The organism is Plantibacter sp. ME-Dv--P-095 (assembly GCF_030209365.1).
In the GTDB taxonomy this organism is placed as follows: Bacteria; Actinomycetota; Actinomycetes; order Actinomycetales; family Microbacteriaceae; genus Plantibacter.
The window spans coordinates 340,809-396,173 of the sequence record NZ_JARVSB010000007.1 but is presented as its reverse complement, the minus strand read 5'-3'; the positions used below and the strand labels follow the sequence as shown (position 1 = coordinate 396,173).

Annotated in this window: 59 protein-coding genes and 2 tRNA genes (2 of these 61 running past the window's edge); 30 read left to right on the top strand and 31 right to left on the bottom strand. The window is 68.4% G+C overall.

Annotation, left to right across the window (positions count from 1 at the left end; translation table 11 throughout):
- On the bottom strand, positions 1 to 130 hold the start of the coding sequence (locus QRN26_RS11855; RefSeq protein ID WP_285036975.1) for a CHAP domain-containing protein. It extends 1,034 nt beyond the left edge of the window; only the first 130 of its 1,164 coding nucleotides appear in the window; the start codon lies at positions 128 to 130; its stop codon lies off the left edge, out of view.
- A 250-nt stretch (positions 131 to 380) separates the two neighbouring features.
- Positions 381 to 1,082, bottom strand: coding sequence for an iron-dependent transcriptional repressor DtxR (locus tag QRN26_RS11850; protein WP_056007700.1), 702 nt, complete (start codon positions 1,080 to 1,082; stop codon positions 381 to 383).
- 144 nt (positions 1,083 to 1,226) lie between these two features.
- Here QRN26_RS11850 and serC point away from each other — a divergent pair, with 144 nt between their 5' ends.
- Entirely contained in the window at positions 1,227 to 2,339 is a 1,113-nt protein-coding gene (gene serC / locus QRN26_RS11845; protein WP_285036969.1) for a phosphoserine transaminase, read from the top strand.
- Positions 2,340 to 2,420: 81 nt separating this feature from the next.
- On the opposite strand, the gene QRN26_RS11840 is transcribed toward serC, so the two are convergent.
- Entirely contained in the window at positions 2,421 to 3,137 is a 717-nt protein-coding gene (locus QRN26_RS11840) for a DUF3027 domain-containing protein (RefSeq protein WP_285036966.1), read from the bottom strand.
- Complete coding sequence (locus QRN26_RS11835) at positions 3,130 to 3,513, bottom strand: cold-shock protein (RefSeq protein WP_056007705.1); 384 nt, start codon at positions 3,511 to 3,513, stop codon at positions 3,130 to 3,132. Before QRN26_RS11835 ends, QRN26_RS11840 begins: the two co-directional genes overlap by 8 nt.
- Before the next feature lie 135 nt (positions 3,514 to 3,648).
- On the opposite strand from QRN26_RS11835, the gene QRN26_RS11830 reads away from it, so the two are divergent.
- The 6 genes from QRN26_RS11830 (at position 3,649) to QRN26_RS11805 (ending at position 10,308) form a co-directional block, all read left to right on the top strand.
- Complete coding sequence (locus QRN26_RS11830; RefSeq protein WP_056007708.1) at positions 3,649 to 3,924, top strand: hypothetical protein; 276 nt, start codon at positions 3,649 to 3,651, stop codon at positions 3,922 to 3,924.
- Positions 3,925 to 3,929: 5 nt separating this feature from the next.
- Positions 3,930 to 5,765, top strand: coding sequence for a helicase-associated domain-containing protein (locus QRN26_RS11825; RefSeq protein WP_285036964.1), 1,836 nt, complete (start codon positions 3,930 to 3,932; stop codon positions 5,763 to 5,765).
- Positions 5,766 to 5,815: 50 nt separating this feature from the next.
- On the top strand, positions 5,816 to 7,459 hold the full coding sequence (locus QRN26_RS11820; RefSeq protein WP_285036961.1) for a DNA repair helicase XPB: 1,644 nt from the start codon (positions 5,816 to 5,818) through the stop codon (positions 7,457 to 7,459).
- Positions 7,460 to 7,505: 46 nt separating this feature from the next.
- Complete coding sequence (locus tag QRN26_RS11815; protein WP_056007716.1) at positions 7,506 to 8,195, top strand: response regulator transcription factor; 690 nt, start codon at positions 7,506 to 7,508, stop codon at positions 8,193 to 8,195.
- A gap of 10 nt (positions 8,196 to 8,205) precedes the next feature.
- Positions 8,206 to 9,867 (top strand): sensor histidine kinase, encoded by a 1,662-nt coding sequence (locus tag QRN26_RS11810; protein WP_285036958.1) that lies wholly within the window; start codon positions 8,206 to 8,208, stop codon positions 9,865 to 9,867.
- Between the two features lie 150 nt (positions 9,868 to 10,017).
- The gene (locus tag QRN26_RS11805) at positions 10,018 to 10,308 is read left to right on the top strand and encodes a WXG100 family type VII secretion target (RefSeq protein ID WP_056007722.1); all 291 of its coding nucleotides are present in this window, start codon (positions 10,018 to 10,020) and stop codon (positions 10,306 to 10,308) included.
- Positions 10,309 to 10,420: 112 nt separating this feature from the next.
- Here the strand turns inward: QRN26_RS11805 and groL are convergent, their stop codons facing one another.
- From groL to QRN26_RS11785, 4 genes are all read right to left on the bottom strand, one after another.
- The gene (gene groL / locus QRN26_RS11800) at positions 10,421 to 12,040 is read right to left on the bottom strand and encodes a chaperonin GroEL (RefSeq protein WP_056007724.1); all 1,620 of its coding nucleotides are present in this window, start codon (positions 12,038 to 12,040) and stop codon (positions 10,421 to 10,423) included.
- A 204-nt stretch (positions 12,041 to 12,244) separates the two neighbouring features.
- On the bottom strand, positions 12,245 to 12,448 hold the full coding sequence (locus QRN26_RS11795) for a cold-shock protein (RefSeq protein WP_056007727.1): 204 nt from the start codon (positions 12,446 to 12,448) through the stop codon (positions 12,245 to 12,247).
- A gap of 287 nt (positions 12,449 to 12,735) precedes the next feature.
- Entirely contained in the window at positions 12,736 to 13,308 is a 573-nt protein-coding gene (locus QRN26_RS11790; RefSeq protein WP_056778562.1) for a LytR C-terminal domain-containing protein, read from the bottom strand.
- A 21-nt stretch (positions 13,309 to 13,329) separates the two neighbouring features.
- Positions 13,330 to 13,632, bottom strand: coding sequence for a DUF3263 domain-containing protein (locus tag QRN26_RS11785; protein WP_056007733.1), 303 nt, complete (start codon positions 13,630 to 13,632; stop codon positions 13,330 to 13,332).
- A 222-nt stretch (positions 13,633 to 13,854) separates the two neighbouring features.
- Between QRN26_RS11785 and msrB the strand changes: the two genes are divergently transcribed.
- Together msrB and QRN26_RS11775 are read left to right on the top strand one after the other, a co-directional pair.
- Complete coding sequence (msrB, locus tag QRN26_RS11780) at positions 13,855 to 14,274, top strand: peptide-methionine (R)-S-oxide reductase MsrB (RefSeq protein ID WP_285036951.1); 420 nt, start codon at positions 13,855 to 13,857, stop codon at positions 14,272 to 14,274.
- Positions 14,271 to 14,819, top strand: coding sequence for a nitroreductase family protein (locus QRN26_RS11775; protein WP_285036948.1), 549 nt, complete (start codon positions 14,271 to 14,273; stop codon positions 14,817 to 14,819). The genes msrB and QRN26_RS11775 overlap by 4 nt, the downstream gene beginning before the upstream one ends.
- 10 nt (positions 14,820 to 14,829) lie before the next feature.
- On the opposite strand, the gene QRN26_RS11770 is transcribed toward QRN26_RS11775, so the two are convergent.
- The 3 genes from QRN26_RS11770 to QRN26_RS11760 all read right to left on the bottom strand — a co-directional run bounded on the left by QRN26_RS11770 (position 14,830) and on the right by QRN26_RS11760 (position 16,922).
- Entirely contained in the window at positions 14,830 to 15,783 is a 954-nt protein-coding gene (locus QRN26_RS11770) for a DMT family transporter (protein WP_285036946.1), read from the bottom strand.
- Between the two features lie 57 nt (positions 15,784 to 15,840).
- Positions 15,841 to 15,916, bottom strand: a tRNA-Thr gene (locus QRN26_RS11765).
- Between the two features lie 46 nt (positions 15,917 to 15,962).
- Positions 15,963 to 16,922: a thioredoxin domain-containing protein gene (locus QRN26_RS11760; RefSeq protein WP_056778565.1), complete on the bottom strand. Its 960-nt coding sequence runs from the start codon at positions 16,920 to 16,922 to the stop codon at positions 15,963 to 15,965.
- Between the two features lie 256 nt (positions 16,923 to 17,178).
- On the opposite strand from QRN26_RS11760, the gene QRN26_RS11755 reads away from it, so the two are divergent.
- Both QRN26_RS11755 and QRN26_RS11750 read left to right on the top strand, forming a co-directional pair.
- Positions 17,179 to 18,288 carry an ABC transporter ATP-binding protein gene (locus QRN26_RS11755; RefSeq protein WP_056007742.1) on the top strand — a complete coding sequence of 370 codons (1,110 nt, stop codon included), beginning with the start codon at positions 17,179 to 17,181 and terminating at the stop codon, positions 18,286 to 18,288.
- A 105-nt stretch (positions 18,289 to 18,393) separates the two neighbouring features.
- Positions 18,394 to 19,674: a DUF4032 domain-containing protein gene (locus tag QRN26_RS11750; protein ID WP_056007745.1), complete on the top strand. Its 1,281-nt coding sequence runs from the start codon at positions 18,394 to 18,396 to the stop codon at positions 19,672 to 19,674.
- A 91-nt stretch (positions 19,675 to 19,765) separates the two neighbouring features.
- On the opposite strand, the gene rlmB is transcribed toward QRN26_RS11750, so the two are convergent.
- Both rlmB and cysS read right to left on the bottom strand, forming a co-directional pair.
- Positions 19,766 to 20,776, bottom strand: a complete 1,011-nt coding sequence (rlmB, locus tag QRN26_RS11745) for a 23S rRNA (guanosine(2251)-2'-O)-methyltransferase RlmB (RefSeq protein WP_056007749.1) — start codon at positions 20,774 to 20,776, stop codon at positions 19,766 to 19,768.
- Positions 20,766 to 22,220, bottom strand: coding sequence for a cysteine--tRNA ligase (gene cysS, locus QRN26_RS11740; RefSeq protein ID WP_285036940.1), 1,455 nt, complete (start codon positions 22,218 to 22,220; stop codon positions 20,766 to 20,768). Before cysS ends, rlmB begins: the two co-directional genes overlap by 11 nt.
- A 40-nt stretch (positions 22,221 to 22,260) precedes the next feature.
- Here cysS and QRN26_RS11735 point away from each other — a divergent pair, with 40 nt between their 5' ends.
- On the top strand, positions 22,261 to 23,373 hold the full coding sequence (locus QRN26_RS11735; protein ID WP_285036938.1) for a winged helix DNA-binding domain-containing protein: 1,113 nt from the start codon (positions 22,261 to 22,263) through the stop codon (positions 23,371 to 23,373).
- 28 nt (positions 23,374 to 23,401) lie between these two features.
- On the opposite strand, the gene ispD is transcribed toward QRN26_RS11735, so the two are convergent.
- Positions 23,402 to 24,682 carry a 2-C-methyl-D-erythritol 4-phosphate cytidylyltransferase gene (gene ispD, locus QRN26_RS11730; protein ID WP_285036935.1) on the bottom strand — a complete coding sequence of 427 codons (1,281 nt, stop codon included), beginning with the start codon at positions 24,680 to 24,682 and terminating at the stop codon, positions 23,402 to 23,404.
- A gap of 46 nt (positions 24,683 to 24,728) precedes the next feature.
- Positions 24,729 to 25,211: a CarD family transcriptional regulator gene (locus QRN26_RS11725; RefSeq protein WP_056007762.1), complete on the bottom strand. Its 483-nt coding sequence runs from the start codon at positions 25,209 to 25,211 to the stop codon at positions 24,729 to 24,731.
- A 209-nt stretch (positions 25,212 to 25,420) separates the two neighbouring features.
- On the opposite strand from QRN26_RS11725, the gene QRN26_RS11720 reads away from it, so the two are divergent.
- The gene (locus QRN26_RS11720) at positions 25,421 to 25,966 is read left to right on the top strand and encodes a hypothetical protein (protein ID WP_056007765.1); all 546 of its coding nucleotides are present in this window, start codon (positions 25,421 to 25,423) and stop codon (positions 25,964 to 25,966) included.
- Positions 25,967 to 26,050: 84 nt separating this feature from the next.
- Here the strand turns inward: QRN26_RS11720 and QRN26_RS11715 are convergent, their stop codons facing one another.
- Together QRN26_RS11715 and QRN26_RS11710 are read right to left on the bottom strand one after the other, a co-directional pair.
- A complete protein-coding gene (locus tag QRN26_RS11715; protein WP_056007768.1) occupies positions 26,051 to 26,734 on the bottom strand; it encodes a response regulator in 684 nt (227 codons plus the stop codon).
- A complete protein-coding gene (locus tag QRN26_RS11710) occupies positions 26,731 to 27,897 on the bottom strand; it encodes a sensor histidine kinase (protein WP_056007771.1) in 1,167 nt (388 codons plus the stop codon). The genes QRN26_RS11715 and QRN26_RS11710 overlap by 4 nt, the downstream gene beginning before the upstream one ends.
- Positions 27,898 to 28,063: 166 nt before the next feature.
- On the opposite strand from QRN26_RS11710, the gene phoU reads away from it, so the two are divergent.
- Positions 28,064 to 28,732, top strand: a complete 669-nt coding sequence (gene phoU, locus QRN26_RS11705; protein ID WP_056007773.1) for a phosphate signaling complex protein PhoU — start codon at positions 28,064 to 28,066, stop codon at positions 28,730 to 28,732.
- A 76-nt stretch (positions 28,733 to 28,808) separates the two neighbouring features.
- Here the strand turns inward: phoU and QRN26_RS11700 are convergent, their stop codons facing one another.
- The 3 genes from QRN26_RS11700 to QRN26_RS11690 all read right to left on the bottom strand — a co-directional run bounded on the left by QRN26_RS11700 (position 28,809) and on the right by QRN26_RS11690 (position 32,134).
- Positions 28,809 to 30,233, bottom strand: a complete 1,425-nt coding sequence (locus tag QRN26_RS11700) for a chaplin family protein (protein WP_285036918.1) — start codon at positions 30,231 to 30,233, stop codon at positions 28,809 to 28,811.
- A 110-nt stretch (positions 30,234 to 30,343) separates the two neighbouring features.
- Positions 30,344 to 31,222 (bottom strand): hypothetical protein, encoded by an 879-nt coding sequence (locus QRN26_RS11695; RefSeq protein WP_285036915.1) that lies wholly within the window; start codon positions 31,220 to 31,222, stop codon positions 30,344 to 30,346.
- A 162-nt stretch (positions 31,223 to 31,384) separates the two neighbouring features.
- Positions 31,385 to 32,134, bottom strand: a complete 750-nt coding sequence (locus QRN26_RS11690) for a phosphoglyceromutase (protein ID WP_056007781.1) — start codon at positions 32,132 to 32,134, stop codon at positions 31,385 to 31,387.
- A 72-nt stretch (positions 32,135 to 32,206) separates the two neighbouring features.
- Between QRN26_RS11690 and QRN26_RS11685 the strand changes: the two genes are divergently transcribed.
- Positions 32,207 to 33,031, top strand: a complete 825-nt coding sequence (locus QRN26_RS11685; protein ID WP_056007784.1) for a class I SAM-dependent methyltransferase — start codon at positions 32,207 to 32,209, stop codon at positions 33,029 to 33,031.
- A 20-nt stretch (positions 33,032 to 33,051) separates the two neighbouring features.
- On the opposite strand, the gene QRN26_RS11680 is transcribed toward QRN26_RS11685, so the two are convergent.
- From QRN26_RS11680 to QRN26_RS11665, 4 genes are all read right to left on the bottom strand, one after another.
- Entirely contained in the window at positions 33,052 to 34,173 is a 1,122-nt protein-coding gene (locus QRN26_RS11680) for an FUSC family protein (RefSeq protein WP_285036912.1), read from the bottom strand.
- Between the two features lie 8 nt (positions 34,174 to 34,181).
- Complete coding sequence (gene ygfZ, locus QRN26_RS11675; RefSeq protein ID WP_285036910.1) at positions 34,182 to 35,348, bottom strand: CAF17-like 4Fe-4S cluster assembly/insertion protein YgfZ; 1,167 nt, start codon at positions 35,346 to 35,348, stop codon at positions 34,182 to 34,184.
- Position 35,349: 1 nt separating this feature from the next.
- Complete coding sequence (locus tag QRN26_RS11670; protein ID WP_285036907.1) at positions 35,350 to 36,051, bottom strand: heme-binding beta-barrel domain-containing protein; 702 nt, start codon at positions 36,049 to 36,051, stop codon at positions 35,350 to 35,352.
- Positions 36,052 to 36,183: 132 nt separating this feature from the next.
- Positions 36,184 to 36,474, bottom strand: a complete 291-nt coding sequence (locus tag QRN26_RS11665; RefSeq protein WP_157579818.1) for a hypothetical protein — start codon at positions 36,472 to 36,474, stop codon at positions 36,184 to 36,186.
- A 109-nt stretch (positions 36,475 to 36,583) separates the two neighbouring features.
- On the opposite strand from QRN26_RS11665, the gene QRN26_RS11660 reads away from it, so the two are divergent.
- The 8 genes from QRN26_RS11660 (at position 36,584) to pstB (ending at position 45,693) form a co-directional block, all read left to right on the top strand.
- Entirely contained in the window at positions 36,584 to 37,273 is a 690-nt protein-coding gene (locus tag QRN26_RS11660) for a response regulator transcription factor (RefSeq protein WP_194669391.1), read from the top strand.
- The gene (gene mshD, locus QRN26_RS11655) at positions 37,245 to 38,150 is read left to right on the top strand and encodes a mycothiol synthase (protein WP_056778591.1); all 906 of its coding nucleotides are present in this window, start codon (positions 37,245 to 37,247) and stop codon (positions 38,148 to 38,150) included. The genes QRN26_RS11660 and mshD overlap by 29 nt, the downstream gene beginning before the upstream one ends.
- 91 nt (positions 38,151 to 38,241) lie before the next feature.
- Positions 38,242 to 40,437 (top strand): RNA degradosome polyphosphate kinase, encoded by a 2,196-nt coding sequence (locus QRN26_RS11650; RefSeq protein WP_056007803.1) that lies wholly within the window; start codon positions 38,242 to 38,244, stop codon positions 40,435 to 40,437.
- 52 nt (positions 40,438 to 40,489) lie between these two features.
- A complete protein-coding gene (locus QRN26_RS11645) occupies positions 40,490 to 41,428 on the top strand; it encodes an NUDIX hydrolase (RefSeq protein ID WP_056778595.1) in 939 nt (312 codons plus the stop codon).
- A 199-nt stretch (positions 41,429 to 41,627) separates the two neighbouring features.
- Complete coding sequence (gene pstS, locus QRN26_RS11640; protein ID WP_082456058.1) at positions 41,628 to 42,719, top strand: phosphate ABC transporter substrate-binding protein PstS; 1,092 nt, start codon at positions 41,628 to 41,630, stop codon at positions 42,717 to 42,719.
- A gap of 129 nt (positions 42,720 to 42,848) precedes the next feature.
- Entirely contained in the window at positions 42,849 to 43,793 is a 945-nt protein-coding gene (pstC, locus tag QRN26_RS11635; protein WP_056007810.1) for a phosphate ABC transporter permease subunit PstC, read from the top strand.
- On the top strand, positions 43,793 to 44,893 hold the full coding sequence (gene pstA, locus QRN26_RS11630; protein ID WP_056007812.1) for a phosphate ABC transporter permease PstA: 1,101 nt from the start codon (positions 43,793 to 43,795) through the stop codon (positions 44,891 to 44,893). The genes pstC and pstA overlap by 1 nt, the downstream gene beginning before the upstream one ends.
- 20 nt (positions 44,894 to 44,913) lie before the next feature.
- Positions 44,914 to 45,693, top strand: a complete 780-nt coding sequence (gene pstB / locus QRN26_RS11625) for a phosphate ABC transporter ATP-binding protein PstB (protein ID WP_056007815.1) — start codon at positions 44,914 to 44,916, stop codon at positions 45,691 to 45,693.
- Positions 45,694 to 45,794: 101 nt separating this feature from the next.
- On the opposite strand, the gene QRN26_RS11620 is transcribed toward pstB, so the two are convergent.
- From QRN26_RS11620 to QRN26_RS11610, 3 genes are all read right to left on the bottom strand, one after another.
- Positions 45,795 to 46,649, bottom strand: coding sequence for an anti-sigma factor (locus QRN26_RS11620; RefSeq protein ID WP_285036899.1), 855 nt, complete (start codon positions 46,647 to 46,649; stop codon positions 45,795 to 45,797).
- A complete protein-coding gene (gene sigK / locus QRN26_RS11615) occupies positions 46,646 to 47,317 on the bottom strand; it encodes an ECF RNA polymerase sigma factor SigK (RefSeq protein WP_082455889.1) in 672 nt (223 codons plus the stop codon). Before sigK ends, QRN26_RS11620 begins: the two co-directional genes overlap by 4 nt.
- Before the next feature lie 263 nt (positions 47,318 to 47,580).
- Positions 47,581 to 48,210: a DNA-directed RNA polymerase subunit beta gene (locus QRN26_RS11610; RefSeq protein ID WP_285036896.1), complete on the bottom strand. Its 630-nt coding sequence runs from the start codon at positions 48,208 to 48,210 to the stop codon at positions 47,581 to 47,583.
- A 131-nt stretch (positions 48,211 to 48,341) separates the two neighbouring features.
- Here QRN26_RS11610 and QRN26_RS11605 point away from each other — a divergent pair.
- The 3 genes from QRN26_RS11605 (at position 48,342) to QRN26_RS11595 (ending at position 49,550) form a co-directional block, all read left to right on the top strand.
- Positions 48,342 to 48,417, top strand: a tRNA-Lys gene (locus QRN26_RS11605).
- 229 nt (positions 48,418 to 48,646) lie between these two features.
- Positions 48,647 to 49,174, top strand: coding sequence for a hypothetical protein (locus QRN26_RS11600; RefSeq protein WP_285036894.1), 528 nt, complete (start codon positions 48,647 to 48,649; stop codon positions 49,172 to 49,174).
- Positions 49,161 to 49,550: a DEAD/DEAH box helicase family protein gene (locus QRN26_RS11595; RefSeq protein ID WP_285036893.1), complete on the top strand. Its 390-nt coding sequence runs from the start codon at positions 49,161 to 49,163 to the stop codon at positions 49,548 to 49,550. Before QRN26_RS11600 ends, QRN26_RS11595 begins: the two co-directional genes overlap by 14 nt.
- Here QRN26_RS11595 and QRN26_RS11590 read toward each other — a convergent pair.
- Positions 49,547 to 49,897, bottom strand: coding sequence for a tyrosine-type recombinase/integrase (locus tag QRN26_RS11590; RefSeq protein WP_285037044.1), 351 nt, complete (start codon positions 49,895 to 49,897; stop codon positions 49,547 to 49,549). The genes QRN26_RS11595 and QRN26_RS11590 overlap by 4 nt on opposite strands.
- Positions 49,898 to 50,112: 215 nt before the next feature.
- Between QRN26_RS11590 and QRN26_RS11585 the strand changes: the two genes are divergently transcribed.
- Positions 50,113 to 50,352, top strand: coding sequence for a hypothetical protein (locus QRN26_RS11585; RefSeq protein WP_285036891.1), 240 nt, complete (start codon positions 50,113 to 50,115; stop codon positions 50,350 to 50,352).
- A 195-nt stretch (positions 50,353 to 50,547) separates the two neighbouring features.
- The gene (locus tag QRN26_RS11580) at positions 50,548 to 50,832 is read left to right on the top strand and encodes a DUF3892 domain-containing protein (RefSeq protein ID WP_285036889.1); all 285 of its coding nucleotides are present in this window, start codon (positions 50,548 to 50,550) and stop codon (positions 50,830 to 50,832) included.
- A 348-nt stretch (positions 50,833 to 51,180) separates the two neighbouring features.
- Here the strand turns inward: QRN26_RS11580 and QRN26_RS11575 are convergent, their stop codons facing one another.
- Entirely contained in the window at positions 51,181 to 51,450 is a 270-nt protein-coding gene (locus QRN26_RS11575) for a hypothetical protein (protein ID WP_285036887.1), read from the bottom strand.
- Positions 51,451 to 51,688: 238 nt separating this feature from the next.
- On the opposite strand from QRN26_RS11575, the gene QRN26_RS11570 reads away from it, so the two are divergent.
- Positions 51,689 to 52,240, top strand: a complete 552-nt coding sequence (locus tag QRN26_RS11570) for a hypothetical protein (RefSeq protein ID WP_285036885.1) — start codon at positions 51,689 to 51,691, stop codon at positions 52,238 to 52,240.
- A gap of 323 nt (positions 52,241 to 52,563) precedes the next feature.
- Here the strand turns inward: QRN26_RS11570 and QRN26_RS11565 are convergent, their stop codons facing one another.
- A complete protein-coding gene (locus QRN26_RS11565; RefSeq protein ID WP_285036883.1) occupies positions 52,564 to 53,367 on the bottom strand; it encodes a ParB N-terminal domain-containing protein in 804 nt (267 codons plus the stop codon).
- Between the two features lie 4 nt (positions 53,368 to 53,371).
- Positions 53,372 to 53,983 carry a TetR/AcrR family transcriptional regulator gene (locus QRN26_RS11560; RefSeq protein ID WP_056007864.1) on the bottom strand — a complete coding sequence of 204 codons (612 nt, stop codon included), beginning with the start codon at positions 53,981 to 53,983 and terminating at the stop codon, positions 53,372 to 53,374.
- A gap of 106 nt (positions 53,984 to 54,089) precedes the next feature.
- Between QRN26_RS11560 and QRN26_RS11555 the strand changes: the two genes are divergently transcribed.
- Positions 54,090 to 55,365 carry the 5' portion of an MFS transporter gene (locus tag QRN26_RS11555; RefSeq protein WP_285036879.1) on the top strand. The gene runs 221 nt beyond the window's last position, so only the first 1,276 of its 1,497 coding nucleotides appear in the window; its start codon is at positions 54,090 to 54,092; its stop codon lies beyond the right edge, outside the window.

Here is a 55,365-nt window from a genome sequence, read left to right as displayed (position 1 = left end):
GCTCGGACGAGGCGGAGGACGCCTCCGCCTGCTTCGCGGCCTGCTCCTGGAGTCGGAGTTGCTTCCGGGTGAGGGGGACGTCCGGGGTCGTCTCGGCCTGTTCGGGGCCGCTCGCACCAGCTGCTGTCACGTGGATTCCTCCGGCACCCCGCATGAGCGACACGGATCACCGCAAGGCGATCGGCATGGCGCAGCCCCATCCGACGATTGATGTCGGTTCGTGTGGCCGAGGGACGGGCTAGGGGGTGCCTCGGTCGTCTTCCTCCGGCCAGATCATGGCCTGCAGGACGAGTGACAGCCTACGGGTTACCCCTCGGAAAGTCACGTTTCCATCACGGGAAACACGGCACATGAAGGGAATCCTCATGCACGTCTCATGCTCACGCCGCGGGGGTCTCCACGAAGATGTGGGTGGCGAGTTCGTTCGGCAGTTCGAGGCCGCCGTCGACACCGTCGATGGTGACGAGCACGTAGCCCCCGGCAGCGGCGAAGGTGCCGGTGCGCCCCGGCATGACGCCGGCCTGCTTCAGCTGGAGCAGGAGTTCGGGGTCCACCTGCGCGGGTTCGCCCAATCGGCGCACGGTCGCCGTGACCGGCTCCGAGCGTCCGTCGACGAGACCGACGATGTTGATGACACCCTGCGAGAACGCGACCGCAGGGCTGTCTCCGAACTCGTCCAGGCCGGGGATCGGCGTGCCGTACGGGGACTCCGTCGGGTGGTTCAGCATGTCGAGGAGCTTGCGCTCGACCTGCTCGCTCATGACGTGCTCCCAGCGGCAGGCCTCTTCGTGGACGAACTCCCACTCGAGGCCGATGACGTCGCTCAACAGTCGCTCCGCCAGGCGGTGCTTGCGCATCACGTGCACGGCCTTGCGCCGCCCGGGCTCGGTGAGCTCGAGGTGGCGATCGCCTGAGACGACGACGAGTCCGTCGCGCTCCATCCGACCGACAGTCTGGGACACCGTCGGCCCGGAATGCCCGAGGCGCTCGGAGATCCGCGCACGAAGCGGGATGATGTTCTCCTCCTCGAGCTCCAGGATGGTGCGGAGATACATCTCTGTGGTGTCAATCAAATCGGTCATCGACGCCCTCCCTGCCCGATTGCACGTTCCCGGTAAGCCTAGTGCGCGGTGACGCCGTTCCAGCGCCAAGCCACTCCGCCCCGTGTGGACGTCTCCGCGCGGGGTCGCACGACGCCGCACGGCCTCCGCCTCTAGAATCGGCCTATGCCGGAGATCACGATTCCCACGTCCCTGCTGCCCGCCGACGGTCGATTCGGGTGCGGCCCGTCGAAGATCCGCCCTGAGCAGATCGCGGCGCTGGCCGATGCGGGCCGGTCCCTCCTCGGGACCTCTCACCGCCAGGCTCCCGTCAAGCAGCTCGTCGGCCGCGTCCGCGCCGGCCTGTCCGAACTGTTCCGCGCGCCGGACGGCTACGAGATCATCGTCGGCAACGGCGGCTCGACCGCGTTCTGGGACGCGGCCGCCTTCGGGTTGATCGAGCAGCGCAGCCAGAACCTCGTCTTCGGCGAGTTCGGCGGCAAGTTCGCCAAGTCGGCTGCGGCACCGTGGCTCACCGCGCCGGACGTCCGCGAGGTCGCCGGCGGCTCCCGCGTCGACCCCGAGGCCGTCGAGGGCGTCGACGTCTACGCCTGGCCGCACAACGAGACATCCACCGGTGTGATGGCGCCGGTCCGCCGCGTCACCGGCGATGCGGGCGCACTCACCGTGATCGACGCGACGAGCGCCGCCGGCGGCGTCGACTTCGACGCCGCTCAGGCGGACGTCTACTACTTCGCGCCGCAGAAGAACTTCGCCTCGGACGGTGGACTCTGGTTCGCCCTCTGCTCCCCCGCAGCGATCGAACGCATCGAGCGCATCGCGGCCAGCGGACGGTACATCCCCGAGTTCCTGAGCCTCAAGAACGCGGTCGACAACTCCCGACTCGAGCAGACGCTGAACACCCCGGCGCTGTCGACGCTCGTCCTCCTCGACGAGCAGATCTCCTGGATCAACGGGAACGGCGGACTCGCCTGGGCGTCGGCGCGCACGGCGGAGTCCTCCGGTGCGCTCTACGACTGGGCGGAGCGGACCTCGTACACCACCCCGTTCGTCACCGACCCCTCGCACCGTTCGCAGGTCGTCGTCACCATCGACTTCGACGAGGCCATCGACGCTGCACTCGTCGCGAAGACCCTCCGGGCGAACGGCATCGTCGACACCGAGCCCTACCGGAAGCTCGGTCGGAACCAGCTGCGCGTCGCGACGTTCACGGCCATCGACCCGGCGGACGTACGGCAGCTCATCGCCAGCATCGAACACGTCGTCGGCGCGCTCTGAGCCGTCCAGCCTGAACGCCGAACGGGCGGTCGCCCCCACTGGGGTCGACCGCCCGTTCGTCTGTCGGGATGTGGGTGTGGACTACTCGTCCTCGAAGCGATCGTCGTCGTCGTCGGAATCGACGTCGTCGTCGTCATCATCGTCGGAGTCGTCGTCCGACTCGTCCTCGTCGGACTCGTCGTCCTCGTCCGCGTCGTCCGACTCGTCCGACTCGTCGTCGTACTCGAGTTCGATGCCGTCACGATCCCGATCGCGCGGATCTCCGGACAGGGCGACGTCGTCCTCGTCGTCGAACTCGTCCGCCTCATCGCCGTCGTCGAGCGCCTCATCGGCAGCCGCCGCGGCCGCCGCCTCCTGAGCCGCCCGGTAGTCCGCGAGTCGCTCCGACCACGGGACCCACTGCGGCGCGAGCAACGCGCCGTCGCCAGGCATGAGCTCCGTCTCGAGGACGTTCGGCTCGGCGTCGTCGGACGTCCGCGACAGGGTGACCGTCCAGAACCAACCGGGGTACCCGGGCATCGTGTTCGCGAACAGCAGCGAGACCACGTGGTCGTCGACCACGACATGGCCGGCGGGTTCGCCGACCGTGCTCGCCGGCGTGATCGACTGCAGCGCCTCGCGAGCCAACGCGACGGCCGCGATCAGCGTCTCGTCGGGCACCGGCGGCGGCGCCGTTCCGTCGTCCTCGGACGCCGTCGGCCCATCCTCCACGGATGCCACGGTGCGCTCGGACTCCCCGATCGTCTCGTCGGGGACCGTCACCTCGTCGCCTGAGACGTGGTCCTCCGCGTCACGCATCCAGTTCGTCCGCGACCTTGCGCAGGACGGCAGCGATCTTCTTGCTGTGTCCGCTGTTCGGGTACTTGCCGCGTCGCAGGTCGCCGCCGATGCCGTCGAGGAGCTTCACGAGGTCCTCGACGATGATCGCCATGTCGTCGGCCGGCTTGCGCTTCAGCTTGACGAGGCTGGGCGGTGCCTCGAGGACGCGGACGGAGAGCGCCTGGGCGCCACGCTTCCCGTCGGCGATGCCGAACTCGAGCCGCGTCCCCGGCTTCACGCCGGCCGTGCCCGCGGGCAGTGCGGAAGCGTGCAGGAAGACCTCCTGGCCGTCATCGGAGCTGATGAAGCCGAAGCCCTTCTCCTCGTCGTAGAACTTGACCTTGCCGGTGGGCATGGGAACCTCGCTGTGTGTCGTGCGCAGAAATGCAGCGCCGTGCGGTGATCGCGCAGGAAGCACGATCGAGAGGACCATCGGTCCTCGGTCCCCAGCCTATTCGGTGCAGCAGCCGCGTGCCTCTATCCTGGGATCGTGACTGATGAGCAGACGCCGAGCATCTCGCGTCCCGAACGGATCCTGGCCTTCATGGTCGTGACGATCGTCGCCGTCTCGATCGCCGCCTTCGTCGCGGTCATGATCGGTACCGCCACCGGACTCGAGCAGGGCGATTTCGCCGTCGGTGCGTGGCCGGTCGTCACGATCCTGCCGCTCGTCGGGCTCCCGATCGCGTTCCTCATGCTGATCACGCTCATCATCGTGGGAGCCGTGCGCCGGTCCCGCGAGTCGCGCGGACCGTCGACGCGCTGACCACCATGGGCGAGGCCTTCGCGATCGCGCGCCGCCTCCGGGACCTCCCGGACGACGCGTTGCGCGGTCTGCTGGCCGACCGCAAGACCTCCACGGCTCGCATCGGCGATTTCTTCGACCTCGCCGAAGCCTTGCTGGACGATGCGAGCGTCGCGCGACGGATGGCCCTCCTCGATCGCGACACCCTCGCGGTCCTCGCCGCGGCATCGGACGGATCGGATCGCCAGTCGCTCGCAGCACGGCTCGACCGCTCCGCACCGGAGGTGGCGGCCTCCGTCGCGCGACTGGAGGACGCCGTCCTGGTCGTGATCGACGAAGACGGCTCGGTCCGACCCGTCCGCGCCGTCGAGCCGGTGTTCGAAGGATGGGCGGCGGAGGGCCGGCCCTCCCGAGCCCAGCTGCAGCAGGTCTCCACCCCACCCACACCGGCACGGACTCCGACGTCGACCGACACCGATGCCTTGGCGAGCGAACGGGCGGCCGGGACCGTCGGCATCATCGGCGAGAGCCTCCACGAACTCGACCGGGAACCTGCGCGCCTGCTCGGCCGAGGTGCACCGTCCATGCCCGACCTCAAGCGACTCGCCGCCGCTGCGGCGAGCACCCCGGAACAGATCGAACTCGCCCTCTCCGTGGCATCGGACGCCGGGCTGACCGTCGCCGCCGGCGCCGCCATCCGATTGAGTCAGGGGGGCGAGGACTGGCTCGCGTCGACGACGTCGGCGCGGTGGTCGCGGCTCGCCACGGCCTGGCTGGAGGCGATCCCGGCCGCCCTCCGCGAGCGCATCCTCGCAGCCTACGGTCGCGACGCCACCGACCTCGTCGAGGAGCTCAGCTGGTGGTATCCCCTGGCCGGAGAGGCCGTCACCACCCCGACCCGCGCGGTCGAGGCGGCGGCCGACCTCCTCGGTATCACCGCCGGGGGCGTGACCAGCGGGTTCGGTCGACTCCTCATCGCGGGCGACCCGGACGGCGCTGCGGCGCTGCTCGCGTCGACGCTGCCGGCCGAGGTGTCGCAGGTCGTGCTCCAGGACGACCTCACCGTCATCGCGCTCGGCCCCCCGACCGCCGAACTCGACGTGCGCCTCAGGGCGCTCGCCGAGCCCGAAGGCCGAGCCCAGGCGTCGAGATACCGCATCACCCCCGAGAGCGTCACCCGTGCCCTCGCCGACGGCGACACGGCTGCCGGCCTCCTCGAGTACCTCGAGTCCATCTCGCTGACTGGCGTCCCGCAACCGTTGCGCTACCTCGTCTCCGAGGCCGAATCACGGTTCGGCCTCGTCCGGGTCGGCACGATCCGAGCGTCCGCGGACGCCTCGGCCGATCCCGGGCGCAGCAGCTATGTCCGCTCCGACGACACCGGACTGATCGCGGCGGTGTCCGTCGACCAGAGCCTCGTCGCCCTCGGACTCCGTCCGAGCGACGCCAACCGACTCACCAGCCGTAGCGACGCCGCCACCGTCTACTGGGCGCTCCACGACGCCCGCTATCCGGTCGTGGCCGAGGACGACCACGGCGCTCCGCTCCGCATCCGTCGACAGCCACTCATCCGGACAGCCTCGACCAGCGCCAGCCCGGAACCGGGGCCGGATCTCGTGTCCCGGCTGCGAGCCGACGACCTCGGCGACACGAGCACCGCGTGGCTGGCGAAGCAACTGGAGGTCGCCGTCCGCGACCACACCCCGGTGACCGTCCAGCTCCAGCACGGCGAGCGCCGGTCGACCTTCACGATCGAGCCGGTGAGTCTCGCTGGAGGCCGCCTCCGAGGGCTCGACCGGGCTGCGGACGTCGAGCGGACCCTGCCGTTGGCCATGATCACGGAGGTCCGGGTCGCCGGTTGACGCGCGGTCACGGGGGTTCCACGCCGAATCCGCCGGTAGACTCGACCGTTATGTCTGATGGACCACTGATCGTCCAAAGCGACCGCACCGTCCTGCTGGAGGTCGCCCACCCGCTCGCCGAGGACGCCCGCCACGATCTCTCCGTGTTCGCGGAGCTCGAGCGCGCGCCCGAGCACATCCACACCTACCGGATCACGCGCCTCGGTCTGTGGAACGCGAGGGCGGCCGGGCACGACGCGGATCAGATGATCGAGACGCTGGAGCGCTACTCGAAGTTCTCCATCCCGGCCTCCGTGACCATCGACATGCGGGAGACGGTCAACCGGTACGGCCGCCTCGTGATCGAACGCTCCGAGGACGGCGAACTCGTCCTCCGCTCGACCGACCTCCCGATCCTGACGGAGGTGGCGGGCGCCAAACGCATCGCCCCGCTGCTCATCGGGCACCCGAGCCCCGACACCTTCCTCGTGGAGCCCTGGGCCCGTGGCGCGCTCAAGCAGGAGCTGGTGAAACTCGGGTGGCCTGCCGAGGACCTCGCGGGGTACACCGCCGGGACCCCCCACCAGATCGACCTCGTCGAGGACGGTTGGCACCTGCGCGACTATCAGCAGCAGGCGGTGGACAACTTCTTCTCCGGCGGCTCCGGTGTCGTGGTGCTCCCCTGTGGCGCGGGGAAGACCCTCGTGGGTGCCGGAGCGATGGCGACAGCCTCCACCAACACGCTCATCCTCGTGACGAACACGGTGTCCGCCCGGCAGTGGCGGGACGAGCTGTTGAAGCGCACCTCCCTCACCGCCGAGGAGATCGGCGAGTACTCCGGGCAGGTGAAGGAGGTCAAGCCGGTCACGATCGCGACGTACCAGATCCTCACGGCCAAGCGGAAGGGCGAGTACGCGCACCTCGCGCTGCTCGACGCCATGGACTGGGGGCTCGTGGTCTACGACGAGGTCCACCTGCTGCCGGCTCCGGTCTTCAAACTCACCGCCGAGCTACAGGCCCGACGCCGGCTCGGTCTCACGGCGACCCTCATCCGCGAGGACGGCCGCGAGGGCGACGTGTTCTCCCTCATCGGGCCCAAGCGGTTCGACGCCCCGTGGAAGGAGATCGAGGCACAGGGCTTCATCTCCCCCGCCGCCTGCTTCGAGGTCCGCGTCGACCTCCCGCAGGCCGTCCGACTCACCTATGCCGCGTCGGCCGACGACGAGCGGTACCGCCTCGCGGCGACCGCGCCGGCGAAGCTCGACGTCGTCCGGCAATTGGTCGAGCGGCATCGCGGCGAGCAGATCCTGGTCATCGGTCAGTACCTCGACCAGATCGAGGAACTCGCCGAGACCCTCGGAGCACCGAAGCTGACGGGCGCCACCCCGGTCGACGAACGCGAACGGCTCTACCAGGCGTTCCGCGACGGCACCGAGCAGGTCCTCGTGGTGTCGAAGGTCGCGAACTTCTCGGTGGACCTCCCTGAAGCCACGGTCGCCATCCAGGTCTCCGGCTCGTTCGGCTCCCGCCAGGAGGAGGCGCAGCGACTCGGACGCCTGCTCCGCCCGAAGTCCTCCGGACTCACGGCGAGTTTCTACACCCTCGTGTCCCGCGACACGGTCGATCAGGAGTTCGCCCAGAACCGGCAGCGTTTCCTCGCTGAGCAGGGCTACAGCTACACGATCCTCGACGCACACGCCCTGCAGACGGCCTGATCCTCGCTCTCAGAAAAGTCTCAAGAAACGTGCAGATAATGGAGTCATGACCGGACCCCGCATCCTCATCGTCGACGACGAACCGAACATCCGCGACCTCCTCACCACCAGCTTGCGTTTCGCCGGATTCGCCGTGCGAGCCGTGGGCAACGGTGCAGCCGCCATCTCCGCGGTGCTCGAGGAGGAACCCGACCTCATCATCCTGGACGTCATGCTCCCGGACATGAACGGCTTCGGCGTGACCAAGCGTCTCCGGAGCGCGGGCTACACGGCTCCGATCCTGTTCCTCACCGCGAAGGACGACACCGAGGACAAGATCACCGGGCTCACCGTCGGCGGTGACGACTACGTCACCAAGCCGTTCAGCCTCGACGAGATCGTCGCGCGCATCAAGGCCATCCTGCGCCGCACCATGCAGGCAGACGAGGATGCGGTCATCCGCACCGGCGAGCTGACGATGGACCAGGACACCCACGAGGTCCTCGTCGGCGACACCCCGATCGATCTCAGCCCGACGGAGTTCAAGCTGCTCCGGTACCTCATGCTGAACCCCAACCGAGTCCTGTCGAAGGCGCAGATCCTCGACCACGTCTGGGAGTACGACTTCAACGGCGACGCCGGCATCGTCGAGAGCTACATCTCCTACCTGCGGCGCAAGCTCGACCAGTTCTCGAGCGAGCCGCTCATCCAGACGAAGCGCGGATTCGGCTACATGCTCAAGGCCGGGAAGGCGTAGCCCCCACCCGATGGCCGATTCCCTGTCCACCTGGTGGAGCAGCGTCTCCCTCCGGACGAAGATCACCGGGGTGACGGTGCTCGTGCTCGCGTTCGGTCTGCTCGTCGCCGGGATGGGCACCACGCCCCTCCTCAAGGAGGTCCTGACCCAACAGGCGAACGACAGTCTGTTGACGGCGGCCAAGGGCAAGATCGTCGGCGAGATCTCCGAGGACGGCCAGCTCCAGCTGGACGCACCCTCGACACTGTTCGTCGCGGTCTACGACACGAACGGTGAACTCCGGGCCTCCTCCGGCTGGGACGACAGCATCGCGCCCGAGCACCCGGCGCACCTCAGCGCGAACGACGTCGCGGCGAGCGGCAACCAGGTGTACACGACCACGAATTCGAGTGGCACGATCGTCTACCACGCGGTGTCCGTCCCGGTCACGCTCGACGGGTTCCGGACGGGAGCGGCGTGGGTCGCGATCTCCATGCAGGGCACCGACAACACGATCGCCACCTACCTCACCATCTTCTTCGTGCTCGGCGTCCTCATCATCGTGGTGGGCGCCCTGCTGACGCGGTGGTTGGTCACCGGTACCTTCGAACCGCTCCGGCAGGTGGAACGCACCGCTGCGGCCTTCGCGGACGGCGACTTCAGTCAGCGTCTGGCCGGGTCCACTCCGAACACCGAGGTCGGGCGTCTCAGCCGCTCCCTCAACACCATGCTCGCCCGGATCGACCGCGCCTACTCCGACCGCGGCAAGACCATCGAACAGATGCGCAACTTCGTCGGCGACGCCAGCCACGAACTCCGCACTCCCCTCGTCTCGGTCCGCGGCTATGCCGAGCTCTACCGCATGGGTGCCCTGCAGACCCCGCAGGACGTCGCCCAGGCGATGGAGCGCATCGAGAAGGAGGCCATCCGGATGGGTGCGCTCGTCGAGGACCTCCTCCAGCTCGCCCGTCTCGACGAGACGCGTCCACTGAACGTCGCTCCGGTCGACCTCCTGCCGGTCGCCCGCGACGCAGCCCTCGACACCACGGCACAGGCGCCGGGGCGCACGGTCCGGGTCGTCCGCGACGAGCGGATGATGTCCCTCGAGCAGTCGACCGTCGAGCAGGGCGGCGAGGCATCCGTTGCCGCCGAGACCCCTCCTCCGGCCGGTGCGACGGGCCCGATCTTCGGTGCGACCTTCAACCGTTTCCGTCGCCGGCCGAAGCCCTCAGGCGAGGCCGTCGCCCCCGATGCGAAGCCGGCCGTGGAACCCCTCACGTTGGCCGTCCCGCCGATCGTCCTCGGCGAGGAGAACAAGATCCGCCAGGTCGTCACGAACCTGATCGGCAACGCCCTGCGCTTCACGCCCGACGACAGCCCCATCGAGCTCGCCGTCGGCACCGACGCGCGCGCCGGCACGGCCAGCATCGCCATCGTCGATCACGGCGAGGGCATCCCTCCGCAGATCCGCGAGAAGATCTTCCAGCGCTTCTGGCGTGCGGACAGCTCCCGCACGCGGGAGACCGGCGGCAGTGGGCTCGGGCTGGCGATTGTGGCCTCGATCGTCGCCGCGCACGGCGGCACGGTCGACGTGACGGAGACACCGGGAGGTGGGGCGACGTTCCGCGTCATCCTGCCGCTGGCCCCGACCGCCGCGACGGCTCCGGTCGTCATCGCCGGCCCGCCGGCCTGATCCGCCCCACCGCTGCCGACACCGCTCCACAGGGCCAGGCTCAGGGTGCCTGAGCGTCGGAACCGCGGTCGTCGACCCGGTGGCGTGAGCTGAACTCCTAGCGTCTCGGTAACGGCGGTGACCGGCACCGCCCGGACGAACGGAGTTCCCATGGCCACCTTCCAGGTCGACAGCGACGCGGTCGAGCACGCCTCCAACGCGGTCAGAGTGACGATCGAGCAGATCCAGAGCGAGGTCGCCCGCCTCCACGCCCAGCTCGCCGCTCTCGACGGTCAGTGGACCGGTGCCGCAGCGGCGGCCTTCCACGGCGTCGTGGAACGCTGGCGTGGCACGCAGCGGCAAGTCGAGGAGAACCTCGGCGAGATCAGCAGGGCGCTGTCCGTGGCGAGCACGCAGTACGCCGAGATCGAGCGGGCGAACGCGAGCATGTTCAGCGGTTGACCACCGCTCGGGTCGTCCGGCCCGGGACTCCGCTCCCGGGCCGGGCCCCGCGGGAACAACGACGCAGGGCGCCTCCCGAAGGAGACGCCCTGCGCGTGTGCTGCTGTCGGACTTAGAAGTCCATGCCACCGGTCGGGTCGCCGGCCGGAGCCGGGTTCTTCTCCGGCTTGTCGGCGACGACGGCCTCGGTGGTGAGGAACAGGCCGGCGATCGACGCTGCGTTGAGCAGCGCGGAGCGCGTGACCTTCACCGGGTCGTTGATGCCGGCTGCGAGCATGTCGACGTACTCGCCGGTCGCGGCGTTGAGGCCGTGTCCGACGGGCAGGTTGCGGACCTTGTCGGCCACGACACCGGGCTCGAGGCCGGCGTTCAGCGCGATCTGCTTGAGCGGAGCGTCGATGGCGACCTTGACGATGTTCGCACCGGTCGCCTCGTCTCCGACGAGCTCGAGCTTCTCGAAGGCGGTCTTGCCGGCCTGGATCAGGGCGACGCCACCACCGGCGACGATGCCCTCTTCGACGGCAGCCTTCGCGTTGCGGACGGCGTCCTCGATGCGGTGCTTGCGCTCCTTGAGCTCGACCTCGGTCGCTGCACCGGCCTTGATGACCGCGACACCGCCCGCGAGCTTGGCGAGACGCTCCTGGAGCTTCTCGCGGTCGTAGTCGCTGTCCGTGTTGTCGATCTCCTTGCGGATCTGGGACACACGACCGGCGATGGCCTCGGCGTCGCCGGCACCTTCGACGATGGTGGTCTCATCCTTGGTGATGACGACCTTGCGGGCGCGGCCGAGGAGGTCGAGGGTGACGGTCTCGAGCTTGAGGCCGACCTCCTCGGAGATGACCTGACCACCGGTGAGGATGGCGATGTCCTGCAGCTGCGCCTTGCGGCGGTCGCCGAAGCCCGGAGCCTTGACGGCGACGGACTTGAAGATGCCACGGATCTTGTTCACGACGAGCGTCGCGAGTGCTTCGCCGTCGACGTCCTCGGCGATGATGAGGAGCTGCTTGCCCGACTGGATGACCTGGTCGACGATCGGCAGGAGGTCCTTGATCGCGGAGATCTTCTGGTTGGCGATGAGGATGTAGGGGTCCTCGAACACCGCTTCCTGGCGGTCGGGGTCGGTCACGAAGTACTGCGACAGGTAACCCTTGTCGAAGCGCATGCCCTCGGTGAGCTCGAGCTCGGTGCCGAAGGTGTTCGACTCCTCGACGGTGACGACGCCTTCCTTGCCGACCTTGTCGATCGCCTCGGCGATGATCTCGCCGATGGTGGTGTCGCCGGCGGAGATGGAAGCGGTCGCAGCGATCTCCTCCTTGGTCTCCACCTCCTTCGCGTTGGCGATGAGCTCGACCGTGACGGCCTCGACGGCCTTCTCGATGCCGCGCTTGAGGCTGATGGGGTCGGCGCCTGCGGCGACGTTGCGGAGGCCCTCGCGCACGAGCGCCTGAGCCAACACGGTGGCGGTGGTGGTGCCGTCGCCGGCGACGTCATCGGTCTTCTTGGCGACCTCCTTGACGAGCTCCGCGCCGATCTTCTCGTACGGGTCGTCGAGTTCGATCTCCTTGGCGATGGACACGCCGTCGTTGGTGATCGTGGGGGCGCCCCACTTCTTCTCGAGGACGACGTTGCGACCGCGCGGCCCAAGGGTGACCTTGACCGTGTCAGCAAGAATGTTCAGTCCACGCTCGAGGCCGCGACGGGCCTCCTCGTCGAAAGCAATGATCTTAGCCATGTGTGTTTTTCGTCCCTCCCGGACGTCATGAACGTTTTTAGCACTCAATGAGTACGAGTGCTAAGTCGATTCTGGCACTCAGGGGGTGGGAGTGCAAGTGAGCGTCAGCGCCCTGAGCGAACTCCCGGGAACGGCCCGGAGACGACGAACGACGCCGCCCACCGGAGTGGGCGGCGTCGCAGGAATCCCGTGTCCGATGGGTGCTTACGCCAATCGGACGGCCTCGGCCTGGGGCCCCTTCGCTCCGGTGCCGACCTCGAAGACGACCGCCTGGCCCTCTTCCAAGGACTTGTAGCCGCTCATGTCGATCGCCGAGTAGTGGACGAAGACGTCCTGTCCACCCTCGTCGACCGTGATGAAGCCGAAGCCCTTCTCAGCGTTGAACCACTTGACGGTTCCGTTCGCCATTTCATACTCCCATTGCTGCGTGCTCACAGGCGTCGGCTGCTGCCGAACCCGGACCTGCCGTCCGGAGTCGGGACCCCGGCGGCCACCCTGCGCCAAAACGGACTCAGGGGCGAGTCGAGACGGGACGGGATGAGCGGCCAATTCCAGATCCTAATCCGGGGCGGTGTCCCGGATCACCCCGAAATCGACAATCGTCGCGGAGTATTACGACAACTCAACATGGAGGAAACACCCCGGAAACACAGGCCGGTCCGACGAGCCGACGAGGTCCGGCGGGGACGCTGCGCTCAGGCGGCCGGCTGGTAGTCGGCGCCGACCACGACGACGATGCGGAGGACGGGAGCCTCGCCCTCCTCGACCGGGATCGCGTACTGGTCCGTGATCTGGATCGGGATGCCGCCGAGCGCGTTCGCGATGGCGCGTGCCACGCCCTCCTGCGAGGGGTCCTGATAGTAGACGCCACTCGCCGTGACGTCCTCCGTGCTCGCGTCGCTCGTCGGGATCTGCTGGGTGAACCCGGCGGCAGCGATCGCGGCCGCCGCCGATGCCGCCAGACCCTCGGTCGGCGTCCCGTTCAAGACGAGGATGCTCGCCGCGGGATCGACCACGGGCGCCACCTCCGTGGGCGTCGGCGTGGGCGTCGGCGTCGCGCTCGGGCTGGCAGCACCGCCGAAGAAGTCGATGCGGTCGTTCAGCCCGAACAGGGCGAAGGTGCCGATCCCGACGAGGACCAACGTCGCCACGACGGCGACCAGGAAAGCGATCCAGCCACGCCCCTTCGGCGCCGGGGCACGGTGCGCGCCGACGCGCTTGAGGTCCGGGACCTCGTCGAAACGGTCGGGCGGGAAGGATTCAGCCATGGTGTGTTCTCCGTGAGCTGCTCAGCCGTCGGTACGTGGAGCTGAAGCTCCTCGTGCCGAGAGTCGGGCGTCGCGGGTGCGCTGCAGCCGCTTGATCAGCATGGGGTCGTGGGCGAGAGCGGACGGCGAGTCGATGAGCGCGCCGAGCAGTTGATAATAGCGGGTCGGCGAGAGCGCGAAGCGGTCGCGGATGGCGGCCTCCTTCGCCCCGACGTGGCGCATCCAGTGGGACTCGAACTCGAGGATCTCGCGTTCGCGTTCGCTGAGGCCCGGGGCAGGGACCGACGCGTCGCCGCCGTCGGGCGTGTGCGATGCAGGCTGCATGCTCGACCCCCTCCTGATCGGTACCGTGCCGCGAGCCCGGGAGGACTCCGCCCGGACGATTCCTCAGTCTATTCAGCGGAGCGTCACCGAGTCGCATCCGGTCCGGCAAGGAGGCACGTTCACCGGGAAGGATCAGCGACTCCCAAGTGTTGAGCTGGAAGTCGGAGGCCGCAGGTACGACGCGGCCCCGCGCGTAGGATGACCGAGAACGAATGGAGCAGCATGACGTACGACGTGTCGAAGACCGACGAGCAGTGGCGCGAGGAACTCACGCCCGAGCAGTACCAGGTCCTCCGCGGAGCGGCGACCGAGCGGGCCTGGACGGGTGAACTCCTCGACGAGTCGCGCGCCGGCCTGTACACCTGTGCCGCCTGCAACGCCGAACTCTTCAAGAGCGGGACGAAGTTCGACTCCGGCTGCGGCTGGCCGAGCTTCTACGAGTCCGTGAACCCCGACGCGGTGCAGTTGATCGAAGACCGCACGCTCGGCATGGTCCGGACCGAGGTGCGCTGCGCCTCATGCGGATCCCACCTGGGGCACGTCTTCGACGACGGCTTCGGTACGCCGACCGGGGATCGCTACTGCATGAACTCCATCGCGCTCAACTTCGCAGCAGCCGACACCGCTGAGCCGACGGAGTGACGGAGCCCGCCGAGAGCCCCGTCCTGGCCGCCGTCGCCGGGCGGCGTTCGTGGTCGAAGGTCACCGACGTCGCTCCGAGCGACGAGGAGCTGCTGGAGATCATCGGCGCCGCCGGCCGCGTGGCCGATCATGGAGCCCTGCGCCCGTGGCGGGTCATCGCCCTCAGGGGTGACGACCGGGTGAAGCTGGGCCGGGCGCTCGCGAAGGCGGACGGCGATTCCAAGCCGTCGACGAAGCCCCTTCGTGCTCCCCTGCTGCTCGCGGTCGTCGTGAGCGTGAAGAAGTCGAAGGTCGCCTCCTGGGAGCAGGAGGCCGTGGCCTCCGGCGTCGCCCACATGATCAGCCTGCTGCTCGACGACGCCGGATGGGGTGTGTTCTGGCGGACCGGCGGCGCAACCCGCGCGAAGGCCGTCAGGAAAGCGCACGGCCTGCAGAAGGGCGAAGACCTCCTCGGGTGGCTCTACGTCGGCGGCAAGCCGGGGAACGGCCGGACCGGGCGCCGGAAGACGAGCAACGCGAAGGCGCACTTCAGCCGGATGCCGTGATCCGCTCCGTTCAGGACCCGGCCGGCGCTGCGGGTCGACGGCGGAACCGAGCCGATGCGATCGCCACCGCCGCGAACGCGAGCAGCGTGCCGACGACGGTGGACACGTGGACACCGCTGTCGTCGGTCGGCAGGAAGACGTCCAGGGCGAGCGCGCTCAACGTCTGACCGGCGACCGTCCCGAGCCCGAGGATGAGCACCCCCGTGTGCTGGACGAGGAACGCCGCCACGGCGATGAAGACGCAGCCGATCGGTCCGCCGAGGTAGAGCCACCACTCCCCCGGCAACGCTCCGGGCGGTGCGACGAACAGCGCGTGCAGCACAGCGGCCACGACGAGCACGACGGTTCCGACGATGAAGTTGATGAAGGTCGCCGCGAGCGTGCTCTGCGCACGCATCTTCACCCGCCCGTTGACCGCCTGCTGCCAGCCGATCCCGATCCCCGCGAGCAGCGGCAGGACGAGCAGGCCGAGCGGGATGCTCCCGCCGAGCTCTCCCGAGACCGCGACGCCGACGGCGACGAGGGCGACGACCGCCCCGAGGACGCGCTGCACGGTGAACCCGACGACGCCTCCCGGGCCGAAGCCGATGCGGTCGAGCACGAGGCCGCTCGCGGTCTGGCCGGCGACGACCGCCACGGTGAACAGGGCCACCCCGAGCGCTGCCGCGGTGAGCCCCTGCGACAGCACGAGGAATGCGCCTGCGCACCCGCCGAGGACCGTCCACCACGGCATCTCGCGACGACGCACCGCCGTCGCCACGGTCTCCAGGCCCCGCCTCCCGGTTCGGGAGACGGCCAGCCCGATGCTCAGAATGAGCAGCCCGCCGCCGAAGGAGATCGCGGCGGCGGTGAAGCCGTCGCCGAGCCGTGCGCCGAGCTCGCCGTTCAAGCGGGCCTGGACGGCGATGAACGCGCCACTGACCACGGCGATCAGGAGTGCGAGCCATGCTGGGATGCGGTTCACGAACGGTTCCTTCCACACGGAACCGCCCGCCAGCAGCGCTGACGGGCGGTTCTGGGTTGGAGCCGACGACGGGACTTGAACCCGTAACCTACGCTTTACAAGAGCGTTGCGCTACCAATTGCGCCACGTCGGCCGACAGGGGCGAACCCCGGTCTGGACCATCCTACGATGGCGACGGATCAGCCGTTGGTCGCGGGCGACTCGCTCGGGCTCGGCGACGGGGTGTCGGTCGAGTAGCTCTCGCTGGACACGGCGAGCACGAACGCGGCGAACTGCTCGGCGTCGGTCAGCGAGCCGGTGTACTGCTTGCCGTTCACCAGGATGGTGGGCGTCCCCTCGACCTTGGCGACGTCGGTGCCGGGCAGCGGGCCACTCCGGGCGCGGTCGGTCGAGTCCTTCACCCAGGACTTGTAGGTGCCGTCGTCGATGCAGGCGTTGATCTTCTTCTCACCGCCGGAGATGACGCCCTTCGCGATGGACTTCAGCTCCTTGTCGGTCAGGCCCTCGGTGTTCTCCTTGGGCTGGTTCTCGAACAACGCGGTGTTGAAGGAGAAGAAGTCGTTCGGCGAGTACTGCGCGACGCAGGCCGCGGCGTTCGAGGCACGCAGTGAGTACTGCGTCCCGAGCGACAGGTTGCTCAGCGTGGCGAGCGGGTGCACCGTGTACGTCGCCGCTCCGGCCTCGAGCCATCCCTTGACCTGCTCGGCGTTCGTGGTCTCGAACTGGCCGCAGTAGGGGCACAGGAAGTCCTGGTAGACGGAGATCTCGACGCCCTCGGCCGTCGGGGTCTCCGTTGCGGCGGGTGTCTCGGCCGGTGCCGGCTCGGCCGCGTCGGTGGCGGTCGGCGTGGGCGTCGGGGCGTCGGCGGGCGCGCCGACGAGTTGCAGACCCGCGCCGACGGTGAACCCGTCGTTCTGCGCAGCCGTCGGGACGGGGCCGGCGGGCTTGATCGACGTCACGATGATGATCGCCACGGCGGCGACGATCGCGAGCGCACCGAGCACGATGCCACCCTGCAGCAGCACGCGGTTGCGGCGGTCGCGCCGCTTCTGCTGCTCGCGCAGCACGCGTGCCTTCTCGCGGGCCGCGTCGCGGCGTTCGTTCTTCGTCGGTCGGTTCTGCGATCCAGCGCCAGACATTGATCCTCGTTTCGGGGGGATTGCGCTACGTAGACCCAGCAGCGCCAAACATATCAATCGTAGACCTGCCGCCTGGGAGAGGCCCAAACCAGGCAGGGAGGACGCTGTGCGTCCACCGAGAGACCGATCCACCCGGCACCCTTCCATTCCCAGGGGCCCATGGCATACTGGAACGGCGAGTCGGCCATCGTCGGCGGGCTCGCGTCCATTCACAACGGATCGTCCGGCACGTACCTGCCGGTGAAGGAGAACAACCATGGCGTCTGTGACGTTCGACAATGCAACCCGTTTCTACCCGGGCGGCACCCGCCCCGCGGTCGACAAGCTGAACCTCGAGGTCGCCGACGGCGAATTCCTCGTCCTCGTCGGCCCGTCCGGCTGTGGCAAGTCCACCTCGCTCCGCATGCTCGCCGGCCTCGAAGAGGTCAACGACGGCCACATCTTCATCGGCGACCGCGACGTCACCGACGTGCCGCCGAAGGACCGCGACATCGCGATGGTGTTCCAGAACTACGCGCTGTACCCGCACATGACCGTCGCCGAGAACATGGGCTTCGCGCTCAAGATCGCCGGCGTCGGCAAGGAGGAGCGCGCCACCCGTGTCCTCGAAGCCGCGAAGCTCCTCGACCTCGAGGACTACCTGACCCGCAAGCCGAAGGCGCTCTCCGGTGGTCAGCGTCAGCGTGTCGCGATGGGTCGCGCCATCGTCCGCCAGCCGCAGGTCTTCCTCATGGACGAGCCACTGTCGAACCTCGACGCCAAGCTCCGCGTCCAGACCCGCACCCAGATCGCGTCGCTCCAGCGTCGCCTCGGCGTCACCACGGTCTACGTCACCCACGACCAGACCGAGGCGCTCACCATGGGCGACCGGATCGCGGTCCTGAAGGACGGCATCCTGCAGCAGGTCGGCACGCCTCGCGACCTGTACGAGAAGCCGAACAACGTGTTCGTCGCCGGCTTCATCGGCAGCCCCGCCATGAACCTCTTCGAGGGTGAGATCGCCGACGGCGGTATCAAGCTCGGTGGATTCATCATCCCGGTGGAGCGCGAGATCACCGACGCCGCCCCGTCCAAGAACGTCACGGTCGGCGTGCGCCCGGAGGACATCACCGTCTCCAGCAACTCCGGCTCCGGCATCGAGGTGACCGTCGACCTCGTCGAGGAGCTCGGCGCCGACGGCTACCTCTACGGCCACACCGAGGTCTCCGGCAAGCGCACCGACATCGTCGCTCGCGTCGACGGCCGCAACCACGCCCACATCGGCGACACCGTGTTCCTCGCGCCGACGCCGCACCACGTGCACGCGTTCGACTCGGCTTCGGGTGAGCGCCTCGGCAACAAGCCGGTCGTGTCCTCCTCGATCTAGTAGTTCCGCCGACGATGGTCGAGCGGTCGGTCTCCGATCGCTCGACCATCGTCGTTTTCGTCTGTCCCACGTCAGCTCGATCCCTCCCGAGGAGCGCATCGCACCATGTCCGGCGCATTGAACATCACCGCAGCCACCGTCGACCCGGCGCTGCTCGACCTGCCCTGGGAGCTTCCGCTCGAGAACTGGCCGAACGAGGCCATCGCGTCGCTGCCGAAGGGCATCTCCCGCCACCTGGTGCGGTTCGCGAACCTCTCGGGGTACGTGATCGCCGTCAAGGAGACCACCGCCGAAATGGCGAAGGGTGAGTACGACATGCTGCGCACCCTGCAGCGCCTCGACATCCCCTGCGTCGACCCGCTGGCGGTCATCACCAACCGCTCCGACCGGAAGGGCCGGGAACTCCCGAGCGTGCTCGTCACCCGGCACCTGAAGTTCTCCCTCCCCTACCGCGCGCTCTTCCAGGGGACGCTGCGTCCGGACACCGCGACCCGCCTGGTCGACGCCCTCGCCGTCCTGCTCGTCCGCCTGCACATCGTCGGGTTCTTCTGGGGCGACGTCTCGCTGTCGAACACGCTCTTCCGACGCGATGCGGGAGCCTTCGCCGCCTACCTCGTCGACGCCGAGACCGGCAAGCTCTACGAGGGAGGCCTGTCGAACGGACAACGTGAGAACGACCTCGAGATCGCGCGGGTGAACATCGCCGGTGAACTGCTCGACCTCGAGGCCGGCGGGCGGGCCGACGTCGAGCTCGACCCCGTGACCGTGAGCAACGGCATCGTCGCGGCCTACCGTTCGCTCTGGAAGGAGCTCACGGGGTCCGAGTCCTTCGACGCCTCCGAGCGCTGGCGCATCACGGAACGCGTGCACCGCCTGAACGAGCTGGGCTTCGACATCGAGGAACTCGCGATCAAGACGACCGACGAGGGCTCCACCGTCCGCATCCAGCCGAAGGTCGTCGACGCCGGACACCACCAGCGTCGGCTCCTGCGACTCACGGGCCTCGACGCCGGGGAGAACCAGGCCAGGCGTCTGCTCAACGACCTCGACGCGTACTCGGCGTCGTTCGGGAAGGACGGCTTCGACGAGGAGATGGCCGCACACGAGTGGTTGATCCGCGTGTTCGAGCCCGTCGTGAAGGCGATCCCCCGCGAGCTCCGCGGCAAGCTCGAGCCGGCGGAGATCTTCCACCAGCTCCTCGAGCACCGGTGGTTCCTCGCGCAGAACGAAGGCCGCGACATCCCGCTGGCCGAGGCGGTCGGATCCTACGTGAACACCGTCCTGCGACACCGTCGCGACGAGGCGACGATGATCGTGCCGCCCACCGAGGCGATCAGCATCCCCGCCGCCATGACCGGCCCGGTCGACTGGCGCGATCTCGTCTGACCGACGCCGCAGGCCCCGACGATCGAAGGCCCTGGGACGGTGATCCGTTCCCAGGGCCTTCGGTCGACGCGTTGCCGCGTCGAGGTACTGCCTACTCGGCGCTCCGCCGACGCGCGATCTCGTAGAGCGTCACGCTCGCCGCGATGCCCGCGTTCAGCGACTCCGTCGCAGCGGAGATCGGAATCGAGACCACCGCGTCGCACGTCTCGGTGACGAGGCGAGAGAGCCCCTTGCCCTCGCTGCCGACGACCACCAGGATCGGCTGGTCGGCGAGTTCCAGGCCGGGCAGCGACACGTCGCCGTCGCCGTCGAGGCCGATCACGAAGACGCCGCGCTCCTTGAACGCCTTGAGCGTCTGCGTGAGGTTGGCTGCCATCGCGACGGGCGTGCGTGCTGCCGCACCCGCCGAGGTCTTCCACGCCGAAGCAGTGAGCCCGACGCTCCGACGCTGCGGGAGGATGACGCCGTGGCCGCCGAACGCGGCCGTCGAGCGGATGATCGCACCCAGGTTACGCGGGTCGGTGATGCCGTCGAGGGCGATGAACAGCGGGTTCTCGCCCCGCGCGATGACCTGGTCGAGCAGCTCCATCGGGTGCGCGTACTCGTACGGGGGCACCTTGATCGCGAGCCCCTGGTGGACGCCGTCGAACCCGGCCATGCGGTCGAGTTCCGGCCGCATCACCTCGAGGACGGGGATGCCGCGGCGGGTGGCGAGACTGAGCGCCTCCTTCACCCGGTCGTCCATCTCGATGCGCGTCGCGACGTACAGCGTGGTGGCCGGGATCTTCGCGCGCAGGGCCTCGAGCACGGAGTTGCGGCCCGTCACGACCTCGGACTCGTCGCTCGACTTCTGCTTGGTGCGGCCGTTCGTCGACGGTCGCCCGTTCTGGCCGGCCGGCTGCTTGGGCTTGCCGGTGCCGCCGGAGGCCGCGTAGCGCTCCTGCGCAGCCTTCCGCTTGCCGGCGGGGTGCCAGGCGCGGTCCTCGGCCTTGGGGGTCGGCCCACGACCTTCGAGCGCCTTGCGGCCGAGGCCGCCGGTGCCCTTGGTGGGACCCTTCTTCGCTTTCTTCGGCCCGGTCGGGCGGGAAGGCTTACTTGCCACTGATACTCCAATGTGCTCCGGACGGGGTGTCTTCGATGGTGATCCCGGCCGCGGTGAGTTCGTCGCGGATCCGGTCGGCCGCTGCGAAGTCCTTGGCGACCCTGGCGTCAGCGCGATCGACGAGCAGGCGCTCGACGAGTGCGGACAGGGATCGGTGAGTGATGGGGTCGGTGCCCGACGACCACGACGGGTCGGTCGGGTCGATACCGAGGACGCGGGTCATGTCGAGCACCGCGACACTGCTCTCCCGGGCGACGTCGTGATCGTCCTCGCGGTCGAGGGCGGCGTTGCCCACGCGGACGGCTTCGTGCAGTGCCGCCAGGGCACGAGGGATGTTGAGGTCGTCGTCCATCGCCTCGACGAACGCGGCCGGGAGCGTTGCGCGATCGGGTGCGAGGTCCGCCTCGTCGAGGAGGCCCGCCCGCCGCGCCCGGTCCAGGAATCCCTCGATACGTCCGAGTGCCGCCTCCGCTTCGGCGAGCGCGCCGTCGTGGAACTCGAGGGTGGAGCGGTACTGCGCAGCACCCAGGTAGTACCGCACGACCAGAGGCCTCGCCTCGGCGAGGAGGTCGGCCGCGTAGACGGAGTTGCCGAGCGACTTGGACATCTTCTGTCCGCCGGACACCGCGACCAGGCCGTTGTGCAACCAGTACCGCGCGAACGGGTCGCCGGCCGCACTCGACTGGGCGAGCTCGTTCTCGTGATGGGGGAAGCGCAGGTCGAGTCCGCCGCCGTGGATGTCGAACTCCTCGCCGAGGTACTTCGTCGACATCGCCGAGCACTCAATGTGCCAGCCGGGTCGGCCTTCACCCCAGGGCGACATCCAGCTCGCCGAGCGTGGCTCGCCGGGCTTCGTGCCCTTCCACAGCGCGAAGTCGCGCGGATCGCGCTTCCCTCGGGGATCCGCGTCGGTCGCGGCCTCCATGTGCTCGGCGCTCTGACGCGTCAGCTCGCCGTACCGGCTCCATGATGCGGTGTCGAAGTAGACGTCTCCGGACTCGTCCGGCGCGGGGTACGCGTGCCCGGCGTCGACGAGTCGCTCGATGAGCTCCTGCATCTCCGGGATGCTCGCGGTGGCGCGCGGCTCGTAGCTCGGCGGCAGGATGCCGAGCGCGCGGTAGGCCGCGGTGAACTCCAGTTCGTACCGGTAGGCGAGCGCCCACCATTCCTCCCCGGGCAGGGCGAAGCCGCCCTCGGAACCCGCGGCGGCGTTCGCCAGGATCTTGTCGTCGATGTCGGTGACGTTGCGGACGAGCGTGACGCGCAGCCCTGAGGCGGTCAGCCAGCGTCGGAGTTGGTCGTAGACGAGCGCGCTGCGCAGGTGGCCGATGTGCGGCGAGGACTGCACCGTGGGTCCGCAGACGTACAGCCCCGCCTCGGCTTCGCGGAGCGGCACGAAGTCCCGGAGGGACTGCGTTTTCGAATCGTAGAGTCGGAGGGCCACGAGACCAGACTAGCCGCCGCCGTCGCGGCATGATGGTCGCATGACGACTGGGCCGAACGAGCCGCGCGTTCTCGAGGCGCGCCTCGGCGCGCAGCTCCTCCAGGGAGGGCCGCGGCGGTCTCCGGCCGCGGTCGTGTCCCGACTGCTCGCCGTCCAGGCGCAGGACCTGGCCTCCGGACTGTGGGCGATCGGCGTCCGCTCGCCCGGTTCGACCCTCGCCGAGGTGCTGAGCGCCCTCGAGGACGGGTCGGTGGTCCGGTCCTGGCCCATGCGGGGCACGCTCCACCTCGTCGCCGCCGAAGACCTCGGCTGGATCCTCGGCCTGGGCGTCCCCCGGGTCCGTTCGACGATCGCCGCGCGCCACCGCCAACTGGAACTCGACGCCGAGACGTTCTCGCGATCCCGCGACCTCACCGAGGCGATGCTCGGCGGTGGGCGCCGAGCCGGTCGAGACGAGCTGCTGGCCGCCCACACGGCCACGGGCATCCCGGTGACGGGGCAGCGCGGCTCCCACCTGCTCATGGAGCTCGCCATGCGTGGCGTCGTCTGTTGGGGACCGCCGGCGGGCAAGCAGCAGTCACTCGTCCTCTCCGAGGAGTGGATCCGCTCACCGCGGGTACTCGAACCCGACGAGGCCCTCGGCGAGTTCGTCGTCCGGTACCTCGCTGGCCATGGACCGGCGACCGTCGCCGACCTCACCTGGTGGTCGAAGCTCACGGTCGCCCAGGTCAACCGCGGGCTGGAGATCGCGGGCGACCGGGTCGAGGAGCGCGAGCAGGAGGGTGTGCTGCGTTGGTCGGCCGTCGAGACCGCGTCGGTCCCGCGACCGACCGGGGCGCCGTCGGTCCTGGCCCTGCCCGGATTCGACGAGCTGCTCCTCGGCTACCGGGATCGTGGACTGTCGCTCCCCGCCGAGCACGCGGAGCGCGTCGTCCCAGGGGCGAACGGGATCTTCCTCCCGATGATCACCGTCGACGGTCGGATCGTCGGCACGTGGCGACGACGGATCGGGCCGAAGACCGTGACGATCACGCCGGAGCCGTTCACCCCGCTCGGCCGACGCGTCGAAGCCGGCTTCCGCCGCGCGGTGACGGCCTACGGACGGTTCCTCGGGCTGCCCGTCGAACTCGTCGGCCAGACGACCTCCGATTGACGCGGTGGCCGCGATCGGTCACCGGTGGTCAGCGGCGCTCGATCAACGCCGTCGCCACGGCGGTGACACCCTCGCCACGACCCGTGAAGCCGAGCGAGTCCGTCGTCGTCGCCGCGATGCTGACGGGTCCGCCGACGAGCGCACCCAGCACCGACTCCGCCTCGAGGCGACGGGGCGCGAAGCGAGGGCGGTTCCCGACGAGCTGCACCGCGACGTTCACGACCTCGTACCCGGCGGCGCGCAGTCGCTCGACCGCCGCCTCCAGGAAGACCGAGCCTCGAGCTCCGGCGAAGCGCGGATCGTCGGTGCCGAACATCGAACCGATGTCGCCGAGCCCCGCCGCGGACAGGAGCGCGTCGACGATCGCGTGGGCGACCGCGTCACCGTCGCTGTGACCGGCGAGCGCCCGCTCCCCCGGCCAGGAGAGGCCGGCGAGGTGCAGCTCGCCCGCCTCAGCGAAGGCGTGGACGTCGATACCGATGCCGGTCCGGATCCGGCCGGGCTGCGGCGTCGGTGACGACGACGGCAAACCGGTGTCGGCGCGGTCGGCGAGGGCATCGGCCGCAGCCGGTGCGGTCAGGAGCCGTTCCGCGCGCTGAGCGTCCCACGGCGTCGTGATCTTGAACGCGGCCTCCGAGCCCTCCACCGTCACGACCGGATGGCCGGCGTCAGCGTAGAGGGCCGCGTCGTCGGTCGCGGCGGCGAGCCGTTCCGCGGCGACGCGGAACGCCGCGACCAGGGCGTCCCTCGGGAACGCCTGCGGCGTCTGGACGGCCCGCAGCTCGGCACGGTCGATCGTCCGCTCGACGACGGCGCTCGCGTCCACCTGTTTGATCGTGTCGGTCACCGGGAGCGCGGGCACGACACCCCAGCCGGTGCGCGCCGCGGCCTCGATCACCCGCTCGAACTGTGCCGTCGGCGTGAGCGCACGGGCCGCGTCGTGGACGAGCACGGTGCGGACCCCGGGCCATAGCGCGGCGAGCCCGTTGAGCACCGACTCCTGTCGCGTGCCACCGCCGACGACCACCCTGAGGTGGTCGGAGGCACGCCCGGCCGCCCTCCGCCCGATCGTCTCGGCCTCGCCCACGCGGTCGGCCGGCACGACGAGGACGAGCTGCACGGGCTCGCGGAGCCGGAAGACCGGTGCGAGCGCGTGCTCGAGCACGGTGCTGCCGGCGAGGGACACGAACGCCTTGGGGATCCCGGCACCGAGACGCGTCCCGCTCCCGGCGGCGACGACGATCACCCCGACGGCGGGACCGTCCAGAGAGGTCTCCGCAGCGGCACTCGGTTCGTAGATCGCAGCCATGAGCCGAGCCTACTTCTCCCGTGCGATCCGCGAGCAGCGGGCCGGCTCAGGACGCGAGGACCTCGTCGAGGACGGAGGACGCCTGCTCCTCGTCCGTCTGCTCCGCGAGCGCCAGCTCGGAGACGAGGATCTGCCGCGCCTTCGCGAGCATGCGCTTCTCGCCCGCGGAGAGACCGCGGTCCTGGTCGCGACGCCAGAGGTCGCGGACGACCTCGGACACCTTGATGACGTCTCCCGACGCGAGCTTCTCGAGGTTCGCCTTGTATCGACGGGACCAGTTCGTCGGCTCCTCGGTGAACGGCGCCCGGAGCACGTCGAACACGCGGTCCACACCCTCCTGGCCGATGACGTCGCGTACCCCGACCAGGTCGACGTTCTCGGCCGGGACCTCGATGACGAGGTCTCCCTGGGTGACACGGAGCTTCAGGTAGAGCTTCTCCTCGCCCTTGACGACGCGGGTCTTCACCTCGGTGATGGTCGCGGCACCGTGGTGCGGGTAGACGACGGTCTCGCCAACTTCGAAGATCATGGGTGTCGGTCCCTTCGGCGTCTCCCAGAATACCATAGGACCCCTGGTCAGAGCCGGGTACGGTGCCCACGGCAGCACCGACAGACAGCGCCTAGATCGGTACTCCGCACCGACCGCGTCCCTGTGCGAGGGTGGGCTAGACTCGAATCCGGATCCCGGGACACCTGTCACTCGTCTGCGCCCGGGGCCACCACATCTTGGAGGGTTCTGTGAAGGCGCGTCTCATCGCTTCCATCGTCGTCGCCGGTGCTGTCGCACTCGGCATGAGCGGGTGCAACCTGATCGCCCCGCAGGCGACCCTGAAGCAGTACGACGCCTCGGACGGCGTCGGTGTCACCGTCGGCTCGGTCGCGGTCCGCAACGCGATCGTCATCTCCGACGACGGCGAGACCGGCAACCTGGTGTTCAGCGTCGCGAACCGCGACGACCGCGCACACACCGTGCTCGTCGAGGTCGAGGGCATCGACGAGCAGTTCCAGGTCCTCGCCGAACCCGGTCTCACGAGCTTCGACGGCACCGGGGCGAACGACCCCCTGCGCATCGAGTCGCTCGGCGTGCAGCCGGGCGCGATCCTCGACGTCTTCTTCCAGTACGGCGAGGAGACCGGCGCCACCGCGAGCGTCCCGGTCCTCACCGGCGAGCTGCTCGAGTATTCGACGCTCGTCCCCACGCCGCAGCCGACCGAGGAGCCGACGGTGGAGCCGACCGACATCCCGACCCCGCTCGCGACGCCCACGACGGAGCCGACCGAATAGTCGAGCGACGATCACCGCTGGCACGACGAACGCCCCGCCTCTCCTGAGAGGCGGGGCGTTCGTCGGTGTTGCCCGACGTCGCGGCTAGGCCTCGAACCGGTAGCCGAGTCCGCGGACGGTGACGAGCATCACCGGCTCCGACGGGTTCGCCTCGATGCGCGAACGGATGCGCTTGATGTGGACGTCAAGCGTCTTGGTGTCGCCGTAGTAGTCACTCCCCCACACGCGGTCGATCAGCTGTCCGCGGGTGAGCACGCGCCCGGCGTTCCGCAGCAGCAGCTCGAGCAGCTCGTACTCCTTGAGCGGCATGGGGATCGGTGCACCGTTGACCTCGACGACATGGCGCTCGGTGTCCATCCGGACCGTGCCGGCCTCGAGCAGCACCTCCTCCTGGGCCTGGTCCGCATCGACACGGCGGCGCAGGACCGCACGGATCCGTGCGAGCAGCTCGCGGGTGGAGTACGGCTTCGTGACGTAGTCGTCGGCTCCCAGTTCGAGACCCACGACGATGTCGACCTCGGAGTCCTTCGCGGTCAGCATGATGATCGGCGTGCTCGACACCGCGCGGATCTGCCGGCAGACCTCCGTGCCCGGAATGCCGGGCAGCATGAGGTCGAGCAGTACGAGATCGGCGCCGCGAGCGGTGAACGACTGGACCGCCGACGGACCGTCCTCGGCCACCTCGACCTCGTAGCCCTCCCGCTCGAGCAGATAGCTCAACGGTTCACTCAACGATGCTTCGTCTTCGACGAGCAGGATGCGGGTCACAGGGTACTCCTTGCCGTGCCGGTGGAGAGATCCTCCGGCGGGGTCGTTGCTCTGGGCAGGCGGATGGTGAAAGTCGAACCGCGGCCGAGTTGCGACCAGACCTTGACCTCCCCGCCATGGTTGTGGACGGTGTGCTTGACGATACTCAGCCCGAGGCCGGTGCCGCCGGTGTGCCGGGACCGAGCCTGGTCGACGCGGAAGAACCGTTCGAACACGCGGTCGCGGTCCTCCTCGGCGATCCCGACCCCCTGATCGGTGACGGCGATCTCGACGACGTCGTCGACCGCGCGGACCCCGACCCCCACCTGGGCGCCGGTCGGCGAGTAGTGGATCGCGTTCGAGATGAGGTTGTGCACGGCGACGACGAGCATCGCCTCGTCGCCGTAGACCTCGAGGTTCTTGCCCCCGCGGACCGACAGGCCGACGCCGGTGGCGTCCGCCGGGACGCGGTTCTGGTCGACCGCGGCGGCGATCACGCGGTCGAGCCGCACGAGCTCCGGCTGATGGAGCGCGTCGGCCGCCTGCAGCCGGGACAGGTCGATGATCTCCGCCGTCATCCGCGTGAGTCGATGGGACTCGGTCGCGAGTCGGCTGGCGAACCGCTTGACCCGTTCCGGGTCGTCGGCCGCGGTGTCGAGTGCCTCGGAGAGGAGGCCGATGGCACCGATCGGCGTCTTCAGCTCGTGGCTGATGTTCGCGATGAAGTCCCGACGGACCTCGTCCAGGCGGCGCGCCTCGGTGTGGTCTTCGGCGAGCAGCAGGATGAAGCGGGAGCCGAGCGGCGCAGCGCGCACCCGGAGGTGTCTCGTCGCCTCACCGAACCGGCCGAGGGCCAGTTCCAGGTCGCTCGTCACGGCGTCGCCGGTGCGGCGGACCTCGAGCGCGAGGTCGATGAGTTCCTGATTGTCGAGCACGCGGTCGCGGACCAGGCCGAGCGCGAAGGCTCCGGGCGACGCCTTGAGCACGTTGTTCGACGGGTCGACGACGATGCCGGCGCTGTCGAGGGCCTCGAGCACCTGGTCGACCCCATCCGGCACGACCGGGTTCACGACCGTCGCAGCGCGCTCGCCACGGCGGAGGGCGAGGGTGATGAGGGCGACGAAACCGCCCCCGACGATGAGGCCGAGTGCCAACGCGATCAGCACCAACCACATGGTGTCCATGGGTACTACGTTACTCAGTCCGCTGGAGGCCGAACTCGCGAATACCCCGCCACTTCGACGACTGTTCACGCGCGGGGCCCCAACTGTTAACCTTGGTTCGGCATCATCGGCGGAGCGGGCATCTGCCTGCCCACCGCCAGGTCACGGAAGGACGGCACCCAGAGCCATGCGCGAGGTATTCCAGCAGTCACTGCGAGAGGTCCAGGATCGCCTGGTCGAGATCGCCGAGCTCGTCACGATCTCCATCGAGAAGGCGACGCAGTCCTTCGGCAACTCGGACGTCGCCGTGGCCGAAGAGGTCATCGCCAACGACAACCGCATCGACCAGCTCGCCATCGAACTCGACGAACTCGCGATCGACATCCTCGCCCGCCAGCAGCCGGTGGCCCGCGACCTGCGCATCGTCGTCAGTGCCCTGCGGATCAGCGCCTCGCTCGAGCGGATGGGCGACATGGCCGAGCACATCGCCCAGCTGTCGCGCTACCGCTTCCCCGACAAGGCCGTCCCGAAGGGGCTGCGCACGACGTTCGCCGAGATGGGCCGCCTCGACGTGTCCATCGCGCGCAAGCTCACCGAACTGCTCCGCACGCAGGACCCCCGCATCGCGGACGAGATCCGGAACGACGACGACGACGTGGACGAACTCCACGCGAGCGTCTTCGAGAAGGTGCTCGGCGACACGTGGAAGGGTGAGCCGGTCGCGACCGTCGACGCCACCCTCGCTTCGCGGTACCACGAGCGCTTCGCCGACCACGCAGTGTCCATCGCCAAGAAGGTGCAGTACCTGGCCACCGGCGACTGGATCCCCGAGACCACGACGCCGGTCCACCACTGAGCGACGTCCACCGGACACCCCGACGAGCGGTGTCGACCCGGATCCGGGTCGGCACCGCTCGTCCGTTGTCGCGGGACTAGCCGATCTGACGGCGACGGACGATCGCGCCGCCGGCCAGGAGCAGCAGACCCAGGACGGTCGCCAGTCCGGCGAGCGGCAGGAGTCCGGCCGCAGCGCTTCCGGTGTCGGCCAGGGCCGGCTCAGTCGAGCGCGGCGCCGAAGCCGTCACACCCGAGCCGGACTGCGACGGCGTGGCGGCACTGACGACGACGGTCGTCGGGCTGCTCGGCGTACCGGGGACCACCGGGATGGTGGGGTCCGTCGGGTCGGTCGGGTCCGTCGGGTCGGTCGGGTCGGTCGGATCGGTCGGATCGGTCGGGTCGGTCGGGTCGGTCGGGTCGGTGACCCCGGGGCCACCGGTCTCGCTGTCACCGATCACCGCGATGGCGTTGCCGCCCACCGTGACGGGCAGGCCCAGATCCAGGATCACCTGGTTCCCACCGGCGACGCTGCCGTCGCCGACCGTCGTGGACGTCCCGTTCCCGGACGTGGCCGGGGTCGTGGTCGCTCCGCCCGTCGACTCGGCGTCACCGATCACGCTGACGGCATTGTCGACCAGCGAGACGGGGAGCTCGACGTCTCCGATGATCTGATTCCCACCGGCGACACTGTCGTCACCGGTCGTCGTCGACGACCCCGCCGGAGCAACCGCTCCACCGGGAGCAGCCGCAGGCTGACCCGCCTGCTCACTGCTCGAGTCGCCGATCACGGAGATGGCGTTCCCACCGACCGTCACCGGTACGGTCACCACGGGCGACACCTGGTTCCCACCGGCGACACTGTCGTCACCGGTCGTCGTCGACGACCCCGCCGGAGCGACCGCTCCACCGGGAGCAGCCGCAGGCTGACCCGCCTGCTCACTGCTCGAGTCGCCGATCACCGAGATGGCGTTCCCACCGACCGTCACCGGGATGGTGACGGGCAGCTGGACCTGGTTCCCACCGGCGACACTGTCGTCACCGGTCGTGGCCTGACCACCCGTGGGAGCCGTGGTCGACTCCCCGGCCGGCGCAGCCGCACCACTCGACTGCTCGGCGTCGCCGATGATCGAGATGGCGTTGTCCTCGACCGTCACCGGGATGGTGACGGGCAGCTGGACCTGGTTGCCGCCGGCGATACTGTCGTCACCAATGGTGCTGGTGGCTTCCGGCTCCGGGGCGGGAACCGGTGCCGGCTCAGGTGCCGGTGCCGGGTCAGGTGCCGGTTCAGGTGCCGGTGCCGCTGGCGCGGGCTCCGGCACGCTGGTCGCCGACGAGTCGCCGATGACACTCACCGCGGTGTCGACGATCTCGACTGGCGCTTCGAGGACCACGTCGACGAGGTTCCCGCCGAGGATGCTGTCCTCACCCGAGGTGTCGGCGTTGGCCGCCGTGGCTCCGAGGAACGTGAGTCCCGCGACGAACAGGCCGCAGTAGAGGCCTTTCTTGACATACGAATTCATGATTCCTGCTCCTTGCAGAATGACTGGTGTGCTCCCGGTGTCGGGAGACTTCGGACTGTCGAACCACCCGATGGGTGGGCCTCCGCCGAACAGGGCGGAGTCGTCCGTCGTCAGTCAGGAGCAGTGTCTGCAGGGAAGGTGGGAGAGGCTGGTAGATCGTCGTCTCGAGCGATGGCGCGTCGATCGACACCGGGTGCGGGGATCGCGACCTCGGCGGACTGCTCGCCGCTCACCGGGCCGTTGGCCGCCGCGCCCGAGCCGGACGAGCTGGACCCGCTCGGCGAGACCGCCCAGTGATCGTCAGCGGCCGGCAGCGCCGGCAGACCGCCGGGTGTCGCAGGAAGCGTGGTGGTGCTCGGCGCGACGGCGTCGGCCGACGGGTGGACGGAGGCACGCTCGCGATCCGTACCGGCGTCCGAGGACGCGAGGTCTCCGAGCGGTGCGGATGGCGGCCCGAACACCGGAGCCGGAGCGCTCGTCGGCGCTGGAGCGGTCGGCGTGTCGCCGGCCTGCTCGGGCGCGGGCCCCACCGGGGCCGGGCTCGACGGGACAGGAACGGTCGGAACGACGACGGGAACACTGGGGACCGGGACGGCCGCGACCACGTCGCCGAGTCCATCGACGGTGTCCTCGACCGTCTGCACGACCGGTTCGACGATCGTCGCCACCGGCTCCGGGCCAACGGTCTCCTCGACCACCGTGTTCACGACCGGGACAGCCGCCACCGTGTCGTCGACGACGTCCACCACGGGCTCGACGACAGTGGTGTCCACGACGTCGACCACCGCTGCGACGGCGTCGATCGGTCGATCGAGCGAGTCCACGACCTCGGTGACCGCTCCGAGGAGTGACGGGTCCGCACCGTCGTCGGCGTGTGCGGACGACGGAGTCCCGAAGAGGGCGACGGCCGTGAACGCCGCAGCGGCGAACCCGCCGAGGGCGAGGGCGCGCCACAGGGGGAAACGGGTGCCGTCGGTCGACTGCTCCATGCGTATCCCCCCAATCGGGTTACAGTGCAGTCACTGTACGCCCAACTCGGAACGCGTTCAAGCCCTTTTTCGCGCAAGGGAAAACCCCGGCCAGAGGCGCATTCACCGCAGATGCGGTTGAGTCGTCCTCGTGGCCGGGGCGCTGGTTTGGTGGGGTTTCCGCTACTTCTTGCCCTGCGCTGCGACGGCCGCGGCACCGGCGGCGGCGGCCTCCGGGTCGAGGTAGCGGGCCGGTGCGATCGGACGGAAGTCCGCGTCGAGCTCATAGACGAGCGGGATGCCGGTCGGGATGTTCAGCTCCGCGATCTCGTCGTCCGAGATGTCGTCGAGGTGCTTGACGAGGGCGCGGAGCGAGTTCCCGTGCGCCGTGACGAGCACCGTCTTGCCGGCGGCGAGGTCGACCGTGATGTCGGACTCCCAGTACGGCAGCATGCGGTCGATGACGTCCTTCAGGCATTCGGTGCGCGGCAGCTCGCCGTCGATGCCGACGTACCGCGGGTCGTCCGCCTGCGACCACTGGTCGTCGTCCGCGATCGGCGGCGGCGGGACGTCGAAGGACCGACGCCAGGTCTGGAACTGCTCCGGACCGTACTCGGCGAGCGTCTGCGCCTTGTCCTTGCCCTGCAGTGCGCCGTAGTGACGTTCGTTGAGACGCCAGCTGCGCTTCACCGGGATCCACATGCGGTCGGCGGTCTCGAGGGCCAGGTTGGCCGTCTGGATCGCGCGGGAGAGGACCGAGGTGTAGAGCACGTCGGGGGTGATGCCGGAGTCGGCGAGCAGCTCACCCGCGCGCTTGGCCTCGGTGACACCGAGTTCGCTGAGTCGGACGTCGACCCAACCGGTGAACAGGTTCTTCTGATTCCAGTCGCTGTTGCCGTGGCGCAGCAGGACGAGGGTGTAAGTCTCAGGCATGCCTCCAGCATACCGACGGCGCGTGGCCGCGAGGTGGACCCGGAGGTCTCGTCGGTGAGGGAGAATAGGCCCATGCCCGTCGGATCGATCACTCGCGGGACGACGAACACGAACCGACTCCGTCGTGTGGACCGCTGGATCTCGACCCTCCCCGCGCTCAGACGGACGACGAACCCCCTGGTGGTGGACCTCGGCTACGGCGCGAGCGGGATCACGACCCTGGAGTTGCACGAACGGCTCCTCGCCGTCCGACCCGAGCTGCGGGTCATCGGTCTCGAGATCGAGCCGGGCCGCGTCCGCACCGCCGATGCGCAACTGCGACTGGTCCGCGACGGTGCGACCCGCTTCTCCCCCGCCGCTCGGGTGTCCTTCGCGCTCGGCGGCTTCGAGGTCCCGACCGGTGAGGACCGCCCGGTCGTCATCCGCGCGTTCAACGTGCTCCGCCAGTACGACGAGTCGGAGGTGGCGGACGCCTGGCACCTGATGGCGAAGCGACTCCAGCCGGGCGGGACACTCGTCGAGGGAACGTGCGACGAGATCGGACGCGTGTCCAGCTGGGTCGCCGTCGACGACCAGGGTCACCCGGAGTCGTTCTCGATCAGTCTGCGGCTGGCCGACTTGGAGCTCCCGTCCATCGTGGCGGAACGGCTGCCGAAGGCGCTGATCCACCGCAACGTCCCCGGGGAACGGATCCACGCACTCATGACGGACCTCGACCGTGCCTGGCGCGTGCACGCACCCCTGGCGGTCTACGGTCCCGTGCAGCGCTGGTTGGCGACCGTCGGCACGCTCGTCGACACCGGGTGGCCCGTGACGGCGGGGCGCTCCCGCTGGCGCCTCGGTGAGCTGACGCTGCCGTGGTCGGCCGTGGCCCCCGCTCCGACGCCGGTCGCCTGAGCAGCGTCTCGCGTCGCGGATCAGACCGGGGGAAGCGCCGCCTGGGCGTCCGCCGTCGGCAATCCGGTCGCCGTGAGCAGATCGACGAGGTACGGACGGAGGACGAGGACGAGCGCCTGCTCCGACACCGAGGCCTCCGGCAGCACGGCGACCGGGTCGAGGTGCTTGGCGATCTCGAGGAGAGACTGCCTCGCCACGGGCTGCTGCGCGATGTCCCCGATCGACTGCGACAGGATGCCGAGCGCGACGGAGGTGCGAGCGAGCAGGTCCGCGAGCTCGGGCCGGCTCGTGGCATCGCGAGACACGTAGTCGATGCGCCGGGCGATCACCCGGAGATTGCGGGTCGCGAGGTCCATGCCGTCGAGCATGGTCCGCTGTCGCTCGAGGTCGAAGACGGCCTTCCTGAGGAACGGGGAGATGCGCGCGATGGCGAGCCCCGAGTCGAGGGTGCCGCGCCACGCGTCCAGTGCCGGCTGGGTGGCCCTCGCCCGGGCGAGCGCGCGGTCCGCCTGCTCCAGATCGCCGAGGCGGAGGGCCGCCACGAGGGATGCCAGCGTCCGGACGTGTTCGTCGATGAGCCGCTGGCCGTCCCGGCGAGCGCTCCGGCGCGGGTCGCGCGGGATGAGTGCCGTCGCGAGGAGGGCGAAGACCCCGCCGATCAATCCGTCGAGCGTCCGGACGAACGGTCCGCCGTCGGGGACGGGCAGGAGCATGACGAGGACGGACTGCACCGCCGCCGCGATCGCGAACGATGCCGCCGGCGACAGGAACCGGGCGACGAGCAGCGTGAGCACGAGCGCGACCGCGAGTTGCCACGTGCCCTGGCCGAAGCCGAGGAGCAGGATCTCGGCCAGCGCGATCCCGACGCTCATCCCCACGGCCGTCTCGAGGACCCGGATCGGGCGGGCGTCGCGAACGAACCCGAGACTCGAGATCGTCACGGTCAAGGCGAGGAGTGGGACGGCGTGCCCGAGCACGTAGTGGGAGAAGGCATAGGCGGCGATCGCGGTGAGGCTGACCTGCAGCACCGCCGGAACGGAGGCGACCAGGCGGTGCCAGGCGTCACCGAGGGCGATGCGCCGCAGGAGCGCCGCCGTCCAACGGTCGCGACCCGGCCGCTCGTCGGACGCGTTCTGCCTCACCACTCCGGTCAGCGCCGGACGGCGCCGAGTCGCGGGAGTCGGGGGACGTTCGCCGTCGCGCCGGCATCTGCCGGGACCACGATCTCCTGCGACGCCGCGACGTCGACACCCTCGGCTTCGACCGTCAGCACGGCGGCCGGATCCGTGGAGCGTTTGACTACCGCCAGAGCGACCGGGCCGAGCTCGTGGTGGATCGCGCTCGAGGTGATGCTCCCGACGGTCTTGCGGACCGGGTCGTCGCCACCGGTGACGAGTACGACGTCCGACCCGGCACGCGGGAGGACCGCGTCGGAGCCGTCGAGAAGGAGCATGACGAGCCGGCGTGGCGGGTGCCCGAGGTTGTGCACCTTCGCGACCGTCTCCTGTCCTCGGTAGCACCCTTTGTTCAGGTGCACGGCGGAGCGGAGCCAATCGAGCTCGTGCGGGATGCTCCGCTCGTCGACCTCGGCCTGCAGCCGTGGACGCCAGGCGGCGATCCGCAGCGCCTCGGCGGCCAGGGAACCTGCGGCGGAGAACGCGCCCGCACGGACCTGCTGCGCGAGCGCGTCGAGGGTGGCGCGCTCGACGATGGTCTCGGTCCACGTCCAGGTGGCACCCGGGTGCTCGCCCGTCGCGTACTGGTGACCGCCGACGGCGACCTCCGACCACGGGTCGTGCCAGACGAGCGGCAGCCCGTTGGGGGCCGCGGCGTCGATGGCGAGCCCCGCCGCTGCACCGATCACCGCGTACTGCTCCGTCGCGATGGCCACCTCGACGCGCAACATGAACCGCATGCGGTCCAGCCAGGCGTGGAGTGGAGCCGCATCGTCAGCCTCGGTGATGATCCAGGTGGTCGTTCCGTCGTCGAGCAGCTTGGCCGCGTGCTCGATCCGCCCGCTCTGGTCGAGGAAGAGCGTCTCGGTGGAGGTGCCGGCCGGCAGGGAGCGGAGGTCCTGGCTCGTGATGGAGTGCAGCCAGCTCAATCGGTCCGGCCCCGTGATCGTCACGACGCCACGGTTGGAGAGGTCGACGATCGCCGTGCCACGGGAGATCAGTCGCTGCTCGATGTTCGGGCTGCCGTAGTGCGAGGGGACGCCGTGGTCGAACGCGTCCGCCTGTTCGACGGCGCCGGGGAGGGTGAGGAAGGGTGAGCCGGGAACCGCGCTCGGAACGGCCGATCCGATGGATGTCGACACGTCAGTCGGCTTTGGCCAGGCGCGCCGAGGCGTGCGTGCGGAGATCCTGGCCGAGCGCGGCGATGTCCCACGCCCACAGCAGGTGGTTCTCGACGAGCCCGTACAGGCGCGTGGCTGCGGCGTACTCCTTGGCACCCGCGGTGCGCACCACGGCGTCGGTCGCGAGGTCGATGCGCGGGCCGTCGATCTGCCCCAGGTAGAGCTCGCTCACGCCGTTCGGGTGGACGATCGACACCTGCAGCGGGAAGGCGCCGGTCGAGGTACGCAGTGCCTCCACCGACTGGGCTGTGCCGAACGGCCTCGGCCCCTGGCCGGGGAGCATGCCCGGGCCCGGATCGCCTTCGATGAGGGGTCGTTCCAGACGCCAGTAGCCGGTCTCGGTCACGAGCGGTTCAGGGGCGGCCAGCGGATCGAGCGGGGCCTCCGTCGCCTCCGGACCGGCGTCGTCGTCGGAGAGGCTGTCGGCGTCCGTCGTCGAGCCACCCTCGGCATCGGCCGCAGGCTGCTCCGGGAGGAGCCAGGTGTACGAGTTGTAGTTCAGGTAGGGCAGGCCGTCGTGGCTGAAACTGACGCGCTGACCGAACTCGCGGGTGACGGTCTCGTCACCGATCTTGTAGTCGATGACCCCGGTGCCCTCCCAGACACCGATCAGCCAGGACAGCGGGACCAGTTCGCTCGGCAGGCCGCTCGGGATCTCGATCATCGAGGAGCCCGACTAGCGCTGTCCGCGGTACAGGTTCTTCAGCACCACGACCGCGGTGAACGCGATGGCGAGGCTGGCGAGGACGAGCAAGCCGATGAAGAAGATTTCGAGAGCGAGCAGCATGGGGAAAGTCTACCCCGCAGCCAGTGCGATGAGGCCATACACGGCGCCTCCGAGCGCGAGGATCAGCACCGAGCCGGTCACGCTCGTCGACATGCGGTCGACGAACCCGATCTTCTGACGGGTCAGCAACTGAGCCGAGAACGCGGCGAGGGTGCAGAGACCGAGCGTCGCGGACAGCCCGTAGTAGGTCTCCCCCGGGCTCCAGAGCAGGCCGGACACGACGACACCGACGAGCGCGAGCGCCCAGATGGAGACGACGCTGATCCAGCGCAGCCGGGGAGAGAGGGTGGTTTCGCTCACGGACCCATTGTCACAGAGCATGGAGCGGCGGACCACCTCCGGTCGCCGGTGCGACGGCGGGCGCAGTCGTTCGCCTAATATGGTTCCAAACTCAGTCGGGAGGATGCGCGTGGCGCAAATTTTGGTCTTGACCTCCATGGTCGGCACCGAGGTCCTCCCATCCCTCGGACTCCTCAGCCACCGCACCCGGCAGATCCCGGCCGATCCGTCGCAGCTCGTGAACGCGCCGAGTTCGGACCTGGTCCTGGTCGACGCCCGGCAGGATCTGGCGAGCGCGAAGTCGCTGTGCAAGATCCTCGGGGCGTCCGGCCTGTCCGTCCCCCTGCTCCTGATCCTCACCGAGGGCGGGCTCACCGCCGTCAGCGCCGACTGGGGCGTGAACGACGTCATCCTCGAGTCGGCCGGGCCGGCGGAGGTCGACGCGCGGATCCGGCTCGCCATCGGCCGCGCCTCGCAGGAACACTCGGCGAGCAAGATCCAGGCCTCGGGCGTGGTCATCGACGAGGCCAGCTACTCCGCGAAGGTCCACGGCAAACCGCTCGACCTCACCTTCAAGGAGTTCGAGCTGCTCCGGTTCTTCGCGACCCATCCCTCCCGGGTGTTCACGCGCGAGCAGCTGCTCAGCGAGGTCTGGGGCTACGACTACTTCGGCGGCACCCGCACCGTCGACGTGCACGTCCGTCGGTTGCGCGCGAAGCTCGGAGACCTCGAGCAGCTCATCGGCACCGTGCGGAACGTCGGCTACCGATTCAACGTCTACGAGGATGATCATGCCCCGGCTGACGCTGTCGGTTCGTAACGTCGAGGACGCGCCGACGCGCGCCGCGCTCGACCGCCTCGTCCGGACGGCGTCGCTCGTCGACGGCCAGCCGCCGTTCAGCGACCAGTCGCTCATCGACGTCGCCTCGGGCGCCCGCACCCTGATCCTCGCGGTCGAGCCCCAGGATCCGCCCGTCGACCCGGACGACTTCGCCGTCGTCGGCGCGGCCATCGTCGGGCACGGGGAACTCGAGTTCGTGATCGAGCCCGAGTGGCGAGGGCACGGGTACGGCCGCGCCGCACTCCGCGGAGTCCTCTCGAACTGCCCGCCGAACGTCCGCATCTGGGCGCACGGCGACCACCCCGCCTCCCGGGCGCTCGCCGAGGAGTTCGGATTCTCGTCAGTCAGGACGCTCCTGCAGCTGCGCTTGACGAAGGCGCCGGCGAACCGCGCCCGATCGGCGACCGCCGCGCACGCGGACGTCACGATCGAGACCTTCCGGCCGGGTGTCGACGAACAGGAGTGGCTCGAGGTGAACGCGCTCGCGTTCGTCGGCCATCCCGAGCAGGGGCGGATGACCCTCGACGACCTCCGCGCGCGCGAGGCCGAGTCGTGGTTCGACGCCGGCGACTTCCTCCTGGCCCGCGGCTCCGACGGCGACCTGCTCGGGTTCATCTGGCTCAAGATCGAGGAGACGGTCGGTGAGGTGTACGCGGTGGGCGTGCACCCGGCGGCCGGCGGCCGCGGACTCGGAAGACTCCTGATGGAAGCCGGGATGGCGCGGCTGCGCGACCGTGCGGTCGACGCCGTCACGCTCTACGTCGAAGCGGACAACGTGCCGGCGGTCTCGCTGTACCGATCCCTCGGATTCACCGACCACACGATCGACGTCCAGTACGCGAGAACCGACGCCTGATCCCGCTCCACAGCACGCCGGGGCGACCGCATTTACAGAGTGTTCACCGCAGTCGTCGCGACCACCGCCGTCACGGTGTCATGATGAAGGCATGCCAGCAGACCCAACCGTGCTCGACGTCGGCCTCGATGGAGACGACGAGGACTTCGATCCCGCGTTCGAGCGCAACGATCCGGCGCTTCCCGAGCACCGCTACCTCGACCGCGAACTCAGCTGGCTCGCCTTCAACCAGCGCGTGCTCGAGCTCGCAGAGGACCCGGCGCTCCCCGTCCTCGAGCGCGCCAACTTCCTCGCGATCTTCGCGTCGAACCTCGACGAGTTCTTCATGGTCCGGGTCGCGGGTCTGAAGCGACGCATCCTCACCGGCCTGGCCGTCCCCACGAACGTGGGCAACGCCCCGGCCGACGTCCTCTCCGAGATCTCGCAGCAGGCCCACATCCTCCAGGAGCGGCACGCCCGCGCCTGGCACGACCTCGTGCGTCCCGACCTCGCGGAACGCGGCGTCACCGTCGTCACCTGGGACTCGCTCGACGCCGCAGACCGCGACTACCTGAGCGAGTACTTCAGCAACCAGGTCTTCCCCGTCCTCATGCCGCTCGCGGTCGACCCGGCCCACCCCTTCCCCTACATTTCGGGGCTCTCGCTGAACCTCGCGGTGCGGGTGCGGAACACGCGCAGCGGGCGCGAGGAGTTCGCCCGGCTCAAGGTGCCCCAGATGATGCCGCGCTTCGTCCGCGTCGGCCCGGCCGAGCGTCGCTCCGCGGCACTCGACACCGCCCCGAGCGTCCGCTACATCGCGCTCGAGGAGGTCATCGCCAACCACCTGGGCCATCTGTTCCCCGGCATGGAGATCGTCGATCACCATGTGTTCCGCGTCACCCGCAACGAGGACATGGTGATCGAGGAGGACGAGACCGAGAACCTCATCCAGGCGCTCGAGAAGGAGCTGCTGCGTCGTCGGTTCGGCCCGCCGATCCGCCTCGAGATCACCGACGACATGGACGACGTCACGCTCGGCCTGCTCGTCCGCGAACTCGACATCACGGAGCAGGAGGTCTACCGCCTCCCCTCTCCGCTCGACCTCGGTGGGCTCTTCAGCCTCGCCGGCATCGACCGTCCCGACCTCCAGTACCCGAAGCGGGTGCCCACGACCGCGCTGCAGTTCCAGCCCGACGAGCCGAACGGCAAGCCCGACCTCTTCCGGTCCATCGCGAGGGAGGACGTCCTCGTCCACCACCCCTACGAGTCCTTCGCCACGAGCGTGCAGGCCTTCATCGAGCAGGCGGCGGCCGACCCGCACGTCCTGGCGATCAAGCAGACCCTGTACCGGACCTCCGGCGACAGCCCCATCGTCGAAGCACTGATCGACGCCGCGGAAGCGGGCAAGCAGGTCCTCGCCCTCGTCGAGATCAAGGCGCGCTTCGACGAGCAGAACAACATCTCCTGGGCCCGAAAGCTCGAGAAGGCGGGCGTGCACGTCGTCTACGGGCTCGTCGGCTTGAAGACCCATTGCAAGCTCGCCCTCGTCGTCCGTCAGGAGCGGGGCGTGCTGCGCCACTACAGCCACATCGGCACGGGTAACTACAACCCGAAGACGAGCCGGATCTACGAGGACCTCGGCCTGTTCACGGCCGACGACCAAGTGGGCAAGGACCTCACGCGGCTCTTCAACGAGCTGTCCGGCTACGCCATCGAGAAGAAGTTCAAGCGCCTCCTCGTCGCGCCCCGCCACCTCCGCAAGGGACTGCTCAAGCACATCGAGCAGGAACGGACGAACGCGGAGGAGGGCAAGCCCTCCGGCATCCGCATCAAGGTCAACTCCATGGTGGACGAGGCGATCATCGACGCCCTGTACCGCGCGAGCCAGGCGGGCGTGCCCGTCGACCTCTGGGTGCGCGGCATCTGCGCGCTGAAGCCCGGTCAGCCGGGCATGAGCGAGACGATCCGCGTGCGGTCCATCCTCGGGCGGTACCTCGAGCACTCCCGCATCTTCTCGTTCCACAACGACGGCGATCCGCACGTGTTCATCGGCAGCGCCGACATGATGCACCGCAACCTCGACCGCCGGGTCGAGGCACTCGTGCGCCTCACCGATCCGAAGCATCTCGCCGCGACCGCCGCCATGTTCGAGCAGGCCCTCGACGAGCGGACCTCGTCGTGGTGGCTCGACGCCGACGGGGTGTGGACACGCCACGCGGTCGACGCTGATGGCCAGCCGCTCACGGATCTGCAAGACTCCCTCATGCTCGAGACCGCGGCGCGCCGGCGCCCGAGGAGTCGTCGCTGACGATGCGGCACCGCGACCTGGACGAGCACCACCACACGACGAGGTAGAGACCATGACGACGACGGCAATCTATGCAGCCGGTGCGGTGTGCTGGCGTCTCATCGACGGGAAGGTCCACCTCCTCGTCATCCACCGCACGGTGTACGGCGACATCACGATCCCCAAGGGGAAGGTCGACCCGGGCGAGACCCTCGCGGAGACGGCCGTCCGGGAGATCAAGGAGGAGACGGGCCTGAGCGTCCACCTCGGGGTCCCCCTCGGTGTCTCCACCTACCCGCTGTCCAGCGGTCGCGAGAAGATCGTCCACTACTGGTCCGCCGAGGTCACCGAGCAGGCCGTCCGCGAGAGCACGTTCATCCCCAACGGGGAAGTCGCCGCCCTGGAGTGGGTCAGCATCAAGCGTGCACGGAGCTACCTCAGCTACGAGCGCGACGTCGAGATCCTCGAGACGTTCGCCGCGCTCGTCGAGGAGGGCGTGACCGCAACCTTCGCCCTCATCGCCATGCGGCACGGCAAAGCCACGTCCCCCTCCGAATGGCCTGGCGAGGACGCGACCCGGCCACTCGCCGCCCGAGGCGTCAAACAGGCCGCCGGCAACGTCGCGACCCTGCTCGCCTTCGGTCCGCGCAAGATCGTCACCAGCACGGCCGTGCGCTGCGTCAGCACCGTGAGCCCCATCGCCGCCGCCGCGGGCATCGAGCCCAAACGCTCCGAGCTGATCAGCCAGGACGCGTACGAACGAGGAGAGGCCGACGTCCGCCGGGTCGTCGGGCGCCGCGTGCGCGCACTGAAGACCGCCATCCTCTGCAGCCACGGTCCCGTCCTCCCCGAGATCCTCCGCGAGATCGCTCTGGCGACCGGCTCGACCCGCGGGTCCTACCTCGGCAGCGCGGCAGCACTCGAGACGGGTGCGTTCTCGATCGTGCACCTCTCACGGACCAACCCGAGCTCCGGCATCATCGCGATCGAGACCCACGAACCACGCGTCTGAGCGGTCCGCGCACCCAGAGCGACCGGAGCGGCCCCCGAACGGGGGCCGTTTCGTGCGTATTCCCGGCGTCGCGCAAGGAAGCCGTCGATCTCCGTTCACCCGTTGTTTACCAGCGCGGGGGATGCTCGTCATGCCCGATGGTTAGCGTCACTGACGAGCCAGCACCGGCTCGCACCCACACCAATGAATGGACATCCCTGTGAAGTTCTCACGTTTCGGCCGCGTCGCGGTCGTAGCAGCAGTCGCAGCCGTCGCACTGACCTCCTGTGCGGCCAACGAAGGCGGCGCCACCGCCACGAGCGCAGCCGCCAGCGACCTCAAGGGCAGCCTGGCCGGCAGCGGCGCTTCGTCGCAGGGCAGCGCCCAGGAAGCCTGGGTCGCCGCCTTCCAGACGGCCAACCCGGACGTCACCATCAACTACTCCCCCGACGGCTCCGGCGCCGGCCGTAAGGCGTTCATCGCCGGCGGCGTGCAGTTCGCCGGTTCAGACTCGGCCCTCTCCGACGAGGAGCTCTCGAGCACCTTCGCCGCGTGTGCAGCCGACTCCAAGGCGATCGACCTCCCGGTCTACATCTCCCCGATCGCGGTCATCTTCAACGTCGAGGGCGTCGACGAGCTGAACCTCGACGCAGCGACCATCGCGAAGATCTTCGCCGGTCAGATCACCAGCTGGGACGACCCGGCGATCGTCGCCCTGAACCCTGAGGCGAAGCTGCCGTCGACGGCCATCACCGCCGTCCACCGTTCGGACGACTCGGGTACGACGAAGAACTTCGCCGACTACCTGAACAAGAACGCACCGGACGTCTGGACCGCAGAGCCGGCCGACACCTTCCCGTTCCAGTCGGGTGAGGGCGCCAAGGGCACCTCGGGTGTCGTCGACACCGTCAAGGGCGGCACCGGCACCATCGGCTACGCCGACGCGTCGAAGGCCGGCGACCTCGGTGTCGCGAAGATCAAGGTCGGCGAGGAGTTCGTCGAGTACAGCGCCGAGGGTGCTGCCGCCGTCGTCGAGGGCTCGCCGCTCGTCGAGGGCCGTGAGGCGAACGACATCGCGATCAAGCTCGACCGCGAGACCACGGACGCGACCCACTACCCGATCGTGCTCGTGAGCTACCTCATCACCTGCCAGGAGTACGCGGACCCCAAGGCCGCCGACCTCGTCAAGGCGTACGCCGGCTACATCGCCAGCGACGCCGGCCAGGAAGAGGCTGCGAAGTCGGCCGGTGCTGCGCCGCTCTCCGCCGACCTCGCCAAGAAGGTCCAGGACGCGATCGCGTCCATCAAGTAGTCCGACGGTCGAGCGTGCCGGGTCCTGCCCGGCACGCTCGTCCTGCGTCACCAGCACCCGCAGTACCCGCAGTACCCGCTCCCCGAACTGTCGAGGGGCACCACCATCGCATCGAGAGAACGGGAACCCATGGCTGTCGAGGCCCTAGCTGCGAGACCCAAAGCCAAGCAACGAGTCGGCGACCGCGTCTTCTCCACGCTGTCCGTCGTCTCCGGATCACTCATCCTCGTCATCCTGGCGGCGGTCGCGATCTTCCTCATCGTCCAGGCGTTCCCGGCCCTCACGGCCGACTCCTCGTCGTTCACCGGCGCACCGACGAGCTTCTGGGCTTACGTCGGCCCCTTCGTCTTCGGCACCATCTGGGCCGCGGTCCTGGCCCTGGCGATCGCCGTGCCGCTCTCCCTCGGGATCGCGCTCTTCATCACCCACTACGCGCCGCGCCGCCTCGCGGTCGCCCTCGGCTACGTGATCGACCTCCTGGCCGCCGTGCCGTCGGTCGTGTACGGCCTCTGGGGCGCGCTCGTCCTCGCCCCCTTCGTCCAGCCCTTCTTCGCCTGGCTGTCCGAGAACCTCGGCTGGATCCCGCTCTTCGGCGGCACCGTCTCCGGCACCGGCCGGACGATCCTGACGGTCGCCCTCGTCCTCGCCGTCATGATCATCCCGATCATCACGGCCATCTCCCGCGAGATCTTCCTCCAGACCCCGAAGCTCCACGAGGAAGCCGCCCTGGCCCTCGGCGCCACGCGCTGGGAGATGATCCAGATGGCAGTCCTGCCCTTCGGCCGCCCTGGCATCGTGTCCGCGTCCATGCTCGGCCTCGGCCGCGCGCTCGGCGAGACCATGGCCGTCGCCCTCGTGCTCTCGCCGGCGGCCGTCTACTCGTTCTTCCTGCTCACCTCGAGCAACCCGAACACCATCGCGGCGAACATCGCCCTCAACTTCCCCGAGTCCTTCGGCATCGATGTGAACAAACTCATCGCCACCGGCTTGATCCTGTTCATCATCACCTTCGTGGTGAACTTCATCGCCAGACTCATCGTCAACCGTCGTAAAGAATTCTCGGGAGCGAACTGATGACCGCCACGACCGACCGCCGTCAGGCGACCATCGCCACACCGTTCTCCAACTCGCTCACCGCGGGCAAGCTGCCGAAGTTCGCTCCGCTCACCATCCTCGGCGGCAGCCTGATCGTCAGCGGACTCATCTTCCTGCTGGTGCAGCAGTCCAGCACCGACAAGAGCTACAACGTGCCCGGAGCCGTCGTGCTCGGAGCCGCGCTCTACGCGGTGACCGTGTACGTCGCCTCGCTCCTCGTCGAGGGCCGCCGGAAGGCGAAGGACCGTCTGCTCACCACGCTCGTCACCGCGGCGTTCGTGATCGCACTCCTGCCACTCATCTCCGTCGCCATCACCGTCATCTCCGCCGGCGCGGCCCGCTTCGACATCAACTACTTCAGCCTGTCGATGCGGAACGTGGTCGGCGAAGGCGGTGGAGCACTGCACGCCATCACCGGAACGCTGCTCATCACCCTGGCGACGTCGGTCATCTCCATCCCGATCGGCATCCTGACCGCCATCTACCTCGTCGAGTACGGCCGCGGCCGTCTGGCGCAGGGCATCACCTTCCTCGTGGACGTGATGACCGGCATCCCCTCGATCGTCGCCGGCCTGTTCGCCTTCGCACTCCTCGCGATCTTCTTCGGCCCCGGCGTCCGACTCGGCATCGGCGGCGCGATCGCCCTGTCGCTACTCATGATCCCCGTCGTGGTGCGATCCAGCGAGGAGATGCTGAAGCTCGTCCCCAACGAACTCCGTGAGGCCTCCTACGCCCTCGGTGTGCCGAAGTGGCTGACCATCCTGAAGATCGTGCTCCCCACCTCGATCGCCGGCATCATCACCGGTGTGACGCTCGCCGTCGCCCGCGTGATCGGTGAGACCGCCCCGCTCCTCATCATCGCCGGGTTCACGCAGAGCATGAACTACAACCTCTTCGACGGCCCCATGATGACCCTCCCGGTCTTCGTGTACACCCAGTACGCGAACCAGGGCACCGACGGAGCCTCCTATGTGGACCGCGCCTGGACCGGCGCGCTCGTCCTCATCCTCATCGTCATGGCGCTGAACCTCATCGCCCGCCTCATCGCCAAGATCTTCGCCCCCAAGTTCGGCCGCTAGGCCGCGAGCAAAGGAACCCCGTGTCCAAGAGCATCGAAGTCAACGACCTCAACGTCTTCTACGGCAGCTTCATGGCCGTCGAGGGTGTCTCCCTCCAGATCCAGCCCCGCACGGTCACCGCGTTCATCGGCCCCTCCGGGTGCGGCAAGTCGACGTTCCTCCGGACGCTCAACCGCATGCACGAGGTCATCCCCGGTGCGCGCGTCGAGGGCGAGGTCCTGATCGACGGCAACAACCTCTACGGACCGGGCGTCGACCCCGTCCTCGTTCGCCGCCAGGTGGGCATGGTCTTCCAGCGCCCGAACCCGTTCCCGACGATGAGCATCAAGGAGAACGTCCTCGCCGGTGTGAAGCTCAACAACCGGAAGATGTCGAAGTCTGACCAGGACGCGCTCGTCGAGCGCTCCCTGCAGGGCGCCAACCTGTGGAACGAGGTCAAGGACCGCCTCGACAAGCCCGGTTCCGGGCTCTCCGGCGGTCAGCAGCAGCGTCTCTGCATCGCTCGCGCCATCGCGGTGTCCCCCGACGTGGTGCTGATGGACGAGCCGTGCTCGGCGCTCGACCCGATCTCCACCCTCGCCATCGAGGACCTCATCGAGGAGCTCAAGCAGGAGTACACGATCGTCATCGTCACGCACAACATGCAGCAGGCGAGCCGCGTGAGCGACAAGACGGCGTTCTTCAACATCGCCGGCACCGGCAAGCCGGGCAAGCTCATTGAGTACGACGACACCACCACGATGTTCTCGAAGCCGTCGGTCCAGGCGACCGAGGACTACGTCTCGGGTCGCTTCGGTTGATCCGACGCTGACATGACGAAGGCCCCGCCCGGGATTCCCGGGTGGGGCCTTCGTCATGTCAGTGCGGTCGGCGGACGGTCCCGCGACCTGCGTGCAACGGGCTACGCCGTGTCGATGACCATGATCGGGTCGGTGGTCGGCTGCTCGGAGCCGCCCTGCGGTTCGACGGTCACGCCGACCTTGTCCCCCGCGCTCATCGCGCCGTCGAGGACCCGCCAGGTGGTGCCGTTCGCCGCGGAGAACGTTCCGGCGGACACCGGACCCTGTTCGCCGATGTACCAGAGTTCGTACACCTTGTCGGCCGGCAGCGAACCGAGCCCGTCGACGAGGAGCGCGGACTTCCCGAGCTCACCGGACCACACGAGGGTCGCGGTCGCGTCGTCCATGGACACCTTGGCGCGCTGGACGTCTGACGCCGCGTTGATCTCCGCGAGGGCGACGGTCTGCGTGAGGGATCCGCCGCCGAAGGTGTTCGCCAGTCCGACGCCACCGAAGATGAGTCCGACCGCCGCTGCGGCACCGACGACCATGCCGACGGCACCCCGCCGCCACCGAGAGGCGGCCTTGCGCTCCGCCGCACCCGCGATCGGTGCCGGCGTGGCGGGAGACGAGGTCGTCTCCGGCGCGACGTCGGCCTCAGGGGCCGTCGTCTCTTCGACCCGCGGGATGGTCGGGATCACCTCGTCCTGCACGACCGGGGTCGTGACCGGGGCGTCCACGGGGAGCTGCGGCAGGTTCTGGATCGCCGCCATGAGGGAGTTCTTGAGCGCGGCCGACGGCTGCACCGGTGGTGCTGCGAGGTCGAGCATGGCTACGGTCTCCTCGAATTCCGCCGCTTCCTCGCGGACGGACTCGTGTTCGGCGCGCAGGCGGTCGAACCGCTCCTGCTCGCGCGGGGTCAGGGTGTGCAGCGCATTGCCGGCTGCCAGGTCTGCTGCATCGTCTCGCTCGGTCATGTACGCACCCCCAACTCGTCTCGAAGTCTGATCATTCCGTCCCGCAACCTGGTCTTGACCGTACCGATCGGTACGCCGAGCAGGTTCGAGATCTCGCTGTGACTGTAACCGCCGTAGTACGCGAGCGTCACCGCTTCGCGCTGCAGCTCGCTCAACCGCACGAACGCGCGCTTGACCCGCTCATGTTCGATGCGGATCTCGACCGTCTCCTGCACGTCGTCGACACGCTCGTCGAAGTCGCGGATACCGATCTTGAGGTCGCGGTCGCGGCCGGCCTGCGAGGCACGGACGCGGTCGATCGCCCGGCGGTGGGCCATGGTGAGCACCCAGGTCGTCGCGGTGCCCTTGCCCGCCTCGAACTTCGTGGCGTTCTGCCAGACCTCGAGGAACACCTCCTGGGTGACCTCCTCGGACTGGGCGTGGTCGACGAGCACCCGTTTGACGAGTCCGAGGACCCGAGGAGCGATGTGGTCGTACAACTCACTGAAGGCGACCTGGTCGCCACTGGCGACGCGGACGAGCAGTGCGTCGAGGACGTTCGCCAAGGACGGCTGCGGTGCAGCGTCGGCTTCCGGTCCCGTGGTCACAAGTCTTAGCTTCTCACGGACACCGACGGTTTGCGCGACGCCCGCCCGAGGACGGGTCTGCGTGTACAGTGCGGTGGTCATGCACGTAGTTCGGCGCGGGGCCGGGATCCGATTGGAGCAATCGGCACGACGCACCACCCCAGTTCCGGTGTCATCACGGAGCCAGGGTCTCGGGGACGAGCCCGAGGGAAAGAAGTGCCAGGCCGCAGGAACGCCTCTCGGCGCAAGGCCGCTCGAAGCGGCGATTTTTGGAGCCCGGGGTTACTGCGGCCCGGCTGAATCAGTGTAGCAAGCGATCGCCTGTGTGTATTCCCAGGTGCAGGAGCTTGACCCGACGCTGAGGTTCAGTCAAGCGAGTCGGTGCGCCAGAGGCGGGCACACCCGGCGAGTTCCTCGGCGATGGTGCCGAACCGGGCGGCCTTCGTCGTGAGCCGCGCGGCGTCGGCCGGATCGACCGCGTCGCGGTCGTCCGCCAGCGAGGAGCATCCGACGGCGTTGATGCGGCAGAAGGACGCCGCCCGCTCGAGCGCGATCGCGAAGTCGCCGGTGTAGAGGCCACGGAGGATCTGGTCGGCGAGGACGATGATCTCCTCCGGCCCGGTGGGCTCGGCGGCACCGGCGATCACCGGGTCCACCGTCGTGATGAGTTCGGTCCCCCGCTGGAAGCTGAAGCTCGTGCCGACCGGGTCCTGGCGGATGAGGAGGCGCAACAGGTAGATCCGCCACAGCGCTCCGGGGAGGCTCCGCGGACTCGCGTGCGACCAGAGTTCGGCGATGGCGTCGATGCCGTGCTCGTCCGTGTAGGTGACGAGGCGGTCGATCACGGCGGGATCGGGGTCAGCTCGCACCCGGGTGAGCAGCGCGACCGCGGTCTCGTGGGTGATCCTCGACACGGCCTCGGGGTCGAGGCCGCCCTGGATGGCTTCGAGCATCGACGGCGGTAGCTTCGTCGGACGGTGGAATCCCTCGGTCATGCGCCCTCCTCCCTTGCGCCACGCTCCGCGCACCCGACCACGGTACCTGCCCCGGGCGGGCGCGGCTGCCCGAGACGATCACGCGACGCGTCAACGTCGTGCGCCCGGATCTCGTAGAGTAGAACCCGTATGGGCCTGTAGCTCAGTTGGCAGAGCATCGGACTTTTAATCCGCGGGTCGTGGGTTCGAGCCCCACCGGGCCCACCAATGATTCTCAGGCGCTCGATCGCCTGACGATGCCGCATCTCGGACGGGAGCCCTCCCGAAGCACTCCGCGAGGGTACTAGAAAGTCGCACACAACACCTGTGTACTCAGACGCACGCTGAACGACTTCATCGAGGCAGGCTCCGGAAGAAACGACGACCAGCCGCTTCCGTCCTTTGACAACTCACCTGGCATCCCTCGCGAAACACTCCCAAGCTCTACGATGTCCCTGTGTGGTTCTTTGACGGCAACGCGTGGCCCGGATGGCATGACTACTTGGGTATTGCGTTGGCCGTCGCAGGCTTTTGGGTGACGATTTCGCAGATCGTGAAGACGCGTACAGAAACGGCGAAGGCAACCGCAGCGTTGGCACACGCCCAGAAGCAACTGTCGGCGAGAGCCCTCCTGGTGCTAGTGACGCACTTTCAGACCGTGTCGGAGGACCTCGCGTACGCGCTTCCCCACAATGACGTGCAGGTGGCTCGTCGGGCGCTCGTTCGTTTCAGCCATCTCGCCATGGAAACAGTTGGAGTTCTTGGGTCCCTCGACGGTAATCATTCGGAAGTCTCGGATCGAATGTCGAAAGCTTCCGATAAGGCTACAAAAGTGAAAGGCACGCTTATGTCCACGGCATCTCCAGATGTGACAGCGATTGTAAAGTCGATAACGTCTGAAATAGACAAGTTGGGACAGGACATGACCGGACTGTCATCTTCACTGCGGAACACAATCGACGGAGGCACCAGTGTTCAGCGATGAAGAGTGGACCCGCCTGATCGACAAACTTCGTCAGCTCACTGAGCTCGACAAGCTGGAGTGGAATAACAATGGGCTCGGCGGCTTATACGTCGAGGTTGGGGACATAACGTATCTGATGGAACCCAAGGATAGCGACGGAGTCGCCCCCTATGTCCTACGAGTTCGAAATGGCGCATTAACAAACTGGAACGAGATCGATTCGATTGTCTCGGTACCCGGTCCCGAGCTCGCCACCGGTCCAGCAACGAAGATCACTCCGTTGTGGGAGCTCGCACTTCGAATCTCACAGGGAGGACCTGCGCTCGCACAGAACCTTCTCGCCGATCTGGATCAAATCGAACCGACACCTCCTCCGTCCTACGGTTCGCCCTTCTAAACGGCATCAGTAAACGCGTCGAACCGGGCGACGTGCTCGGTGTAGTCACTTGGGTAGAGGTGCGCGTAAATGCTGTCGGTGGTGGTGATGTTCGCGTGGCCGAGCCACCGGCTCACTTCGTAGGGCTTCAAGCCAGCCGCCAGCCACGGGGACGCCGCCGTGTGGTGAAGGTCGTGCACACGCATGTCCGGCATCCCCAGCGCGCGAAGAGCCGATCGGGAGTAGTTCCGGCGGAAGCTGCCGACGTCGAGGATGTGGGCGTAGTTCAGTACGTGCGAGCCGACGTTGCGCCCAGGCCAGAGCAGCGAGTCGCCGTCGCCAGATCGGTGTGCGCAACTCGGTGTCATCACCAAGCGTCGCTGGTCCTCGCTTACCCACCTGTTATGCCTCTGTACCTTGGGCAGAGATACTTTACCCCGTAGCGTTTACCCGCCGCTGGCGGACTCAGTTGTAAGAACTCGAATGTGAATCGTTCTGATCTGGAGTTTGCGTTGCGTGGCCTTCGCGCGGAATCACAACAAAGCGCCGTAGCCTATCCGGACCCATAGGAAAGGAGAACAGCATGCATCGTCGCGACGACCCTGATACCGACCCCGACCCCGACCCCGACCGCGTCTACACCGAATGTGGACGCTCAGGTCGCGAGGGCTCGCCCCAGATCTACGCGCGGCTCGCCAAGCGGAGCAGAGCCGATCAGGCTCGCGAGATGCGGCAACAGGGCATCCGCGACGAACGACCCGCGCGTGAATGCCGCCTCAACGACAGCCCGCCCGCCGGGAAGGGCGACCGTCTCAGCTGGTAGCTAACGGAGCCCCCCCCAGGGACCGCCGGGGTTCTCGTGCATCTGCCCAGACAGAGCGACGCGAGGTGAATGCTTCGCAGAGAGGAGGTACTCCATCTGGTGAACAAGTCGGCTGGCCCACTTCCGATGTCGGAGGTCGGCTACATACTGGCACCGACGCCAGCACCGAGCTGGTGCACTCACCTAGGAGTACACATGGCAATCGAAATCACGCACGTCAGATTTAGCGGAAACGTCAAGAACGAGCAGTCCATCGTGAGATACAAGTGGCGGAACGTCGCCAACCTCAACCAAACCGGGGAGAACGACAAGCCCTCCTTGGTTGCTTGGGTCGACGGCGCAAACAACGACGCCTACGTCGGCAGCGGCCCATCACGAGTGAACGTAGCGGTCATTCGCCCCGCTAACACGGACCCGTACCTTCGCACACACGCGGATGGCGACTGGTCCAACAACCTGTTGAGCCTGGATACCTTCTAAGCCCTCCAGAAGCACTCCACCCGCGCTCCGCCGAACCGATCCGAACTACCCCGAATCAGTCCGCTTCACTCGGCGGAGCGCGTTGGTTCCACCCGACTTTTCGGTGCAGATCGGACCACTTCGGCTCACCTCAGTTCAGGACACGACCACTGAGAACACCGTCTTTTAATTCGCGGGTCGTGGGTTCGAGCCCCACCGGGCCCACCAGACTCGCAGTACTCGAACATATGACCCTGAAATGAGGGTCGTCGTTCGTTCCTCATTTTACTCACATACAACACCTGTCGCTAGTGTTTCAGAAGATCACCTGCGTGCTCGACTACATGAGGGCCGGTTGTCATCTACCCGTCATATCCAGATGGACCAGACCGAGGCGACCGTGGAGATCGCGAGGCCGATCCTAACGGTCACGAGATCGCCGCGAACCTGCTTGAGCGCGTGACCGAGGATAGAGCGCCCCACCGTTGTCGGCAGTATCTCGATCTCGGTGTAGGTGGTCATAGGGAGGTCCAGCAAGTGCCACTCGGCCCACTTGCGTTCCTCTGAGGCTCGAGACACCCGGTCGGTTGAGGACAGGCCCGTGACCTCTCTGGCCCATCGATTCTTGAGCCGTCTCATGTGCGCTTCCTGTCTCAGCACTCGCAGGTACTCACGCTGCCCCTGGACGAGCGCGTTCACGAGGCCCCACCCGGTCACAAACTGCTCCCACGACCGTCAGGATGACCAACAACCATCGAACGTCCATCGTCTCCCCCTTGGGCATCCAAGTGCCGCTGTCGTCATCATGGAGCACGGATAGGACACTGGCGCGAACGCCGCTCGACATAGGGCAGTTCGCATCCGTGGAGTCGCTAGGGTGACGATCATGATCCAGTGGACAGACCCGATCAACGGCGCGGAGCTGGTGGCGAGCATCATCGTGTCGATCGGCCTCGCCCTTGCCGCCTCCTATCTCGGAGCGCGCCGGGCACTGCGAAAGCAGCGTGTCATCGACAAGCGCGCTGCGGAGGCACTTCGCAAGCAGGAGACGGAGCAGGGAATCCCGAAGCTCATCGACGCGATCGTTCACGCTTCAATGCCCTACTGGTTCTACGCGCCAGAGCCGATGCCCTCGGGTCAGCGCCTCGCCGACGTCAAGCGGTACCCACGAGTGTCCGAGGCGATCACAGTCTTCATGGAAGGGCATCCCCATTTCGACCCGACGGTGGCGGCGTGGTTCAGGCACGTCGTACGCCCCCTGGATGCGATCCGGGATGCCGCACTACCTATACGCGGTTCTGACATCCACGACACGGCAGGCCGGGTTGAGGCTGAGTTGAACCGAGCAAAGTCCGAGGCAGTGGGCCCCTACTCCGTTCGCCTGCAGTGGTTCCACGACGAGATGGACCGGGTCAACCGAGAGTCCTAGCCGATTTTTTCCAAGTGAGACCTATCCACCAGGACGGTGAGCGTCACGTAGACGCCGCCCGTTTTCCGACCGACAGGGGTGTCGGGGTGCTAGGGCGATGCTAGGGAACGTTGCAACACCATCCGTGCATCACCGATGACGCTCCATCGAGTTGATCCCGCGTCATGACTACGATCCATGGACCGTCGAGGACGTTCGACTACTGCGCTAAACTCCCCTCCGAAGACTTTTAATCCGCGGGTCGTGGGTTCGAGCCCCACCGGGCCCACCAGCGCAACACCACTCGTCCGCCGCAGCACCATCGGCCTAGGGACCGCCGCCCCTCAGCGGGCGAGGAGCTCAGGAAGGCCGGTCACCGTCGCCTCGTCGGCGAGGCTCGCCTCGACCGAGACGAAGGCCAGAACCGTCACCGCGACACCGAGCCTCGCCGCAGCCTCCAGCTTGTGGTGACCGTCGAGCACGACGTGCACGAGCCCTGTGTGGGCATCGACGCTGTCGGACGGCTGCGTCCGATCGAGGACGGAGACGGCGAGCACGGTCGCCGCTCCCCCGGCGCGGAACGCGGTCTCGTAAGCGTCCACGCGGGCACGATCGTTCCGGCTCGGCGGCAGCATCGGCACGAGGAACTCGAACAGGGTCTCGTGCGCACCCGTCGTCCGCGTCGAACCACGGTAGTACTCGGTCGCCGGGTCCTCAGGCGCGCCCAAATTCGGATCGATCCCGCGATGCCCCACCTGTTCATGTGAGAAGTAGTCGAGGTCGCCACCCGGGGCGACCCGGACCGGCTGGATGGACAGCAGGAGCGGGACGTAGCTCCCGGCGGGGAGGACGGTCGACACGAGATCACGCAAGGACGGGTCGTCGATCGCCGGCACGTGCTCGTCGAGGTGATCGTGCAGCGTTGCCTCGGCGAGCGCCCGGGCGCCCGCGTCCAGTCGACGGAAGAGCAGCGCACAGGTGCCGCACGGGAAGCTCAGCTCGAACGCCGGTACGCCGTCGACGATGAGGTGACGTCCGCCCGGCTCACGGGGGTCGGAGAACCGCAGCGGGGCGTCCACCGTTCCGAGTCGGAGCGGTGGAGCGTGATCGATCAGCTCGGTACGAGGTCTGATCGGCCCTTCGGTCATCGGGCTACTTCCGGACGGCCGGCATGATGACGCCGTCGATCACCGACACGAGGAAGTCCCGCGTGACCGGCTCGCGCAACATCAGCACCCGGTAGCTGACCATCGCCTGACTGATGAGCGACAGCGTCTCGACGTCCGCGTCCTCACGGATCTCCCCGCGGTCGATCGCACGCCGCAACAGGAACCGGTTGACGGCCATGCGCGGCTCCACGATGGCGGAGTGCACCGACTCGGTGAGCTCTGGAGCGTCCGAGATCATCGACATCACCCCGGCGAAGACGCGCATCTTGCGTTCACCGTCGGCGATGGACGGCGCCTTGATGAGCGCGACGAGGTCGCCCCGAAGCGAGCCGGTGTCGGGCAGCTTCGAGAAGTCCGGATCGATCTGCTTCATGCATGCGACGGCGTCGATCACGAGTTCGGACTTGGACGCCCAGCGCCGGTACAGCGTCGCCTTGCCCGCTTTGGCGCGGGACGCGACCATGTCGACCGTCATCCCGGCGTAGCCCGTCTCGGCCAGGACGTCGAGTGCCGCCTCGAGGATCTCGGCGTCGCGGGAGTGGTCACGCTTGCGTCCGAGCTTCGGGGCGTCTGGCGGAGTCTCGAGCTGCGTCATCGCGGCTCACCTCCCTTTCGTCTCGAGGAACAGCATAGTTCAGGAACTCGTGCGTTCTGGAACTTGTCGGTTCCGAAACTGTCCGGTTCCGTATATGCTCCTCAGCATGACCTCGACTCTCACCACCGGAACCCCGGCCGTCTCCTCACGTCGCTGGTGGACGCTCGTCACCGTCGGCCTCGCGCAACTCATGGTCGTGCTCGACGCCACGGTCGTGAACATCGCGATGCCCGCAGCCCAAGCCGACCTCGGCTTCTCGGACGGCGACCGCCAGTGGATCGTCACCGCCTACTCGCTCGCCTTCGGCAGCCTCCTGCTGCTCGGTGGACGCCTCTCCGACCTCATGGGCCGCAAGCGGGCGTTCATCATCGGACTCATCGGCTTCGCGGTCGCCTCGGCGCTCGGCGGCGCCGCCGACTCGTTCGGGATGCTCGTCGCCGCACGGGCACTCCAGGGCGTCTTCGCCGCACTCCTCGCCCCGACCGCACTCGCCATGCTCACCACCACCTTCACGATCCCGAAGGAACGCGCCAGGGCCTTCGGCGTCTTCGGCGCGATCGCCGGTGCGGGCGGCGCCGTCGGACTCCTCCTCGGCGGGTTCCTGACCGAACAGTTCGACTGGCGTTGGAACCTCTCCATCAACGTGTTCATCGCCGTGATCGCGATCGTCGGCGCCGTCGTCTTCATCACCACGCCGAAGGCTACCGGTCCGCGTCCGAAGCTCGACGTCCCCGGCACCGTGCTCGTCTCAGGTGCGCTGTTCAGCCTGGTGTACGGTTTCGCGAACGCGGAGACCGACGGCTGGGACTCGCCGCTCAGCTGGGGGTTCCTCACCGCTGCCGGCGTGCTGCTCATCGCCTTCGTCCTCTGGCAGCGACGAGCCGCCCACCCGCTCCTCCCCCTGTCGATCGTCCTCGACCGCAACCGCGGAGCGGCGTTCATCTCGGTGATGATCGCCGGAGCAGGGATGTTCGGCATCTTCCTGTTCGTCACGTACTACCTGCAGGCCTCGCTCGGCTACTCACCGCAGCAGACGGGCTTCGCCTTCCTGCCGATGATCGCGATGCTCGTGCTCGCGGCCCAGCTCGGGACGAACCTCCTCGTCCCGCGCTTCGGACCGAAGGTGATGGTGCCGTTCGGCATGACGCTCGGAGCAATCGGGATGCTCCTGCTCACCCGACTCGACCTCGACAGCTCCTACGTGGGCGACGTCATGCCCGCGCTCATGGTGCTCGGCTTCGCGATGGGGTCGATCATGCCCGCCTCGATGCAGACCGCGACCCTCGGCGTGGATCGCGCGTTCGCCGGCGTCGCCTCGGCGACGGTCAACACGAGCCAGCAGGTGGGCGGCTCGATCGGTGTGGCGCTGCTCAACACCCTCG

Coding starts and splice junctions, on each gene's coding strand:
- pstA (WP_056007812.1), top strand. CDS start 43,793: ATGACCGCCACGACCGACCGCCGTCAGGCGACCATCGCCACACCGTTC.
- QRN26_RS11835 (WP_056007705.1), bottom strand. CDS start 3,513: ATGCCCACCGGCAAGGTCAAGTTCTACGACGAGGAGAAGGGCTTCGGC.
- QRN26_RS11815 (WP_056007716.1), top strand. CDS start 7,506: ATGACCGGACCCCGCATCCTCATCGTCGACGACGAACCGAACATCCGC.
- QRN26_RS11840 (WP_285036966.1), bottom strand. CDS start 3,137: ATGCGTGACGCGGAGGACCACGTCTCAGGCGACGAGGTGACGGTCCCC.
- QRN26_RS11585 (WP_285036891.1), top strand. CDS start 50,113: ATGCATCGTCGCGACGACCCTGATACCGACCCCGACCCCGACCCCGAC.
- QRN26_RS11575 (WP_285036887.1), bottom strand. CDS start 51,450: ATGAGACGGCTCAAGAATCGATGGGCCAGAGAGGTCACGGGCCTGTCC.
- QRN26_RS11810 (WP_285036958.1), top strand. CDS start 8,206: ATGGCCGATTCCCTGTCCACCTGGTGGAGCAGCGTCTCCCTCCGGACG.
- QRN26_RS11755 (WP_056007742.1), top strand. CDS start 17,179: ATGGCGTCTGTGACGTTCGACAATGCAACCCGTTTCTACCCGGGCGGC.
- QRN26_RS11695 (WP_285036915.1), bottom strand. CDS start 31,222: ATGGAGCAGTCGACCGACGGCACCCGTTTCCCCCTGTGGCGCGCCCTC.
- QRN26_RS11645 (WP_056778595.1), top strand. CDS start 40,490: ATGACGACGACGGCAATCTATGCAGCCGGTGCGGTGTGCTGGCGTCTC.
- sigK (WP_082455889.1), bottom strand. CDS start 47,317: ATGACCACCGCACTGTACACGCAGACCCGTCCTCGGGCGGGCGTCGCG.
- QRN26_RS11805 (WP_056007722.1), top strand. CDS start 10,018: ATGGCCACCTTCCAGGTCGACAGCGACGCGGTCGAGCACGCCTCCAAC.
- QRN26_RS11820 (WP_285036961.1), top strand. CDS start 5,816: ATGTCTGATGGACCACTGATCGTCCAAAGCGACCGCACCGTCCTGCTG.
- QRN26_RS11710 (WP_056007771.1), bottom strand. CDS start 27,897: ATGGACACCATGTGGTTGGTGCTGATCGCGTTGGCACTCGGCCTCATC.
- ispD (WP_285036935.1), bottom strand. CDS start 24,682: ATGGCTGCGATCTACGAACCGAGTGCCGCTGCGGAGACCTCTCTGGAC.
- QRN26_RS11580 (WP_285036889.1), top strand. CDS start 50,548: ATGGCAATCGAAATCACGCACGTCAGATTTAGCGGAAACGTCAAGAAC.
- QRN26_RS11620 (WP_285036899.1), bottom strand. CDS start 46,649: ATGACCGAGCGAGACGATGCAGCAGACCTGGCAGCCGGCAATGCGCTG.
- QRN26_RS11785 (WP_056007733.1), bottom strand. CDS start 13,632: ATGCAGCCTGCATCGCACACGCCCGACGGCGGCGACGCGTCGGTCCCT.
- msrB (WP_285036951.1), top strand. CDS start 13,855: ATGACGTACGACGTGTCGAAGACCGACGAGCAGTGGCGCGAGGAACTC.
- QRN26_RS11590 (WP_285037044.1), bottom strand. CDS start 49,897: ATGACACCGAGTTGCGCACACCGATCTGGCGACGGCGACTCGCTGCTC.
- QRN26_RS11685 (WP_056007784.1), top strand. CDS start 32,207: ATGCCCGTCGGATCGATCACTCGCGGGACGACGAACACGAACCGACTC.
- QRN26_RS11790 (WP_056778562.1), bottom strand. CDS start 13,308: ATGGCTGAATCCTTCCCGCCCGACCGTTTCGACGAGGTCCCGGACCTC.
- QRN26_RS11690 (WP_056007781.1), bottom strand. CDS start 32,134: ATGCCTGAGACTTACACCCTCGTCCTGCTGCGCCACGGCAACAGCGAC.
- QRN26_RS11735 (WP_285036938.1), top strand. CDS start 22,261: ATGACGACTGGGCCGAACGAGCCGCGCGTTCTCGAGGCGCGCCTCGGC.
- QRN26_RS11650 (WP_056007803.1), top strand. CDS start 38,242: ATGCCAGCAGACCCAACCGTGCTCGACGTCGGCCTCGATGGAGACGAC.
- QRN26_RS11850 (WP_056007700.1), bottom strand. CDS start 1,082: ATGACCGATTTGATTGACACCACAGAGATGTATCTCCGCACCATCCTG.
- pstC (WP_056007810.1), top strand. CDS start 42,849: ATGGCTGTCGAGGCCCTAGCTGCGAGACCCAAAGCCAAGCAACGAGTC.
- QRN26_RS11565 (WP_285036883.1), bottom strand. CDS start 53,367: ATGACCGAAGGGCCGATCAGACCTCGTACCGAGCTGATCGATCACGCT.
- QRN26_RS11750 (WP_056007745.1), top strand. CDS start 18,394: ATGTCCGGCGCATTGAACATCACCGCAGCCACCGTCGACCCGGCGCTG.
- phoU (WP_056007773.1), top strand. CDS start 28,064: ATGCGCGAGGTATTCCAGCAGTCACTGCGAGAGGTCCAGGATCGCCTG.
- QRN26_RS11725 (WP_056007762.1), bottom strand. CDS start 25,211: ATGATCTTCGAAGTTGGCGAGACCGTCGTCTACCCGCACCACGGTGCC.
- QRN26_RS11610 (WP_285036896.1), bottom strand. CDS start 48,210: ATGACCGAGGGATTCCACCGTCCGACGAAGCTACCGCCGTCGATGCTC.
- QRN26_RS11560 (WP_056007864.1), bottom strand. CDS start 53,983: ATGACGCAGCTCGAGACTCCGCCAGACGCCCCGAAGCTCGGACGCAAG.
- QRN26_RS11760 (WP_056778565.1), bottom strand. CDS start 16,922: ATGTCTGGCGCTGGATCGCAGAACCGACCGACGAAGAACGAACGCCGC.
- QRN26_RS11795 (WP_056007727.1), bottom strand. CDS start 12,448: ATGGCGAACGGAACCGTCAAGTGGTTCAACGCTGAGAAGGGCTTCGGC.
- QRN26_RS11700 (WP_285036918.1), bottom strand. CDS start 30,233: ATGAATTCGTATGTCAAGAAAGGCCTCTACTGCGGCCTGTTCGTCGCG.
- QRN26_RS11825 (WP_285036964.1), top strand. CDS start 3,930: ATGGGCGAGGCCTTCGCGATCGCGCGCCGCCTCCGGGACCTCCCGGAC.
- serC (WP_285036969.1), top strand. CDS start 1,227: ATGCCGGAGATCACGATTCCCACGTCCCTGCTGCCCGCCGACGGTCGA.
- groL (WP_056007724.1), bottom strand. CDS start 12,040: ATGGCTAAGATCATTGCTTTCGACGAGGAGGCCCGTCGCGGCCTCGAG.
- QRN26_RS11670 (WP_285036907.1), bottom strand. CDS start 36,051: ATGATCGAGATCCCGAGCGGCCTGCCGAGCGAACTGGTCCCGCTGTCC.
- mshD (WP_056778591.1), top strand. CDS start 37,245: ATGCCCCGGCTGACGCTGTCGGTTCGTAACGTCGAGGACGCGCCGACG.